We start from the raw sequence: 57,671 nt of genomic DNA on the forward strand, positions 1-57,671 counted from the left end.
CACCATTAACATCAACCTCGCCGATCCAGCGCCATGCCCCGTTGCCTCCGCGACTATTGCCGCCAAAATCGCGGATATTGCTCATCGCATCCTGATAAGCGGACGGATCATTCGGATCGAAGTTGACCTCGATGCCTTCGCCCCGACGAAGTCGGACAGTTTCATCGTCAAACTGGGCAAATTCGATCTCTTCAAGACGATCAGTCCCGTCAGGACCGACCACTTCGAAAACTCCAAACTCGATCTGCGTGATCGTGTAATCTTCGCGATTGCCGCTGAAGATTGCATAGTCTGTTTGTGTGCCGCCATTGAGGAAATCATTCCCCGCACCGCCAATCAAGCGGTCGATCTGGGCGCCTCCAAACAAGGAGTCTTCGCCGCCGAAGCCTTCAAGGCGATCTGAGCCGTTGCCGCCCTCAAGGCTGTCATCCTGATCTTGACCGACCAAACGGTCATTGCCGGCGCCGCCGTTCAAGCTATTGAACTCTGCTCCGCCAAGAATAACGTCGTTCCCGATATTGCCGAACGCAATAACCTGGGTGTCGGTCACACCACTGAAATCAACGGTGTTCCCTTCAGCACTAAGGAAAGTGAAAACCGGCGCGATTGAAAGCGCAAGCGCGCCACCGTCAGCAATGCGCAGCTCTCGCGCGTTCAAGCCGTCAAGCGACTGGATTTGTGCGATGGTCATCCTGACCGCGCCATTGGTTTCGAGAAACTCGATATCAGTTGGCAAAGCAAACTGGGTTAGATCTACGAGATCGTCGCTCGAGCTGCCGATTACTAATGTGTCGATGCCATCGCCGCCGTTTATGCTGTCAGTCGCATCAAAAGACTCGATCTCGATCCTGTCATTTCCAGCGCCGCCACCTACGGTGTCACTGCCCACACCATTGATACTGACAGTGTCATCACCGCCACCAGCAATGATCACGTTGTCGCCGTCTCCGAACAGAACAAAGAAGTCGTCGAAGCCGCTACCGGTGAAATTGTTGTTTCCCCCTGATGAAACGATGCCCGTCGAAATGTTACCTGCTACAACTGTGTCATTGCCTAGGCGAACATCAATTCCGACCTGAATATTGGTCTGGTTCGGATCGGGATTGGCGATACCGCTATTCGGCCCGACGATATTGTCATCGCCGTCGCCACTGACAATGGAAAGGACGTGGACACCGGCACCTGAAAGGTCGGCAGTATTGCCACCGTTTCCAAGCGACAGTTGTCCGACTTCAAATCCACCGGTTGGTGTGAAGTTTGCAGCTCCAGTGATCCGTAAACGGCTAGCCGAAATAAACTCGAATGCAGCAAATTCAGCGGCAGTCCCAACCAACTCTGTATTTCCAGAAAATTCCAGCCGCTCGATACTGACGAAGGGCAAGTCAGTGCCAATGTCATACTCGACGATCTCGTTGCCCTGGTTGGAGCCGATGACACGCACCGTGTCGGTCCCGGCGCCTCCGTCGATCAGAACATCTAGCGAAGGGTCTTCGCTCGGATTGAGGCCAGGTTCGCTGTCAAAGCTGAAGATGAAAAGATCATCGCCATCGCCGCCATTGAGCGTGTCGCTACCAGCGCCACCAAGGATCGTGTCATCACCGCCTAGCGCGTTGATCGTATCGTCGCCATCGAAGCCGCTTATGGTCTCGGCAAGATCTGTCCCGTCAAGCGTATCAGGATCCGGAGTACCTTCAATTGGAGGGCCAAACTGGTTTTCGCCGCTAGGCAGGATGCCCCCGAAGTTGTGCGCAGTGAACTCTTCAGGAGCGACATTCGGGAAAAACAGCGAATAGGCGTAGAACCCGTCAGCAAATGGCGCGAACCTGATGACGGAACCGTCACCATCTGCCTCGAGGACAAAATGGCCCGTTCCGAACGGATTGGCTAAGCCGTCGTAGTTAAACAGTAATTCCTGAACAGCGCTGAAATCGATGACTTCACCGTTATCACCCGCGACAAAGTCGTATATCGTTGCGCTTCCAACCTCGATGTCCGCGAGATTGGACAGGACGATTGTGTCGATGCCTGTCCCGAGCGTGATGTTCAGGTTCTGGCCTTGAAGAGACAAATTGAGCGTGTCGTTGTCGGCTCCAAGGTCAATTGACCCATCGGCACCGCTAGCAAAGTAGGTGACGATGTCATTGCCAGTACCACCGATGACGGTGGGGTTTGTGCCGAGCGGTGCTCCTGGATCTACGGGATCGGAGCCAAAAAACTCAACACGAATATCGTCATTGCCGGCCCCACCATCAGCTAGATCATCTTCGCCGAAAGACAAAATGCGGTCGTCGCCATTGCCTCCGCGTAAAATGTTTGTACCACTGTCGCCGGAAAGAAGGTCATCGCCTTCGCCGCCATCAATGGTGTCGTCACCGGCTTCGCCGAACAGACGATCATCGCCGTCACCACCATCAATCGTGTCATTGCCTTCGCCGCCAAAGACTTCGTCATTGCCGCCGAGTGCCTGAATATCATCATCGTTCTCGGTGCCGTTGATGACTTCAGGTTCATCTGTGCCAGTGATTACATTCATGACCCGCCCCCCCGATTGCTCAACCCACGCGCGACCCCATTGCGCAACTGGATTCTCGAATAGTCGAATAAGTAGAGTTACTTGGGCGTCCTGTCATCCATTTTCGCGTCTGGTGATTGGTTTGTTTCAGCGCATGTCAGATTGCGGCACGAAAATTGCGCACGCATGCAGAGCTCCTTGGGGTTGGCGGCCGACATTCAAGAGTGCACAGCCCTCTTTGCCTTTTTGAGATTGTCTGCCAAAAATGGCGCCTATGGCATCGACAACCGAACTCACCACAATCCCGCAACCTCCCGGCCAGCCGATTATCGGCAACGCACTTACCGTTGATGCCAATCGGCAAATTCAGTCGCTGATGGAATTAGCGGATGAGTATGGACCGATTTTTCAGCTCGACATGATGGGCACGCCCCTCATCGTAGTATCCGGTGCAGATCTCGTGGCCGAGGTCTGCGACGAAAAACGCTTCGACAAGACAGTTCGCGGGCCATTGAAACGCCTTCGCCTGATCGGCGGCGACGGCCTGTTCACAGGCGATACCGACGATCCTAACTGGTCGAAAGCGCACAATATTTTGCTGCCATCCTTCAGCCAGAAAGCGATGGGCAGCTACCTGCCAATGATGATCGACATCGCGAGCCAGCTGATGCTCAAATGGGAGCGGCTGAATTCCGATGATGTGATTGATGTGCCCAAAGACATGATCCGTCTGACGCTGGATACGATCGGCGTGTGCGGTTTCGGTTACCGCTTCAATTCCTTTTATCGTGAGGATTTTCATCCCTTTATAGCCGCTTTGACCCGCACTCTTGAGACCACTCTCACCATGCGCGGGCTGCCTGGCGAGAAGCTGATGAAGCGCCAGCAGATCGAGCAATTGGGCCGGGATGCGGCCTATATGAACAATCTCGTCGACGAGATCATTCGAGAACGGCGGCAGACCGGCGGAGATGGACCGGAAGATCTGCTAGACTTCATGCTGTCCGGGCGAGATCCTTTGACTGGCGAGCGGCTTTCGGATGAGAACATCCGCTATCAGATAAACACGTTCCTGATTGCAGGTCACGAAACCACCTCCGGCCTGCTTTCCTTCACGCTCTATTTCCTGCTCAAAAATCGCGAGGTGTTGCAGCGGGCGTACGCAGAAGTGGACGAAGTGCTGGGGCGCAATATCGACCGTGTGCCAACGCTCTCGGACATTGGCAAGCTGAGCTATGTCCGTGCAATCCTGCTCGAGGCCTTGCGGCTGTGGCCGACCGCGCCCGCATTCGGGCTCGCTCCGTTCAAGGACGAAGTTCTGGACGGCAAGTACCTCATTCCCAAGGGGACCTTTACGACCGTATTGATCCCCTCGCTTCACCGCGACACGAGCGTCTGGGGTAACAATCCCGAGGCTTTCAATCCCGACAATTTCAGCGCTGAGGCTGAGGCCAAGCGCAATCCGGCCGCTTACAAGCCTTTCGGTAATGGTCAGCGCGCATGCATTGGCCGCCAGTTTGCGATGCAGGAAGCGATCCTTGTCCTTGGCATGATCCTGCAACGCTTCGATCTGTTCGACCCCAATGGGTACGAGCTCGACATCAAGGAAACGCTGTCGATCAAGCCGGATGAGTTCTTCATCAAATCGCGGCTGCGCGAAGATGTTGAACGGGGCGGGGCGGAGACTGCCGAAGAAACTACATCAAGAGCCCCCGTCGCTGCGACCCCAGTCCCATCGCACGGCACGCCTCTGCTTGTGCTGTACGGTTCCAATCTGGGCTCGAGCGAGAGCTTTGCTCGCGAACTCGCGCAGAGATCGGAATTCAGCGGCTTCGACGTGACGATGGCATCGCTTGATGCATATGCCGGCAAGCTGCCGACGCAAGGCGCGGTCGCCATCGGCTGCGCATCCTACAACGGCATGCCGCCGGATAATGCCGCGAAGTTTGTCGACTGGCTGGAAGAGACCGAAGAAACACTTGAAGGCGTATCATATTGTGTTCTCGGCTGCGGCAATTCGGACTGGGCGGCGACTTTCCAGGAAGTGCCGCGCAAGATCGACGCGCGACTGGAAGCTTTAGGCGCCAAGCGGATTGTGGCGACCGAGGAGCTCGATGCGCGCGGCGATGTCGACACGCAGTTTCATGATTGGCTTGATGCTGCCGTGCCTGAGGTCGCCAAAGCCTTTGGCGTTGATCTCGACATGGCGGCAGAGACCGTCAGCGAGCCGCTTTACACCGTCGAAGTCACGAACAGCGTCACAGCGGACCCTGTGGCCGACCGTGTCGGCGCGCAGCCAGTCGAAATGCTTCGCAATGTCGAGCTGAAAGATACCAGCATCCCTGATGCGCGCTCGACGCGTCATATCGAAGTGAAACTTGCGGACGGGATGGACTACGAACCGGGCGACCATCTGTGCGTCGTCCCGGTCAATGATGATGCGATTGTTGACCGGTTGCTGCGACGCTTTGGGTTGGATCGCGATACCTATGTCCGCGTGGAATCACGAAGTGATATGCGCGGCCCGTTCCCAAGCGGGAGTACCTTCTCCGTACTCAATCTCGCGCGCAATGCAGGGGAGCTGCAAGCGGTCGCGACCCGCAAGGATGTCGCAACGCTCGCGCGTCATGCGGAGTGCCCCAATTCACGCGCAACGCTCGAAGCATTGGCAAAGCCAGCCGATGATGGCGAGGACCTGTATGGAATCGAGGTTCTGGCCAAACGCAAATCGGTGCTTGATCTGCTGGAAGAATTCCCGGCTTGCGAATTGCCGCTGGCGGTCTTCCTTGAGCTCATCCCTTTCATGAGCCCGCGCTATTATTCGATCTCATCCTCGCCAGAGACGGTGCCGGGTCAATGTTCCATCACTGTCGGTGTGGTGAAAGGACCAGCGCTGTCCGGCAAAGGCGAGTTCAAAGGGACTTGCTCCAACTATCTGGCGGAGCTGGAGCCGGGCGCGGAATTCAAGGCTGTCGTGCGCAAGCCAACCGCGAACTTCCGCCTTCCTGACGATCCCGCAACTCCTATCATCATGGTCGGCCCCGGAACAGGCATCGCGCCGTTCCGCGGTTTCCTCCAGCAACGCGCTATCCTGAAAGAGCAAGGCAAAGACCTTGGCGATGCCATGCTGTTCTTCGGTTGCCGCCACCGCGACCACGATTTCCTCTATCGCGAAGAGCTGGAGCGATATGATCGCGACGGCCTCGTGGACTTGCGCACCGCCTTTTCGCGCGAGGAAACAGGTCGCACCTATGTGCAAGACCTGATCGCGCAGCAAGCGGACAAGGTTTGGAGCTTGATCGAGCAAGGCGCACACATCTACATCTGCGGCGATGGCGCACGGATGGAGCCTGACGTGCGGCGTGCGCTGACTGCGATTTGCGCGGACAAGCGCGGCTGCAGCGCGGACGAAGCTGCAGAGTGGATCGACCAGATGATGGAGCAGGAACGCTATCTGCTCGATGTCTGGGTCGGCTAGACCTGCTTACGCCGTTCAGGCAAATCGTTTTGCAATCGGCAGTTCGCGCAAGCGTTCGCCCGTCGCGGCGAAGATCGCATTGGCAAGCGCAGGAGCCGCCGGTGGCACTCCGGGTTCGCCAGCTCCGCCAACCGGCACGGGACCGCTGTTGATGAAATCGACAGTGATGCTCGGCACTTCGTTCATGCGCATCATGCGGTAGTCATGAAAATTGCTTTGCTGGACAGCACCATCGACCAGGTCGAGCTCGCCATAGAGCGCGGCTGTCAGCGCAAAGACTATCCCGCCCTCGATCTGGTTGCGGAAGCCATCGGGGTTCATGACATAGCCCGCATCGCACACTGCCCAGATGTTGTTGAGTTTGGGCGCGCCAGAGCTCATGTCGACTTCAATGACTTGCGCAACGATAGTTCCGAAGCTTTCGACGATTGCGACGCCTTTGCCGGTGGCTTCTTCGCGCTCATCGTTCCAGTTGGAAAGCTCTGCCACGCGCTGCAAGACAGCGGCATGACGCGATGCTTCTGAAAGCATGCTCAAGCGATAGGCAACCGGGTCCTGGCCTGCAGCCTCAGCTGCTTCATCGATAAAGCTCTCAATGAAAAAGCCATGTTGCGAATGGTCGACAGACCGCCATGCTGCAGTGCCTAGCAACAGCTCTGCTTCAGCCTGACGCACAAGCGTGTTGGGGATCGAGTAGATCCCGGGAACGCTGGCTTCTGCGGGATCGAGGCGCTGCGTGAAGACATTGTTATAGCTGACGAGCTTGCCGTTCTCGTCTAGTCCGCCTGTGAAGCGGCTGATGTCAGCGGGGCGATAATTGGACTTCTGCGTGTCTTCTTCGCGCGACCAGATCATCTTGACCGGTTGGCCGATCTCTTTCGCGATCCGCGCTGCCATCGTGACATAGTCATTCTCCAGCCGCCGCCCGAACGCGCCGCCCAGATAGGGGTGATGGATGGTCACATCATCCTTGCTGATACCGAGCGCGTCTGCGGCTGCACTGCGCGCCATCAGCGGGACTTGCGTACTGGTCCAGATGTCGCATTTGGTGTCGCCGTTTTCATCGCGCACCCACGCCGTGCAATTGATCGGCTCCATCGGAGCATGGGCGAGATAGGGCACGCGGTATTCGGCTTCGAGCTTGGTTTCAGCGCTGTTGAACGCTGCGATGGCATCGCCTTTCTCAGCGGCAGTGTCGCCGCCTTCAAGGCCCGCTTCATCAAGCGCCGACGTGATGACAGCAAATTGGTCAGCCGAGCTTTTGATCGCACTTTCCGGTTCGCTGAAATCAACTCTAACTGCATTCAGCCCTTGCTGGGCATGCCAATAGCCGTCTGCGACCACAGCGACGAAATCGCCCATATCGAGGACTTGACTTACACCGGTCATACTCTCGGCCGCCGCGCCATCGACGCTTGTGGTTGTCGTGCCGGGGGCAGGGGAGCGACGCACCGCAGCATAAACGAGATCGAGCCCTTCAGGAGCAGCATCGATCCCGAATTGCGCTGTGCCGTTGACCTTCGGCGGGATGTCTGTGCGGGGCGTACTCTTGCCCATCAGTCTGTATTCGCTCGGGTCCTTGAGCTTAGGCGACTGGTCCATCGGCTGGTCCGCTGCCGCGGCTGCAAACTCGGCATAGGGCGCTTGCTTGCCCGAGCCTTCGTGGATCAGCATGGAATTGCGCGTCACGATCTCGCTTGCCGGAACGCCCCAGGCGTCTGCCGCCGCTCCGACCAGCATCTTGCGCGCAGCTGCGCCTGCGACCCGCATCTGGTACTGTCCGGTCGAACGGATCGAGGATGAGCCCCCAGTGATCATCACGTCACCCAAGCGACTGATCTGTTTAAACAACCCATCCCAGGTCGGCTCAAGCCAATCGGCGGCATTCATTGTGAACGGGGCCAGAAAAATGCGCGCTGTGTCATTGACGACATAGCTGCCATCGGTGGGTGCCTGCATGACGCGCACCAAGTTCCAGTCGGCGTCAAGCTCGTCTGCGAGCATCTGTGCGAGCACAGAGTGCACGCCTTGGCCCATCTCGCAATGTGGGACGATGGCCGTAACGATATTGTCCGCGTCGATCTTGACCCAGCTGTTGACGAGTTCCTCGCCAGCACCGCCAGCCACCAGAGGCTTGAGCTTGTCAACCGGATTGCCGGAACGAACGCCTACCCCGATGAGGAGTGCGCCGCCGGCAAGTACGCCGGCTCCAATAAAGCCGCGCCGTGTCCACTTGGCTGCGCGGGAGCGCTCTGGCTTGCTAATCTTCAAGGTGCTCATGCTGCGTCTCCCTCAGCTTGGGAGACTTCCATCCCGGCTGCCACTTTAATCGCGCGGCGAATGCGGGTGTATGTCCCGCAACGGCAGATATTGCCGGACATGGCATTGTCGATGTCTTCGTCGGTAGGGCGGGGGTTGTCGCGCAGTAGTGCGGTGGCCGCCATGATCTGCCCGGACTGGCAATAGCCGCATTGGGGCACTTGCTCGCTGATCCATGCCTTCTGAACAGCGCTAAGCTCCCCATCAGGTCCGGCTATCCCTTCAATCGTCGTGATCGAGCGGCCTTCCGCAGCGGAGATCGGGGTCGAGCACGAACGCACCGGCTGACCATCCAGATGGACCGTGCAAGCGCCGCATTGCGCGATCCCGCAGCCGAACTTTGTCCCGCTCTTGCCAAGGGTCTCGCGAACAACCCAAAGGATCGGCATGTTGGGATCAACGTCCGCTGTCAGCGGCTCTCCGTTCAGAGTGAATTTTGCCATGATTGTCCTTCGATTGGTCTGTGCAGCCGTGTGAGTTGCTGCGTGCAATCTATCTCAGAGAAGCCGACAAAGGAAGGGACAGGGTTTGGCATCCGGCGGCCATACTTGCGTGGCAAATAAAGACTGGCCATAGTCACGACCGGGATCAGGCGCTGCGCGCGCTGAATTGGGAGAGAAATGTCATGCGTTTTCCGCTTGGTGTCGGGCTATTGGTTGCACCATTGTTGGTGCTTTCTGGCTGTAAAAATGAAAGCGCTAAGGACGATATGCCGCTCGGCGATCCGGGCTATGAAGAAGAGCTGCAAGCGCAATTGCTTGATGCAAAGCCCGGCGATGTCATCACCATCCCGGAAGGCAAGTTTCCCTTCACGCGCAGCCTTAGCCTGACAGTCGACGGCGTCACCATTCGCGGGGCTGGAATGGACAAGTCGATCCTGTCTTTCGCGGGGCAGGTCGCAGGCGCAGAGGGTCTGCTCGTTACCGCAAACGACTTCACGATTGAAAACCTCGCGATCGAAGACACTGTTGGAGACGCCCTCAAGATCAGTGAAGGCACCAACATCATCATTCGCGGCGTTCGCACCGAATGGACCGATGGCTACAAGACGGAGAACGGTGCTTACGGCATTTATCCGGTTCAAACGACCAATGTCCTGATGGAAGACAATGTCGCGATTGGCGCGTCCGATGCCGGCATTTATGTCGGGCAGTCCGCCAATGTGATCGTGCGCCGCAATCGTGCTGAGTACAATGTCGCAGGGATCGAGATCGAAAACACAATCGATGCAGATGTTTACGATAATGTCGCTACCAACAATACAGGTGGCATTCTCGTCTTCAACATGCCGAACTTGCCGCAACTGGGCGAGCGCACACGCGTCTTCAACAACACAGTCATCGGCAACAACACGGAGAATTTCGGCCATGAGGGAACGCCGGTGGCAAGCGTTCCCGCAGGGTCCGGCATCGTCATCACGTCGAATGACAAGGTCGAGGTGTTCGACAACGAGATCAAAGACAATCAGACGGCTAATATCATCGTCTCTAGCGTCTATTCGACCAATTATTCAGGCATGAGCGCACAGCCGAACTACGATCCGTATCCGGAAGGCATCTACATTTACGGCAATGATTTGTCTGGTGGCGGAGATTCCCCTGATGGCCTGGATCTGAAAACGCTGAAGACTGTGATGTTCGGCATCAATGGGGCGTTCCCTGATGTCTTGTGGGATGGGTATTTCAACAAGGACAAGCTTGTCGATGGGGCGCTGCCTGTCGAGGAACGCATTTGCATCGACAACGGCGATGCCGGAATCCTGAACGTGGACGGCCCCAATGACTATTCCGACCCTTCAACTGACGACACTGCGCACAAATGCACGCTGCCGAAGCTTCCTGCGGTCGAGTTAGCTCTGGCGGAAGAATGAGATCATCCACTTTCCTGATTGCGGCTGGCGTGACAGTCGCCTTGGCTTTGCTCGGTTCTTGCAGCGATGATGCGGGGCAAGGACCTGAGCTTGCCGCATCAACAACGCCTGTGTTCCATGCAGAAGGTATGCCTGAGCGGCTGAGCGAATGGAATTTGGTGCGTATTGAAGAAGGCGAGCTTGCGCTCAATGACCGCGTTACGCCCTACGATCTCAACTCGGCGCTCTTCACGGATTACGCGCATAAACTGCGCACTGTGTGGCTGCCAGAAGACCGGGCGGCAAAATATGATGTACAGAACGTGTTCGACTTTCCCGTTGGCACTGTCATTTCCAAGACGTTTTACTACCCCAGGGCCGAAGGGGCAGCATTGTCGCTACAACAGGATCAAACTGCGCAACGGCTGACTGCGGGCTTTGCAATGGCAGATGTCCAGCTGATTGAGACCCGCCTGCTCGTCCATCGAGAGGAGGGGTGGGTTGCGCTTCCCTATGTCTGGAATGCCGATCAGAGCGATGCAGTCCTCAAACGTACCGGAGACGCTCAGCGACTGTCGCTCGTCAATGCTGGAGGTGAGGCCGAAGACTTCACTTACATCGTGCCCAATGCAAACCAATGTGCCGGCTGCCACGCCACCAATGCAACAACCCGTGCGATTGAGCCTATTGGTCCAAAAGCGCGCCATCTAAACAAGACTTTTGCCTACTCGGATGGAGAGCTGAACCAGCTTTCTGCGTGGACACAGGCTGGCTTGCTGAGCGGTCTCGATGCGCCTGACACGGCGCCACGAAACGCTGTTTGGGATGATGCGACAGCATCGCTGGAAGCGCGCGCTCGGGCCTATCTCGATATCAATTGCGCGCATTGTCATAACCGTGTGGGGCCCGCCGATACGTCAGGCCTTCTGCTTGAACATGATGCGCCGATTGGACCCTCGCTCGGCCTTTGCAAGCCGCCGATTGCAGCCGGAAAGGGCACAGGTGGCCGGGTGTTTGGTATAGTGCCCGGAATGCCTGATCAGTCGATTTTCACCTATCGCATGACCTCTACCGATCCGTCGATCATGATGCCGGAACTGGGCCGCTCCATTGCGCATGATGAAGGCGCGGAGTTGATCGCTGACTGGATCGCGCAGATGGGCGGCGACTGCAGTTGATTGGGCTGATCAAGCCGAAAGCGAATCACCGCAAATGAAGGCGGCTGGTCCGCCGCCAGGTCGAGCGGTCGGTAACACTTGCGCAAAAATTAATTTTCGCTCCGGCCCCGCATTTTGAGCGCGTTTACTTCGCGTTAGGGATTGTTAAGCCGAGTAGGCGCGGCATTGCGGAAAAATTGCACAAAACCGCCAATTCCCGCCACATAGCTGAGATTCTTACTAAATTAACTATTCTGCTGAACCTCGTTTGAGGAGGAGCGCGGGTAGAACACGTCCCATGAGATCGAAGGCCAACAGGCTTTCAACGATGATTTGGGAATGATGTTATGAAGACGCACTTGGCAATCCGGACTGCTGCACTGGCAATCGCTGTTTCGACCAGCGGTGCTGCCTATGCGCAGGAAGATACGAGCGTGAATGCTGTGAATGCTCCGGCCTTGCACGAAGTTGAAGTAGTTGTAGCGGCCCCGGCCGATCAACCAGCGGAAACCGGCGTTCTGGGCACTTCATTCACTCTTGACGCGCCGGCACAGGTCGACCCGCTGAAGGTTCTGGGTTCCAAAGAAGCGCAGGACTTGGCTGCGGGCGGCATTTCTACGTCAGGCGTTGTTACCACGCGTGAAGTCGACCTACGTTATGGCCACATCAATCCATTCTATCGCGACATCAATGCGTTCTGGGGTCACATCAACCCCTTCTACGGTCACATCAATCCGTTCTATGGGCACATCAATCCGTTCTACCGCGATATCAATCCGTTCTACGGAGACATCATCGCGTTCTGGGGCCACATCAACCCATTCTATCGCGACATCATTGCCTTTGATTCAGCGCGTCTGACGCAACTGGGTGATTTCTGGCACACGACTGCCGATCAAGTGACAGCTGCTGACACTGTCTGGTCCCAATTGCGTTACTCAAGCAATGGCAGCTCGTACAATCTTGTCTATGATGGCACGCCCAACAAGGTCCTGAATGAGCTGGAAAAGCTCATTGCGCTGGCAGAGACCCAATTTGGCGCGGCTTATGAGAAAGAAACTGGCAAGTCTTTCCGCGGTGATTTCGTCGTAGAATTCTTCGCACGTCACGGCGTCAATCTGAACGACAAGGTTTCGCTTGCCGGCATGACTGACGCTGATCGTGCGGCTCTGTTCCTCGATTGGCATGACAGCCTGATGCAATATTCCGGTATCGACCAGGTCGATCACTGGATGTCAGCTGTGAACTGGACGCCTGCAGTCACGCATATCCAGAATGCTGCTGGCCAAACAATCGTTGGCATCATCGACTCTGATCTGGGTGATGTGAATGCGAACGTAGTCTATAATGGCCGTAATGGAGCCAACCTCGACGGTCATGGCGCGGGCGTAATCAGCCTGATCAATGCGCCGCATGATGGCGAAGGTGTAATGGGTATTGCTCCCAATGCGCTCGTCACAGCTTACAACCCGTTTGCTGCCGATGGCACTGCAAGCTGGGACGACGTTGCGGCCGGCATCATTGCGCTGGAATCTTACGGAAATACTGAGTTGGGCGCAGTTGTTGGCCAGTATAACCGGGCAAGCGTGATTAACATGTCGCTCGGCGAGGCTGGCTGGGTTGCCTCACAAGGTCTCGCTGACGTTCTCGCGCGCCCGGAGATCCGCAACTTTGCAGGCGACACTGTTTATGTGATCGCCGCTGGTAATGACGGTATTGCTCAGGCGACCGATATTGACTGGGCTTATCGCACAGATTCAAGCGGACAGCGCGTAAGCGCAAACTCGGTCATCTTCGTTGGTTCGATCGATCCGACTGGTGAGATTTCAAGCTTCTCGAACACACCGGGTAGCGCATGTTTGCTCGACAATGGCGTATGCCGCTCTGGCAACGAACTAATGAACCACTTCATCGTGGCACCTGGTGAGTTGTTGCTGGTGTCTGATGGACAGGGCGGTGTCGTTCGCCGTTCGGGTACATCGTTTGCTGCTCCGCTGGTGTCAGGTGCTATCTCGCTGATGCATGACTTCTGGCCGTGGCTGGAGCATCATCCGGAAGAGACAGCGGAGATCATTTTCCGGTCGGCTCGCGATCTTGGTGCGCCTGGCGTTGATCCGGTTTATGGCTGGGGTCTGCTGGATGTCACGGCGGCGCAATCGCCGCTCGACTTTAACAACCTCTACATCAGGCTCCACGAGCGTTCGACCTCTGGCACGCACAGTGTTCAGACGGTCTCGGCCAGCACCCTGATCGCTGGCGGTGTCCAGAGTTGGTGGGACGCAAATGATGTCTTCTTCACCATGTACGAAGACATTGGCGACACATGGCGCGATTTCCAGGTCCCGATGTCTGAAGCCATGTACGGAACGCGCAACGGTGCTTTGGGCGAGATGCTTTACATGCAGGACTTCATCTCTGCACGTTTCTCGCAATGGCTGAATTCTGGCGGCACTGACGGCAACGGCGATGGCGTTGCAGGCATCACGCAGCTTAGCTCGGATAACCGTGAAGTTTCAGGCGGTTGGGGGCTGCGCTACGACGCAGTCATGCCGCGCTTCACGGAAGACGGTCAGATCGACATGGTCCACACCGCAGCAACGCTGCAGGACCCAAGCGGCAAGCTCTCGCTGACGCTGGGTCATGGTCAGGGCGCGATGGCTTTGGCTGGCGGCGAGGGCTTCGGTCTCATTCACGATTATGACCGCTACACCGGCGGTGTGAACCCGGTCCTGGGATTCGCTTCGGGCGAAACTTTCATGGCGGCGAGCTATAAGCTGGGTAAGAGCACGGAAGTCAGCTTCGGCTATTCCGAGAACCGCCAGACTGCGAATGAAGTACCTGGCATCAGCGAGGCTCAGCGTTTCGCGCTGGATGAGCTTAACCCACATGCCGCTTCCGCGATGACATTGTCGCTTGAGCACAAGCTTACGCCGCGCGTTTCGCTGAACGGTCAGTGGACCCGCCTGCGCGAGGACGAAGCGCTGCTGGGTGTGCAGTCCACGCTGCCGGGCGGTCTTGATCAAGGCACGGTAACTAACGCGGTTACAGTATCGGCCCACGTCGATCTCGGCAGTGGTCTCGCGCTTGATCTGTCGACGACCGGTGCGCGGACCGATGCGAGCAATGGTCAGGTCTTTGCCACTTCACAAGGCGTTCTCTCGACTGCGGGTCAGTTCGCAGTGAGCAAGCGCGGCGTCTTGAACTCGTCCGACAAATTGCGCGTTTCGATCGCTCAGCCTTTGAGCGTGGAAGCGGGCGATATCGAGTTCACATCAGTCGAAGTGATTGACCGTGTAACGGGTGAAACGGGCGCTGTTACGCAGAGCTTTGACATCGGCACCAAGCGCCGCATTTCCGGCGAGGTCCTTTACGGAACGCAGATCGGTCAACGTACGCAGCTCGGGATCTTCGGAAACTATCTCACTGAGGGCAATCCAGGTGAGGAAGAGGCCTTTGTTGTAGGCGCGAATATCGGCTTCCGCTTCTAACGAGCGCTGAGCAAGAAATTCTCGCGAAATAAACAGGCTTTTAAGAGGTAGGACCTAACGAAGGTCCATTGCAGGGGGTAAGGTCTTCGTGAAGCGTAGCGCTCGATCATTGATAATTGGCATGTCGGCATGGATTGCAATTGCGTCCATGCCTGGCATGGCGATTGCTCAAGGCGAGCAGTTTGAAGCCGAAATCGCTAAGGCCAAGACCGCCATGATGGCCGATTCCGCCGCAGCGCTTAGACACGCGCGCGCAGCAGCGGAACATGTCGATGGCGAAGATGCAGCAGCGCAAGAAGCGCATCTCACAGCCAGTTGGTTGGAAGCTGAAGCGCTGCTGCGTTTGAACCGCGCTGACGAGGCCGCAGAAATTGCTAGTGCTGCACTCGCAGAAGCAGAGCGAACCATTCCAAACAGCAAGCTCTATGCCGATTTGCTGCGGTCATACGGTTCCATTTCTGCGACATCGAGCGACTATGGTGCGGCACTTCCGGCGTTTCTGAAAGCGCATGAGCGGTACACTGCGTTGGGTGAAAAGCGCAGCGCCGCACTTGCATTGCAGAACATCGGATCGCTTTATTCTGACGCGCGCGACTATGAGCGGGTGCTGCGCTATTATCGCGAAGCAAATGCCATTTATCCAGACGATCCCGCGCTTTCACTTTCGGCACACAACAACAAAGGCAATGCACTGCGCGATCTCGGGCGCCTTGAGGAAGCAGAAGCGGCTTTCCGTAATGCCCTGAGAGATGCAGAGCGGATGGGAAGCCCGCTGCTGGAAGCGCGGATCTACAACAACATCGCTTCAACCCAGCTGCTTCGCGGTCGCCTTTCAGCAGCCGACGAAAGCGCGCTGGAAGGTTTGGCTCTGGCCCGGGACGGAGCTCAGGAGTGGGCACCATTCCTCTATGGCGTTCGCGCTCAAGTTGCCTTCGAGCGCGGCAATCTTGCGCAGGCCGAAGCGTTTCTCAAACGTACATTCGATGGTCAGGACTTGGCTTCGACTTCACCATTTTTCCGCGACTTTCATGAGACTGCGTACAAAGTCTATCGCGGTCTCGGCAACTATCGTCTTGCAGCCGATCACCTTGAGGCATTTGGAAGGTTGGACAGTCAGGCTCGTGATCTGAGTGCGAAGGCAAACAACGCGATCCTCGCTGCACGTTTCGATGCAGCTGAACGCGAAGAGCGCATCGCGCGTCTATCGGCTGAGAAGCAGGCGAAGGATGTTGAGCTGGAAGCGCAGCAGAGCCGCGTCATCCTTTTGACGCTTGGTATCTTATTTGCGATCATGGCAGTTGCCGGCGCGCTCCTTATACTGCGGAACGTTAGTCGCAGCCGCGCTGCGATTGAAGAGGCGAACCAGAAACTCACTTATGTGACGCAGCATGACAGTCTGACCAAGCTCTTCTCACGCGATCACTTCAGTGAACTGCTGGATGCGCAGCTTGCCAGTCGCGCTGCTGGGGGTGCGGCAAGCGTACTGATGCTGATCGACTTGGATCGCTTCAAGCAAGTGAACGATGTGTACGGCCACGGCGCTGGCGATCAATTGCTCGCGCAACTGGGCGAACGGTTTGGCAGTGTCGTAGGAGAAGGCGGCGTGATGGGCCGGCTGGGCGGCGATGAATTTGCTATCATCCTGACCGATATCGACAATTCGGCGGAAGCGACGCCAATCGCGCACGAAATCATCGCTCGGGTCAGCGAGCCATTTGAAATCGACGGCTATGAAATGAACGTCGGTGCCTCGATCGGTATCGCAGTGATCGGCGAAGATGCGGACACCAATAGCGGCATGATGACTGATGCCGACCTTGCACTTTACGAAGCGAAGGCGCGAGGCCGTGGTACCGCAGTCGTCTACACATCGCACATGCGGATGAGGCTCGAAGAGAAGGCCGAATTGGAAAGCGATCTGGCAGACGCTCTGAAGAATGGCGAAATGTCCATTCACTATCAGCCGATTATCCGCGGCGAAGGGCGCGAAGTACAGTTTTACGAAGCGCTTATGCGCTGGACGCACCCGAAGCGGGGCAACATTCCGCCGGATGTTTTCATCCCGATCGCTGAAGAATCGCTGCTCATTGAGAGCCTTGGCGCGTGGATGTTGCGCAGCGCTTGCAAGGAAGCGGCGACATGGCCGGAGCATGTCAAACTCAACGTCAACATTTCAGCCTTGCAACTCTCCACCAATGCCTTTCTTGGCACGGTCGTTGAAGCGCTGGCTTCAAGTGGCCTTTCAGCAGATCGCCTCGTGCTGGAAGTCACAGAGACAATGCTGCTTGAAATGGATGAGGAGCTCGATGCGCTGCTTGCGAGCTTGAACCAGCTTGGCGTGCGGTTCGCGCTTGATGATTTCGGACGCGGCTATTCCTCGCTTGGTTATATCGAGAAGATCCGCTTCTCCATGATCAAGATCGACCGCAGCTTTGTCCAGCAGGCTGCCTTGGGCTCGCGTCGCAGCGAAGCGATCGTATCGGCCATCGTCTCGCTGGCTGGCTCGCTCGATATCGATGTGACAGCTGAAGGCATTGAAGCGGAAGACCAATTGGAAGTCTTGCAGCAGCTCGGTTGCGCATGTTTCCAGGGCTATCATATCGGCCGCCCGGAACCGCGTGATAGCGCTGCGAAAGAAGAAGCGGTGCAAGCAACTGACTTGCGTGTCGCCTGAGGCGCTTAGTTCGCAGCGCGCGAACCGTCCTTAGAACAGCTCCGGTCGCAGCACCTCAACCGGTGAAATTGTGATAATCCCTGAGTAATCCTTGAAGTAGGTGTCCGCGATCTGCTGCGCGATCTCGCGAGCATGTTCGCCATCACTCATCACGAATTCGATCCGCACTATGTCGAAATCGCGCACAATAGACGGGCGCTCATGCGTGCGGATTAAGTTATGCCCTTTGCCGCTGCCTTCAACCACGGTGTAGCCGCTAGCGCCTGTTTCATCGAGCAGCTTGAAGATCTTCGCTTGAAGCAGCCGTTCGGCAATGATTGTGACTGTTGTCGCTGGTTTTGCCATTGTCCTTAGTCCTTCTTCGCAATCAAACTTACTAGCGGAGCCGTCACAGCCCGAATACTACTTCGGCGAGAGCGACAAACAGCGGCACGCACACTGCGATTGCGATGGGCGTACCGACACTCGTCGAAGCGCCGATGAAGCTCGATGGGTTGGCCCCGGGAATGCCCGCGCGCAAGGTTGGCGGTCCTGAGATGTCCGAGTTTGAAGCTGCGATAATCGCAAGGATGATCACTCCGCCGGGACTGAAGCCAACCAGCACATGCGCGATGTAGCCCAAACCAAAGCCGATCAGGCCATGCGTAATAGGGGCGATGACCGCATAGGCCGCATACCAGTGCGCGACGCGCCGTAGCTCTGAAAGACGGGCCCAGGCTTCCATGCCCATGACTAGCATCAGCACGGACAGAAAGCCGCGAAACAGCAGGTCGTAGAAGCCTTCATGAACCTCGCGAGGCTCTGCGATGAATCCGATGGCGAGGCCAAGCAGCAGCGCTGACAGAGCTGAACTGCGCAGCGAGTCCTTGATGATTTCGCCAATTGCTACACGCTTTGCTTTCTCGCCCGATTGTTTGGCCTTCGCGAGACTTGCGAGGACGATTGCGAGGATCAATGCCGGGATATCCATGAACGGATAAAGAGCGGGCGCCCATGCTTCGAACGGGATTTCCTTCTCTTCCAGAACCACCATCGCAACCGCCAGAGTCGATGCGCTGACTGCGCCGAACAGGCCAGCCGTCGCGTAGGCATCGTCCTTGCTGACGCCCGGCAGTCGCCCGAGTGTCTGCGCGCCCAGCAAGACCGCTATCACGCCGATGAGGGCTGCAAACAATGCGGGGAGGGCCAGCTCCGTCGGATCAGCCTCTCTGATTTCCATTCCGCCATGAAGGCCAATGCTCATCAGCAGAACGAAGATGATAAAGCGGTATACCGCATCCGGAATGGCAAGCTTGCTGCCAGTTGCAGCGAGCACCATCCCTCCGATCAGGAATGCGAGCGTGGGTGATTGCAACTGCGAGACAAAGCTCGAAGCGAAATTGGCGAGAAGGTCCATGAGGGTGATGGCTCCGCGAAATCAGTGGTTCGCCGGGCCAATTAGGAGCATCATTCAATTCGGTAAAATATAATGTTTCGAATGAAATGTTCTTTGGAATCGAATGATTGAAGTGATTACTTAGGCCGCAAGCAGAGCTTCCAGTGCAGGGTGCGTAAAGCGATCCTTCAGCGTGATCACACTAAACTTTTCAACAATTCCGGGTAGTTGGCACGCCTCGACCAACTGTCCTGAAGCAAGCTCATCGCGCACGACAATAGGGGGCAGCACCGCTAGCCCTGCATCCTCGCGCGCAAGCAAGCGGAGCATCGCCATGTCATCGACTTCAGCAGCAATGGTCAGTGCATGATCCAAGCGCTCTGCGATCAAGTCGATATCATTGCGGTGGCCGCTGTCGCCGGTTGGCAGGATAAGCGGCTCGCCGGTCATCAGCTCCGCATAGTCGGTGCGACCGCGTACACGTTCTGGCGTTCCGATCAGGCTGACCGGTTGCTCGTCAAGAACGCGCGCCGTCCATCGCGTTGCGGAATCGCGCAAAGGCACTTGGTTGACCAAAACCATGTCGATCACATGTGCTTCGAGCGCTGCAAGTAACTCGGCCGTAGAGCCTGAGCGGATGACAATGCGATGCGATCCGTCAGCCAGAAGAGGGCGGAGCAATCCGAGCTGGAAGTTACGCGACAGGGTCGAAATCGCTCCGACGCGCAGCACCGGCTGACTATCCTCCAGTCCATCTTTCAAGCGTCTTTGCAGCGCTTCACCATGCGCAAAGATCGTGTCGCAATAGGCCATGGCGATTTGCCCGGCAGAGCTGAGGACCAGACCGCGTCCGCGCCGCTCGAACAGCGCATGGCCCAACTGGTGTTCGAGCTTCTTGATCTGCGCGGAAAGCGCCGACTGCGATACGTTCAAACGCTCAGCCGCGCGGGTCAGATGGCCTTCCTTTGCCACCGCCCAGAAATATCGCAAATGGTTGTAGTTCAGCATCGTAACGTTCGCTTTTTGTGATCAATATGCGAACCCCTACAACGCGTTTCTCGACTGGTCGAGCCTAGCCTCCTTGACGAATTTCACTGAGTCGCCGTTCCCATTGGAGCGCATGTGTTATGATAGTTTCCAAGTTGTCATGCTGAGGCTGCCAAGGGACAGTGGCTCTGATCTGCGACGGGTCTGATACGAGCGAATCAGGGTCGCCTGCGCGGCGGCCTTCAATGCGGCGGTCGAGCGGCTGGTTGGTCACACGGTCAACTGCGTCGAGCACCTCCATCACTGAGAAGCCGCGGCCATAACCGCAATTCATGGTGAGCGAGCGCTCGGGCTGTTCCATCAGTGCTTCGAGAGCCAACACATGCGCGTTGGCCAAGTCAGCGACATGGATATAATCTCGCACGCCAGTGCCATCAGGTGTGTCGTAATCGGTCCCGAACACGCTGACATGGCCGCGTTTGCCTAAAGCTGCTTCGACCGCAACCTTGATCAGATGCGTTGCGCCTGCGGTTGACTGGCCGCTGCGCGCCTGGGGGTCAGCGCCCGCGACATTGAAATAGCGCAGTGCGCAGTGGTTCATCGGATGGGCGGCGGAGACATCGCTGAGCATCTGCTCGGTCATCAACTTCGTCCAACCATAGGGATTGATCGGAGACTTCGGGCTGTCCTCGGAAATCGGCGAGCTTTCCGGGATGCCATAGGTTGCGGCCGTCGAGGAAAAGATAAAATGCGGCACTCCGGCTTTTACGGCAGCCTCAGCCAAGGCAGCGCTCTTCGCGGTGTTGTTGTGATAATATTTGAGCGGGTTTTCCACGCTCTCAGGCACGATGATCGAGCCTGCAAAGTGCATGATCCCGCCCACTCCATTGCCCATACCTTGCTCGGCAAAAATGCGCGCGAGCAAGTCGGCATCGGCAATGTCGCCTTGGTAGAACGGGACATCGTCTGGCACAGCAAAGCGGAAGCCTGTGGTAAGGTTATCGATTACCGCAATAGACCAGCCTGCGTCTTTCAAGGCGAGTACGGCATGGCTGCCGATATAGCCCGCGCCACCAGTGACGAGAACGGGAGGCTTGGAAGAGGTGCTCATGAACGTGATCCTCGAAGACGCTTGGAAGAAGTGGAGCTAGGCTGCGGGCGAGCTGACGCTGGCAATCGGATAGGCGCTTTCGTGAGCGGCAAGCAACCGGCTTTGCCACTCGTCGAGCCTATCATCTGCAACACAGGCCACAATGCAGCCGCCAAATCCGCCCCCGGTTAATCGCGCGCCTACCGCGCCGAAACGAACTGCATCTTCGACCAGCGTGTCAATCGGCGGAAGCGACATTTCGAACAGGTCCCGCATCGATACATGGCTTTCGTTCATGAGAGCGCCAAGCTGGGTGGCGTCGGAGCGTCCTAACGCCTCTATCGCAGCAAGGACGCGCGTGTTCTCAGTCACGCAGTGAAGCGCTCTGCGGCGAACATTGGCAGGCAACTCCGCCGCTTCAATCTCGGTTTCATCCAAATGACAGAGATCGTCGGTCTGGAAATGCTCTTTCGCAGCATCGCACTCGACCTTTCGCGCTGCATACTGACCATCAGTCAATTTGCGCGTGATGCCTGAATGGATCACTGCCATCGAATAGCCTGGAATGAGGTCGAGCAATTTCCAATCGAGCGTTTCTGTCTGGAGTGCCATTGCTTTGCCAGGGGAGGCGAGCGCGACTGCCATCTGGTCCATAATACCGCAGGGTACGCCAAGGAAGTTATTCTCGACCCGACGCGCCGCGACTGCCAGCTCGACATCGTTCGTTCCGTCTCCTCTCGCGTCACGGGCAGCCTTGAGGATTGCGACCATCAGCGCAGCCGAAGACGAGAGACCGGAGCCAGCGGGCATGGTGGAGTTGATTGCAATATCCGCGCCGCCGGAAAGCAGTCCAAGCGACTTGGCTTCAATCACCGCCCCAAGAGCAGGGTCGGCCCAATGGTCGGAAAAAGCGTCGTCCAATAACCTGGTGACTAGCCCTTCATGCTGGGCCGAACGGATCGTGACCTGTCTATCATCGCGCGGTCTCAGCTCGACTGTAATTCCGATCGCGAGCGCGGCTGGCAGCACGGTGCCGCCATTATAGTCGATATGCTCGCCGATCAGATTGACGCGCGCGGGGCAAAATGCGCGAAAACTCTCAGACATTGCGCAAAGCTTCCACTGCGCTTTCAGGCATGACATCGACGGTAAACGTCCCGGTGTGCTGCTCGACCGAGGCTAGGTATTTCACACGGCCCGGCGCGCGCAGCAGCGGGTAGAACTGGACGGTGAAATGGTAGCCCGGCGCTGCATGCGCTTCTGGGTTGGGCGCCGCATGAAATGCCATCATGGTCGCTGCCGGCCCTTCGAACATAGCGTCAAAGCGGCGTGTGATCTCACCGAGCCACTCCGCCAGCGCTTCCAGCTCACCGTCTGTGCAATCCCATGGACCCGCGCGGCGCTCCATCGGGGCAAGCCAAACTTCATAGGGGAAGCGCGCAAAGCGCGGGACAAAGGCCGCGATCCCGCCGCTTTCACCCAAGCCATAGTCCGGCGTTGCGATATTGATCTCTGCAGCAAGGTCATAGCCATCGGCGAAGGCGCTCATCGCCTGCTGCTGGACATGCGGGATGTGCTTGAAGCCGTAGATTTGCCCGTGCGGGTGGTGCAGCGTTACGCCCACTTCATCGCCGCGGTTCTCGAACGGCAGAACATAGTTGCAACCCGATGAGAAAAGCGCATCGTAGCGGTCTAGAATTGCTGAGAGAAGCAACCGGCGACGATCCTTGCCGATCGTGTGCAGACTGCCGCTCGCCTTTGGCGAATAGACAACCACTTCGCAGGCGCCCTTGGCGGGTTCACTTGCCATCCCGGCCAGCTGGGCGGTTTCGGATGCGGAGTTGTGAAAAGCGGCAAATTTGTTGTCGAATATCGCGAGCTCGAAATCCTCGAAAGGGATTTCCGTTGCAGGTCCGTCTGCTCGTGTCGGAGCAAGGGGATCGTCCGCAGCAGGCGGCTTGAACGTGCGATTCTGCCTGTGTGCTGCGTAGACATTCCACTCGCTGCGCAGGGGATGGAAGCGGACTTCACCGCCTTGCGCGATTTCGTCCGCACTTTCCGGCATAGGCGCGAGGTTGTGCTCCTCATGGCCGTAGAGATAGAGCTTCCGTCCATCGGCTTTGCGATAATCACGCCGCCAAACCGGCGCTTCACCTACTGCGCGCCTCAGCCTGTGTTGATCGCTCATGCGGCTTGCCTTCGCCGGCTGAACCAATCGCGGATCTTGGCCTTGGCGGTTTCGTCCAGATGCAATTCAAGCTTGCTTCGCCGCCACAAGACATCTTCGGCAGTGGTCACGAATTCGTGCTCAACCAGATATCGCAATTCGGCTTCGTAGAGGTCGCCGCCAAAATGCTTGCCAAGGTCCTCCAAACCGTTCGCATCGCCGAGTATCTGGCTGATGCGTGTGCCATAAGCGCGAGCCAGACGAATTGTTCCGTCGGGGCCAAACCACGGATAGCGGGTAACGCATTGGACAAAAAATTCATCAAAGCGAGCGGGATCAATATCGCCGCCCGGCAGATCAGCTTCTGCGGTCCAGCTTTCGCCGTCACCAAGGCCAAGTTTCTCCAGCGCATGCTCGGCAAGCTTGCGATAGGTTGTGATCTTGCCGCCGAAAATCGACAGGATCGGCGGGCCGTCTTCATCCAGCGCGAAGACATAGTCGCGCGTCACTGTCGAGTTGTCAGACGCATTGTCTTCGTAAAGCGGGCGCACACCGGAATAGTCTGAGACGGCTTGATCCGGCGTCACATCGACCCGCAGATACTCGTTTACGGCATCGCAAATATAAGCCCGTTCTTCATCGGAGATCGCGACAGTGTTGGGGTCTTCCTTGAACAAGACGTCGGTTGTCCCGACCAGCGTGAATTCGCGTTCATAAGGTATCGCGAAAACGATACGGTCATCCTTGTTCTGGAAGATGTAAGCGTGGCGGCCTTCATAAAGCTTCGGGAAGATCAGATGGCTGCCTTTGACCAGCCGTAAGTTCCGCTGGTTGTTTCCAGGCTTGGCAAGTCCCAGCACATCATCAACCCAAGGACCTGCCGAGTTCACTACGATGCGCGCTTTGACCCGGCGTTCGCTGCCATCAGCAGCGCGAAGCGTTGCCAGCCAAAGGTCCTTGCGACGGTCCAGCGCGACACAATTGGTCCGCGTTAGAACCGCAGCGCCGCGCTCCTTCGCGTCCATTGCGTTGAGGACTACAAGACGCGAATCCTCAACCCAACAATCGGAATACTCAAAGCCTTTTTTCAGGCGGCTTTCGAGGATTTCCGCATGAGGGTAGTCGCGCAGGTTGACTGTTCGTGTACCGGGCAGCAGTTTTCGCCCACCCAGATTGTCGTAGAGAAACAGCCCCAAACGCAGCATCCATTTGGGGCGAAGGCCTTCATCATGCGGCAAAACAAACCGCAGCGGCCAGATGATATGAGGAGCGATATTCAAGAGTCGCTCGCGCTCGATCAGGCTCTCCCGAACCAAGCGAAACTCGTAATGCTCAAGATAGCGCAGTCCACCATGTACAAGTTTGGTCGAAGCGCTGGATGTATGCTGAGCGAGATCGTCTTTCTCAACCAGCAGCACGGATTGTCCACGCCCTGCCGCGTCGCGAGCAATGCCCGCGCCGTTGATCCCGCCGCCAATGACAAGCAAGTCGTAAGTCTGATCAGAGGTCAATGCTCAGCTTTCAAATGATAGATCAGGCAAGTGTCAGGATAAACCAATGGCGCCTGAATACCATGCTCCATCAAAACCGAGCCAGAGAACACTGCTCCGTCCCCAGCCAGATTGGCCGCATCGACTATCGATTGGCCCTGAATGGCCGGAACTTGATGCGGCCAGACCAGCTTCAGTCGGTATCGCTTCGCAGGATCGAGGCCACTGAAGTATGTACGAGCGGGATGCATTTGCGGATCGACTTCAGTCTTGGCCCAGGAAAACAGTGCTTCGTCCTTGGACTTTGACACACACCCAACAAAGTTGATGATGTCTGATCGCTCCAAGCGGAAGAACTCGCCTGAATGGATAAGGTCGCGGTGCTTCTTGTAGAGCGCGACACCGGCTTTGAGCACGTCGAGATCGGTCTCGTTCTCTTCTCGAAGATCCAGCTCCATGCCCATGTGACCGAAGATCGCAGTTGCAACGCGATATTCCATCGTGAAGCGCCGACCGGTTATGTGACAACGCTTTGGTCCTACGTGCGACCCGAGGACTCTCAAGGGAAGAAAATAGCTCGCTCCGCGCTGGATGTCCTGACGCTGACGGGCATCGTTATTGTCGGAAGTCCAGACCCGATCCGTATGCTGCAGAATTCCGTAATCGGCACGCGCGCCGCCAGACGAGCAGCTTTCGATTTCCAGGTCAGGATGGGCTTGGCGGATTGCCGCAAGCAGCTTGTATACCGCTTTTGTCTGGCGATGCATCGCTGCACGACCAGCGCTCGCCGGGAAATTCGTATCCCGGTTCATGTCCCATTTGATGTAAGCGATGGAAAGTTCGGCGACCAACCCGGTGATTCTCTCGAAGAGATACTCAAAGACCTCTTGCTTGGTGAGATCGAGTGTCAGCTGACCGCGGAACGGCACCGCCTCAAGACCTTCTGCCCTTAGCACCCAATCGGGATGTTTGCTGTAGAGCTCGCTGTCCGGATTGACCATTTCCGGCTCGAACCAGAGGCCAAATTCCATGCCAAGAGAGTGCACTTTGTCGACCAGCGGTCTAAGGCCTTCAGGGTAGACGTCATCTGAAACCCACCAGTCGCCAAGACCAGAACTATCGCTGCGCCGTCCGCCAAACCAGCCATCGTCAAGCACGAAGCGCTCTGCTCCGACTGCTGCGGCTTTCTCGGCGAGCTCGTGAAGAGCACTCATATCATGATCGAAATAGACCGCTTCCCATGTATTGTAGTGCACCGGACGCGGCTTCGCGATGTGCCGCTGTTCCAGGATGTCAGTGGCCAGATGGTAGTGCAGTCGACGTGACACATCGCCGAAACCGTCGCGCGACCAGCATGCGATCATATCGGGAGTGCGATATTCCTCTCCCGGCGCGAGACGGATTTCCCCGGGGAGGGGCATCTCACCCATCTGTACAATGGTCCGACCATCGTTCTGACGATCTACTCGCCAGCGATGATTGCCGCTCCATGAGAGATGGAAAGCGGCTGCAAGTCCCTGTTCTTCTTGAGTCGCGGGTGTCCCAAGAAACAGCCCCGGAAATACATCGTGGCTTGTGCGCCCGGCCTTGTTTTCGCGAACGATGCTGCCTCTGAATGCATCGATCTCCTCGATCTGGAATTCTCCGGCCCAGCGTCCGGTAAAGCTGAGAGTGCGGGAAAGCCTGGAATCAACAGGGATGCAGAGGCTCGCGCACCATTCGACATTCAACGGTTCATCGGACGCGTTGATGAGCGTTGTAGCGCAAGTCAGAACTCCGCTGTCGCCGGTGAGCGAAAACTCGTGGCGAACCTCGATACCAGCGGTTATGTCACGACACTTTAATACCACGTGGCGTTCGTCCGCCTGCTCGACCGTAAAGGTCTTGAGATTGATGGCCCAATGCTGACCCGATCTATGCGCCAGCAGGCCAGATGGGCCAGAAACTCCGCTGCCGATCTCATTGAGCAGCGATCCCCGAACAGGGTTCGTTGGCCCGCCTGGTATGTGTTTTCGGGTCTGAAGAACCGACAGCTCATTAGGTGCCGCATTGGGAATATCAGGCCCGGCATAAAGCAACGCTGGCGCGGTGTCTGGTCCTACTTCGAGAACAACCAGTGTTCCGCTCGCGCGCAGGGTGACGAACTGATGTCCGGTCAGATCCCCGCGCGGCACGGCTGCGGTGCCCACGCTTTCATCGAAGGATAAATTCTCACCATCCGCGAGTGTGTTCTTCGCCTCGTTCTCCCCGCGAAGTGAGCCACACGATTTGACACTCTCTGTCATCCAACACGTCCATCCTGTCCCCAAGCGTGGCCATTCAGCCTTGATCGCCTACGACAAGAAACGCACTCTTTTTGCATAAGTGAAGGGCAAATTTGGCGCAGCATGAATATTTTGGTATTCGTGTAGTTCATGTTCGTAGAATTAGTACCTCGGCTTGGTTAAGCCATTAATGGATGAACCTATGTGGGAAGAGAAAGTCTACAAGCAAAATCTGCACTTGTCGCCTATTGGTGGGATCAAGATTGCATGCTTTCTGCATAATGGTGTGGGTGTTCTGACAAGCAAGCGAGTGTTGCCGCACTTTACGCTGGTTTATGTCACTCGAGGGCAAGGACGCTATCGCGATGAGCGGGGCCTCGATCTCAAGGTTGAAGCGGGCGATGCGATTGTGGTCTTCCCTGGCCGTGAACATTGGTATGGACCCGCGAAGGGCGAGACATGGGATGAGTTTTACCTTGTTTTCGAAGGGCCGGTATTCGACATGTGGCGGGAAGTGGGCTGCTTTGATCGAGATCATCCCGTTATTCCGCTTAAGCCCCTGAATTTCTGGCGCGATCGTATCCTACAGGTCATCGGTCGTTCGCAAGCTGTAACTGAAAGCGAACTCTTGCAGGAGTCCATCCAGTTGCAGGAATTGCTCGCTGACATTCAACAGGCGGGTCAGGAGGATTATAGCAATGATATCGTCTGGGTGGAGCAGGCCAAAGCAGCCGTTTCCGAACATCTTGATATACGGGTCGCCGCGTGCTCCCTTGGCTATTCCTACGAGGCATTTCGCAAGCGTTTCCGAAAGCTGGCAGGCCGTTCGCCAGGCCAATTCAGAACTGGCCTCTTAATGGAGCGGGCATGCGAGATGCTGAGCGAGCCGGGCATACTCTTGCGCGATATTGCGGAAGAACTTGGATATTGCGACGAGTATCATTTCAGTCGCCAATTCAGCAAAACCGTGGGTTGGTCACCGACTGAATACCGCTCACGAGTGAAGCGTGAAATCGTCAAATTTGATGAAATGGGAAACCATGAGATGGAAGGCTAGTTTTTTCGAGACAGCCTTCCTTTGCCTCGCAGCCAGTCCTCCCAATCGAGATTCTGTCGCTGCGATTTCCAGTTGGTAAATGCCAAAAAATACATCTTGCTTCCAATACGCCTATTCAATTCGCGGCACAAAGCGCGATGTTGGGGTTGAAAGACGAGTTCGAAAGAGGCTCGCTTTGGTGTTTGGCACGCGTTGGAACGTGTGCTGCGGGAGAAGGAGGAGAGTGGAACGAGCGATACAAACTTCGCCGGTCATAATTGCCTGGTGGGTTGTTCCTATCTGTCTGGCAAACCGCCTGACCCGAAATCCGACATTACCAATCACCGTTGCCAGCTCTTCTGCTGCGCTCACATTTTGAAGCCAATCGAGTGCTTCCAACTTAAAAAACAACGAAACTCTTAGGGAGACAGAGAATGAAAATCACTAAGACACTGTTGGCGCAGACAGCTGCCGTTTCAGCGATCGCCTTGTCCACCCCCGCGCTTGCACAGGATGCGTCTCAGGATGCGCCGGCAGCGGAGGATGATAATGTCATCATCGTCTCAGGCTTTCGCAAGAGCTTGCAGGACTCGATTGACCTAAAACGCGACCAAATCGCCGTCGTTGATGCGGTTTCAGCTGAGGACGTTGGCAAATTCCCGGACCAGAACGTTGCTGAATCGCTTCAGCGCATCACCGGTGTGGCGATTGACCGTTCAGGCGGTGAAGGCCAGTTCATCACAGTGCGCGGCCTTGGTCCTGAGTTCAACGCTGTGCTTCTCAATGGGCGAACGCTTGCAACTGACAATGACGGCCGCGAATTCTCTTTCGATGTACTGTCGTCTGACATCATCCAGACAGCTGAAGTCTACAAGGCCGCAACGCCGACCCTTCAGTCCGGCGGTATTGGCGCGGTTGTAAATGTTACCACGGCACGCCCGCTGGACCGCCCGCAGGGTTTCGATGGCTCGGTATCTGTCGCAGGCATATATGAAGAGCTGAGCGAAGAGCTGGGCGCAGACATCAGCGGTGTCATCTCCTGGAATAACGGCGTTGTCGGCGTGCTCGCAGGCGCATCTTATAACAAGCGTGAATCCCAATTCGATCAGGTCTTCACCAATGGCTATGCGCTGCGCGATAATCCTGACAATGATCCGGATGATGGCGACGTAGTCGTGCTGGCACCAGAATCATCAGAGCTTCTGGATGATACATCATTCGGTTTCCTGCCGGACGGTGCGCGCGTCCAGCAGCAGGTTGTCATTGACCGAGACTTGCAAGACCGCGAACGACTGACACTAAACGGCGCATTGCAATTCGCGCCGAGCGACGTGTTCACTGCGACGTTTGATGGTCTGTATTCTAAATTCGATATCTCGAGCTTTGCGACACAGTTCTCGGGCTTCTTCAGCCCGCCATTCATTGATCCTGTTGTGGACGCCAATGGCACGGTCGTATCATTCAGTCGGCCAAGCCTCGACTTCCAGGCACGAAACCCCGATATCGCTGACGCTGTTGGCGCTTCGCAAAACGACAACGTGATCACGTCACGAAACCGCGAAGCGAAGACTTACGCTTTAGGCGGCAATTTCGAGCTTGAAGCGAATGATCGACTTAAATTCGTGGCTGACATTTCATGGTCGCGCGCGACACGTGATGGCACCAACCCGTTCGTAGTGCTCGGCGCGCTTGCACCGACTTCACCATTGATTGAGTCGATCAGCGAAACCGGCATCTCCACGATCACTAACATCAATGCGGAAGACTTTGTCGATCGCGATATCCAGCGGCTTCACTTTGTGAACGTCAACCGCACGATGATCGAAGATGAAGTGTTCGAGATGCGTTTCGATGCTGACTGGGAAGTCGACAAGGGACCGTTGTACAAGGTCCAGGTTGGTGCTTTGAGGACAGACCGCGAGAAATCGCGTGACTTGTTCGACAACTTCACGGATCCCACATCAAGCATTACGGCCGCTCAGATCTTCTGTGCCTATTGCGGCTACACCGTTCCGTTCGACACCTCGATACTGGGCGAATTCGATTTCGATGGTTTCCTGTCCGGAGTTGATGGTGCAGAAACCGTTCCTGCGACTATCCTCAATGCGACGTTTGAAGACGCGTTTGCAGTCCTCAACGACCCAGCAAACCTCAACAATGTGGATCGGACAGGCGGGAATACAGCTGAGCTGCTCGCTTATCTCAACAGCCCGGGCATCGATCCGCTGTTCGGGATTTATACGCCGACTTTCAATCCTTCGGGCAGCTTCCAGGTCGAAGAAGAGATCATGTCGGCTTACCTGAACACTCAGTGGGAAGGCGAACTCGGAAGCATTCCGTTCGCGGCCAATCTTGGCTTCCGGGTGGCATGGACCGATGTTGTTTCTACCGGCATCACCGCTCCGGTTGTCCAGTTCAGCGAAACGCCGGGTGACACGCAGTTGGTGGTGACACGTGGTGATGCTGTCGAAACCAGCATTCCGAACGACTATTTCAATTTCCTGCCTTCATTCAACATGAAGCTTGAGACGAGCGCAGATACTGTTGTGCGTCTAAGCTACGCCAAGACGGTCACGCGTCCGACGCTGACGGCTCTGGGTGTTGCTGAAACCTTCTCCGGCCGTTCCAACGCTCCGCTTGTGACCGGCGGCAACCCGCTACTTGAAGCCTTCGAAGCCGACAACTTCGACATCTCGTTCGAATGGTATTTCGACACACTGAGCTATTTCAGTGTCGCCGGATTCCACAAGGAGCTGGGCAATTTCATTGAAACCTCAACGATCACCGTTGTGAATCCAGTCCTTTTCCCAGCTGGAAACGGCGGGCGTCCGACGGATGAGATCGAAAACGTAGAGTTTCAGGACACACGTCAGCGCAACGGCCTTTCGGGTAGCATTTCCGGCCTTGAGCTTGCCTTCCAGAAGACCTTCGATAACGGGTTCGGTGGCATCGTGAACTACACATACGTCACGTCTTCGCGCGATAATGCGCCGGCGGGCGACCTGGGTTTCAACGGCTTCACTCCACACACCGTCAATGTCACGGGTTTCTATGAGAACGGGCCGCTCGCAGCGCGCGTCTCATACAACTACCGTGACGGCTTCCTCGTGCAGGGGCAGGCAGAATTCAGCGAACCACGTCAGCGCGAGAGCTTTGGACAGCTCGACTTTTCGGCAAGCTATGAACTGAATGATCAGTTTCAGGTCTTTGTCGAAGGGATCAACGTTCTGGGCGAAGACACGCGTGACTTCTCTCGTTTCCCAAATCGATTGCTGACTTATCTGCGGACCGGCGCTCGCTACACCGCAGGTGTTCGCGCGACTTTCTAATCGCTTCGCGCTCCTCCCTGAGCGAAGCATTTGGTGAACGGGCATCCTTGGGGGAGGATGTCCGTTCGCTTTATCTTCGGGTCGGGAGAGAGTGCTAGAACGACGCGCATGAGGCTTGTGCTTTGAGTGCTGCCGGGTAGACAACAAGAAGGCATGTAGGCGCTCGAAGAAGCGCCGCGAGGGAGAGAATATCTAATGGCGGATACCATTCAGGTCTCGGTGTTCCTGATCATCACCGCGCTTATCGCGCTTGCGACTTACTGGCACTGCCGGGGCAAACGCGGGTCAGGGCCGCAGGATGAACGGGACTACTTCCTCGCAAATGGCGGGCTCTCCTGGTACTTTGTCGCAGGGTCCATCACGCTAACAAACCTGTCGACCGATCAGCTGGTCGGTATGAACGGCAATCAGATGGCGTTGCTGGCCTGGTGGGAGTTTGCTGCCGTCCTCGGTTTGATCATTCTCGCCTTCGTCTTCCTGCCGGTTTACTATCGCAACAACTGCACGACCACGACCGAGCTTCTCCAGAAGAAGTATGGCGACAAGCATATTCGTGCTCTAATCAGCTTGCTCTTCCTGTTCGGCAATCTGTTCATTTTCTTGCCTGCCATTCTTTATGGCGGCTCGCTCTTCCTACTTTCGCTGGTGGGCATGGAGACTGATCTGGCAACGATCATGACCGCGTCTGTGATCTTCGCGACAGTTGGCGCGGCCTATGCTATTTTTGGCGGTCTGCGAGCTGTTGCGGTCTCCGATACCTATTCGGGCGTATTGGTCCTGGGTCTGGCTTTGTTGGTCGTCTATCTCTCGCTCCAAGCCATCGATTTCGACCTTTCGGGCATTCCTGCTGAGCGGCTTACCATGATCGGCGGCGATGACAGTCCGATCCCGTGGCATACACTGCTCACCGGGATGATCTTCATTCAGACATTCTACTGGTCGACAAACCAGACGATCACGCAGCGTGCGATGGCCGCACCAGATATCAAGGAAGCACAAAAAGGCGTGATGGTCGCCGCTGGCATCCGCTTGCTGATAGTGCCGGTGATTATCGTTGTGCCCGGCATTGTGAGCTACAAGCTGTTCGGTGACGTTGGTGACAGCGCCTACGGCATGATCGTCAGCGAGGTATTGCCACTTTGGCTGTCAGGTGCATTTGCCGCCGCTATCGCTGCTGCCGTTCTGACGACTTTCAACTCGATCCTTAACGCAAGCGCGGCGCTTTATGTCTGTGACATGCATGAGGCGTATGTTGGCGACGTGAAGCGGGTGGGGCGTCTCGGCGCTATCGTCTCGATTGTTATGAGTGTGCTGGCGCTTGCACTGGTGCCATTCTTTGCGAGCCAGGAAAGCCTCATCAATACCGTGCAGCAGCTCTACGGTTTGCTATCGATGCCGATCCTTAGCGCGTTTATCGTTGGGCTGTGCTTCCGCAATGTCGACGCAAAGGCGGCGATGATCGGCGTGGTCTCTGGCGTTGCCTTCTACGGCTATTGGAGCATGATCTGGCAGCCCGCACATTATATTCACGGCATGGCTGTGACGCTGTTCCTGTGCATTGGCATGGCGTTGTTTGTGAACCGGTTTGTCTTTGGGCAGAACGCAGAACTTGCGTTTGGTAGCGGAGCGGAGCCTAGCCCTCAGTTATAAGCGCTTTGAGTTTGGTCAGCGCCTGTCCGCGCAGTTGATGCACGCGCGGGACACTGATTTCGAGCACTTCGCTGATTTCCGTGAGGTTCATCTCTTCGACAAAGAAGAGCTGCAGGACCAATTGAAGCCTCTCGGGCAATTGCTGCATGGCTTGGAGAATGCGTTCGCGATCCTCCATGTCAGCGAGGATTTCAAACGGATCTGGCGTTTCGTCAGCAAAGGCCGGATTGGTCTCGTCATAGCTGTCATCGATGGTGGTGAGCTGTGTACGAGCGGTTTCAAGCTCCGCAAGCTCGGCATCGCCGCAACCAAGCCGTTCGGCAATCTCTGCGCGCGTGGGTTCGCGGCCATGCATGCCGCGTAGCTCGTCGCAGGCTCCTTCATAGCGTTTGCGCCGTTGCACAGTCGTACGGCTGTCCGGCATCAGCTTGCGGATTTGATCGAACATTGCGCCGCGCACACGCATCTTGGCGTAAGCTGCAAAGCCATCCTCGCCGGGACCTGCGTGGCGGGTGGCCGCCTCGGTCAAAGCGACAACGCCGGCTTGCATCAAGTCGTCGACATCCAGCCCGTCGCGCCCGACGCCATAGATGTGCCACGCCGCGCGCCTGACCATGGGCAGGAAACGGCGCACGCGATCCTCGACCACATCTTTCGAGTGATAGGGCGATGCGCCATAAGGCTTGGCGCCAGCGAAGGAGGGGGCGGGGTGGCTCATGCTGCGAGCGGTGGATTATCCGCAGGACTAGGTAGTTCTGCGTTAGCCGGGCCTTCCGCATTTTCCCCGATAACCGCGAGAACTTCTACCGGCTGGCTTGCCGGCAATTCACTGATGGAGAGCACAAGACATTGTGGGACGCGGGTCTTCAGCAGCTTGGCAAGCGGGCGGCGCACTGGCGGCTGGACGATCAGCGCGATGCTGCCTCCAGCTTCCTCCGCCACTGCGCTGAGCCGCTCGGCAATCATCTGGCCACAGCTTGGCTCGATCATAGGCTGGCCGGTTGCCGGATCGGTGAGACTGCCCAAGATCGCGCCTTCAAGTGACGCATCGAGGGTTGCGACTTTGAGCGACTGATCGGGCGGCGTGATTCGGCCGACAATCTGCGCGCCAAGATCAATGCGAACCTGATCGATCAGCTCGTTGAAATCCTGCGTCCGCTGAAGCGCGAGCGCCAGACTGGTGAGGATCGGCTGCGGGTAAGCCAAACTGATCCCGTCTGCGATTAAAGCGCGGAACACGCGTGTCAGGCCAGCGAGCGACAGCGGGTCTGGGTAAACCGCTTCGACAAGACCAGGCGCGCGTTCCTTGACTGCATCGAGCAGGTCGCGAACCTCTTCAGGGCCAAGCAAAGCTTCGCCGCGCGCGAGCAGTAATTGATTGATATGCGTCGCGATGACTGTGCTGACATCGACTGTCAGGAAACCTTCGCCGACTGCATGATCGCGCTCGTCCTTATGGATCCACAGCGAGGGGCAGCCAAAGCTCGGGTCGCGCGTTTTTTCGCCGAGCAAGCGATGCTGCTTGTTCGCTTCGCCCAGATCGATCGCCAGCATACGGTTGGGCTGGACTTCGTATTGCGCGAGCGTCACGCCGCCCAGCTGCACGCGGTAAGCATTAGCGGGCATGTCGATCACGTCCTTGATCCGGAATTGTGGAAGGACGAAACCGAACTCGCGGCTCAATTGCTTGCGAATGCCGGTAATCCGCGCGACGAGCGGCGAGCCTTTGTCCTCATCCACCAGATGGACGAGACCATAGCCGAGCTCGACAGTGACAAGTGTCTGCTCGCTGACATCTTCGATGGTGATGGTTTCAGGCGCAGGCTTCTCTTCAGGCTCTTCAACAGCCGTCGCGGCGATGGCTTCTCGCTTTCGAAGACTGAACCACAGCCAGAATGCAAAGGCGGCAGCAGGCAGGAAGATCATTTGCGGCATTGCCGGGACCGCACCGAGTGCCGCCAGCACCAGGCCGACCGGTAGCCATCCGCGCGGATCGGAAAACTGGCCGGAGATTTGCCCTACCAGATCGCGTGTATCCGCGACGCGCGTGACGATTGCAGCAGCGGCGATGGACAAGAGCAGAGCAGGGACCTGCGCCACCAAAGCATCGCCGACAGCGAGGGTAATATAGCGCTCTGCCGCTTCGCCTGCGGAAAGGTCATGGCTGATCATGCCCAAAGCGAAACCTGCGATAACGTTGACGCCGAGGATCAACAGCGCAGCAATCGCATCGCCTTTGACGAATTTGGATGCACCATCCATCGAGCCATAGAATTCCGCTTCGACAGAGACTTCCTCGCGGCGCTTCTTCGCATCTTCCGAGCTGACAAGACCCGCCGCAATGTCTGCATCAATCGCCATCTGTTTGCCCGGCAAGGCATCGAGCACGAAGCGTGCTGAGACTTCCGAGACGCGGCCAGCGCCCTTGGTGATGACGATCAGATTGATGATCATCAGGATCGTGAAGACGAACAGACCGACGGCGAAATTGCCGCCCACGAGGAACGCGCCGAAGCTTTCAATCACTTCGCCTGCGGCCGACCCGCCCTCATGGCCATTGATAAGCACAATGCGGGTCGACGCGACGTTGAGCGCGAGGCGCAGCAGTGTTGCGAACAGCAGGACTGTTGGAAAACTCGAGAAATCCAGTGGCTTGCGCGCGTTCAGAGCGACCATGAGGATCGCTACGGACAGTGCAATATTGAGCACGAAAAACAGATCGAGCAGCAGCGTGGGGATGGGCATGACCATCAGCACCAGCAGCGCGAGGATCCCTATCGGCAGCGCGAAAGCGACCGGGGCAAGGCTCAACCGCCCGATCATAGTCCGAAGGCCTCGAGCCGGGCATAGGCCGCTTTCACATGCTGTCCGGCAGCAGGTGACAGAGCTTCAATCCCATTGAGGCTTTCGCGAAGGCTGGCGGACAATGGTCGGGACGCGAGTATCTCATTTGTCGGCAGAACTGGCGCCGTTGGTGCTGGCTTCTGCACAAACTGCGCGCGGCTTGAGGTGGGTTGAGCGATGCCCGGGACATCGGACATATTGATCTGTCCATTGCCTGACATCGCATTTGTGACCTTGCGGTCGATCAACGCCATGACTTGCTCGAGACTGCGCGGCGCACCGCCGCTTGCGAAGAATATCGCCCGGTTCGCAGAGGCAGGCTGAGCGAAGAGTGACGCTGCCGACTGCGCAGGATTGCTCTCAAGCGCTGAAAGAAACCGGGACGCACCGCCTGCACCGAGGAAATGCGCAAGATAAAGCTCCGGTGCTTGCGGCTCGCGCCCCAACGCTTGGCTCAACATCGCGCGGTTATCCTGTGCGAGCGCGCCTGCCATTAACGAGGCAGCTTGCGGATCATTGCGCAAAGCAAGGACTTCCGCTCGCATAGCTGGGTTTGCGACCTGAACACCATTTGGTCCCATGCGCAGCTGGCTTGCTGCGGCACCCAGTCCCAACTTGTCACCGTGCTTGTAGAGCGTGTCGAGCCAAGTATTCTCGATGAACTGGAAGAGGCCGCTCGCAGTAGAAGTGGCCGCCTTGGCGCTCGGATTGAGGCTCGATTCCAGCTTCGCTTGTGCAAGCAAGAAATCGAAGTCTGTCCGCGTTTCGCGCGCGGCAGTTGCAATGGCGCGTTGAACCGGATTGGTGCTGACGGCGTTCGCCTCTGCGCTGGGAGGACTGGATCGCAGAGGCGTGGCGGCAGCGTTCGCCAACGGCACTGCCGCAGGTTTGGCACCTTGTATCTGCCCGTCGCTCACTTTGTGTCCCCTGACTGTTTGCAGTCAGGTCAAAGCAAGCCCTATGCCAAATGGGATGCGATCTTCAGGCGATGGCCGCTTGTGGTGGTCGGTAGCTCACAGGCTTGCCGCCCAAAGCTTCGAGGCGCGAAGCCACATTTGCAGCGAGCAGGTTGCGTACACGGCGATTGACGTCGTTGAGTTGACGCGCTGTCTCAGCGAGCGAACGGCATTCATCATCGATGCCATCAGGCCCAACACCTTCGAGTTCGCCGCACAGTGCGTCTTTATCGCGGATCGTCAGCGTCAGCGCGTCCAGGTCCATAGCGGCAAGCGCTTGCCGCTCCTGCTCCAGAACGGCAATCATTTGCCGAAGCTGTTCTGGCAGTTCCGGTTTGCTTTCATCGCTTACTGGGTGAGCCAAGGCGCTCATGATTCAATTCCCATACTCACTCGGGCGGCAATCATCGCATCGACGATCTTCGCTGGAACAAGCGGGTAGGAACCGTCACGCAGAGCGGCGCGCACTTCAGCGACCCGATCCTCTTGCACCGGCGGCTCGCCGGCCTTGATGCCTTCGGCAACGTCGACTTGGACGCCAATAGAAGGCGCGGCAACGGAACCGCGCGAAGCATCGCTGGCAGGTTTTTTCTCTGCCACCGCAGGGTCACGTGCCTGCAGCGCAGAAGCGGGGCTAACACCTTGTAACCTTTGCACTTCCGGGAAGGACATCGGTTGTCTCCTTTTACATTCTCAGCCTGCAGAACGGCTTCATTGGCTGGGTTTTAAGGGCCGCGCGCTGATTTTTCGCTCTGAGCAAATACTTAGGCACGCGCTGTGTCTATTGTGGGATCACTGCGAGACCGGGCCTCACAATCTTCGCGCTCACGAGTTCTCCTCCACGGTCAAACCGCACGGGAATCCAGTCTCCGACAGCACCATTCTCGCGCGCTTCTCCCGGACGCTGGACAGAGAAGCCGCGTCCGTCGACTTGGACGGTTATGCGGTCACCGCGCCGGACTATCGGTTGCGCTTGAGCGCTCGCTGCTTGTGATGCTGGTGTAAGCGCGACGAAGATTTGCCATCCGCCTGCGCCTTCGCAGGCGACGCGCACAGTCCGCCCAGGTGTTCCGTGCCAACTGGTTAGCAGCTCGCTGCCGCAAGCGTTGAGTTTCAACCGGTTATCTGCTTTTTGTCGCGCTCCGCCGGGCATACCGGCTGGAACACCGGTGAAGGCAGCGACCGCTTTGTCAATTTCGGCCGGCAAAGTGAATTGACGCTCCTGAGCGAATGCAAGCGATCCGCTGATTGCACCTGTGAATGCGATCCCAGCGAAAATCGCTCGGATGCGGGAGCTCGGCCTTATTCTTGGCTCTCTGTGCTTTGGCATCGCTTTAACCTTTCATTGGCGGAACAATTGCCACCGTACGAAGCAAACTCCGTGCCAGCTTTGGCTGCGCGACTGTGCATCCAAACTTCTGCTTGGACGGCCTCAGGGAAATTGCTGATGTCCAACCTCACCAAGTTTTGAGCGGCAAGGGTCATGCCATCCGACGCGAAAATATGAATAAGCAAAAGCGGCGTCGCCAATTGTCGCGCAGAGATGTGAGTGCTCCATGGGTCTGGTCTGGAAACGCAAAAGAGACGATGCGCTCGCAGGAGCTTTGGGGGAAGGAAAGCCGTCCGCCAGATCGGACAACCGATCCATAGCAAGCGAGGCGCAGTGGGAACTTCTCAAGCGCATCACGGCTTTGCTTGTATCCAACAACCTCTCTGTCACCCCAGAGAATCTGCGCTTTGCTCAACAGGCCTTGAGCGGTTCGAAGGTTCGTTGGGCGGGCGAACTGGCCCAGCGCGAAATGTCTGGCGCTCCGATCGAGCAAGGCTGGATCGACAGCTTGCTGGCAGCAGACGACGATGAGGCGAGCGAGAAAGCGGAGATGGACCGGCTGATGACAAAGCTGGAGCAGATGCTTTCGAACTTTGCGTCTACCAGCAAGTCTGCAGGCGATGCCACGGCCGAGTATCGCGCTGAAGTATCAAACCATGTCACAGCTCTTGAAGCCGAGCCCGATGAAGATGGTCTGAGGCCGCTCATACAGCTCTCTCGAAAGATGCTGGCGAAAATCCGAACAATTGAAGGCAAGATGGAGCAAGCTCAGGCTGAAGCAGAACAACTTCGCAAGCGGCTTGCGACTGCGCGGCTTGAGGCCGACATCGATCCGCTTACCCAACTGCCAAATCGTCGCGCTTTTCAGCGCAAGATCGAGGAATTGGCCGTTGCAGCCGATGCGTTGGACCAAGCCATCAGCGTCGCATTTTGCGATGTAGATCACTTCAAGCGGATCAATGATGCGCATGGTCATGAAACCGGCGATCGTGTTCTGAAGGCGATCGGGGCATCGCTGAAGGAGATGATCAGCCAGGACTGCTTTGTGGCTAGGCATGGCGGTGAGGAATTTGCCTTGTTGCTGTCAGGCCTTTCGGATCAGGAAGCCTGGTGCAAAGTCGATGCCGCGCGCCGCGCACTTTCTTCGCGCAAGTTCAAGAGCCGCAACTCTGAGAAGCCGATTGGGCGCGTCACTTTCTCTGCCGGGGTCACGCAGATCAAGTCGGACGAAGAATTCGGCGAAGCTCTCGGCCGTGCGGATGCAGCACTCTACCAAGCCAAGGCCGAAGGGCGAAACAGAGTCCTGCTCGGCTAGGCATCACGACTAATTCGCGAGCTGTTCGCCCACATCGTTGCTGCGCTCAAACCCGAGGCTGGCATAGGCATCGCGTGCTGCTCCTGACTGCATGAGAACCCGCGTATTGACGGTCGAACTTTGGGTCGCCGCCAGCCAGTCACCTGCTGTCGCGACCGCCCAGTTTTGATCTCCCGCAGGATATTGGACAATAATCGTAAGCGTAGCGCGCGGATCAAGCGATTGCTCGCTCAGCCATGCAGCGAGCACTTCTGCGCCTACTTCCGCACCTTCTTCTGCGCGAAAGAGCGACTGGCTTTGTGCCAAATACAGGCTTTCGGACGATTCGCCTTCCGGCTGCGTAGCAGAGGCGTCCGGGCTACCGTCTTGAGTGACTTCCGCCGCTTTCATGGAACTGAGCCCTGTCAGGGTCACCAGAAAGAGAATGAGCGACAGGTCAGCGAGCGTGACTTGCCAGGATGATGCGGCGCGCGGGATCATGCGGCGCGCTTCCGTTCCGAGGCAGACGCTGGTCGCTCAACAGGTCGAGTGACAGGGCACGCCTGCTTGAGCTGCGCTACCAACCATCGGACAAGCATCTCGCGCGCTTCTTCTTCGCGCTCTCCGCGTCGTTCGATTGCTCTCGCGAGGGGATAGAACACGATGTGCGCAAGCATCAGACCGTATAGGGTGGAGACTACTGCCGTTGATACGGATGTGGTGAGGCCAGGGAGCGCGTCAAAGTCGCGCGGTAGCTGGCTCAAGGCAAACAGGGTGCCCGCAAGGCCGAACACCGGGCCAAGCTCCGCCACGGAATCGAGGGTGCGCATCGCACGCTCGCGCGTTTTCTGGCGGCTAGCGACATGGCGTTCATGCTCGGCCATCATGGCGTCGGTGGAACGGTGCCGGATCAGCGCTTTGGTCGCATCTTTGAGCTCAAGGTCAGCCAAATCCGGCGCATCGGAGCGGATCACACCATCGCGCTGCATGCGAGCGACGCGCGGGGCAAGATGCGCGCGCGCCTTGGTCGCATCGAAGCGCGGGCGCAGCAATGCGACAAGATGCGTTGCGGTGACATGGTAATCGCTGAGACCACTACGCGCGAAGCCAGCGAGTATCGTTCCACCAAGCACAATGCAAAGCGCCACAGGATCAAACAGGTGCTGAAGTGTCACGGTATTTGCATCCTATCCGGCGGCCTTTTGAGTTGCACCTTGAAGGACGGCTGAAATCGCGCCCCATTAAGCCCGGAATGCGCTTTTGAAGCAGGCAATCCGGCGATTCTTTGCCAGTGTCCGGCAAGTGCTTGCCGCAAGGGCAGTTCCGGACCCGTAATTTTGCGGATGAAGCCTCCGAACACACAAATTGGCACGCCCCTTGCTATTTCAATCCTGAGCTCGCGCGAAGCAGCGCGACAGGAAGGATTGATGCAAATGAGCGAAGCCATCTTCGGCATTCACGGCAAAGCGCTGGAACTGCGCTCGCAGCGCATGGGGATGCTGACATCCAATATCGCGAACGCCGCAACGCCCGGCTACAAAGCACGCGATCTGGATTTCGCAGCGGCTCTCAAAGCGCGCGAAAGCGGCGCGGATCAATCAGCTGCCGTTCTCAGCAACACCAAATTCCGTGTGCCTGTCATGCCATCGCTTGATGGCAACACAGTCGAGCTTGCCAATGAACAAGTCGCCTTTGCGGAAAATGCCGTCGCTTACAGCGCGACGCTCGCTTTCGTGCAAGGCAAGGTCAACACCGTCACGCGCGCGCTGAAGGGTGAATGACGATGAGCGATAATCGCATGAATATCTTCGATGTCGCGCAGCGCAGCATGTCTGCGCAAATGGTGCGGATGAATGTCGCAGCGTCGAACCTCGCCAATGCCGGTTCGGTCTCTGCCAGCGCTGAAGAAGCTTACCGGCCTTTGCGCACTGTGTTTGAAAGCGAGCTCGACCGCGCCACAGGATTGTCCGGCGTACGGGTTGGCGAAGTCATCCGTTCTGAAGTCCAGCCAACCAAGCGCCACGATCCCAATCATCCGCTCGCAGATGCCAACGGTGATGTGTGGGAAGCGCCGGTCGATGAAGCCTCTGAAATGGTCGAGCTGATGGAAAGCGCGCGACAGTATCAGAACGTCATCGGCGCGCTCCAGACCGCCAAGCAATTGATGCTCGAAACCTTGAGGAGCCGATAAATCATGACTGATACGACCACCGTTTCAAATGCCAATGCGTCACGCTCCATCGACGCGCTTAATGCGCCAGGGGCGACGCCGCTGCGCAATGGATTTTCCGATCTGGGGCAAGCCGATTTCCTGCGCCTGCTGACTGTCCAGCTGCAGCAACAAGACCCGTTCGAGCCAATGGATAACAAGGACATGCTGGCTCAGATGGCGGAGTTTTCTGCTCTCGCTGGCAGCGACACGACAAACGATAAACTGTCCGAGATTTCAAAGAAACTGGATGCGTTGATCCAGGTCCAGATGGCCGCGCAGCAAGCAAGCATGGCTGCCGCCAATGCCATCACTCAGATCAACAGCGGAGTTGCGGCTGAGTCTTCAGACCCCGTCACAACCATCTGATTTTACAGCGAGGAGCCAAACCAAATGTCATTCTTTATTTCCCTGAGCGGACTGCGTGCTGCGGAAGCCGATCTCGGCACGATTGCGCAGAATATCGCTAACTCTGAAACCGTGGGCTTCAAGAAAAGCTCGCTGCAATTTGCCGATATCGTCGCAAGCGGCTCTGCTTCTGACCCTCGCATTACCGCCGGTATCGGGACCGCAGTTTCGTCGACCACGCAGAACTTCTCTCTGGGTGCGCTGGAGCAGACCGGACGCAATCTTGACGTTGCAATTGATGGCGATGGTTTCTTCGCGACCGTCAATCCGGAAAGCGGCGCGCTGACATTCACCCGGAACGGGAATTTCCGTCTGGATGGTGCCGGGAACCTGACAGATGCAACAGGGCAGAGGCTGCAAGTCTTCCCGACCGACGCCGCAGGCAACGTGACGAGCACGGCAGCGACTGTCGATACGGTAGTCCCGATCACAAACGGAGCAGGCGCGGACCTCTCCAACGTTGTGATCGAAGACAATGGCTTGGTGTTCGCGTCCTATTCCGATGGATCGACCGATGCCGTCGGGCGCATTGCTCTCAGCACCTTTGTCGCGCCTGATGGCCTCCGCCAGCTCAGCCAAACGCGCTGGGAGCAAACAGGTCTGTCCGGCCCGCCGGTCTACAATCTGCCCGGCATTGGCAACTCCGGTGAGCTGTTCTCCGGCGCATTGGAGCGATCAAATGTGGACTTGGCTGAAGAGCTGGTTGCGCTGATCACAGCGCAGCGGAACTTCCAGGCCAATGCGCGAGCGATCGATACGGCAACGCAGATCTCCCAGACTGTCATTAACTTGAGGTCGTAAGCGCCATGGACCGGCTCATCTACACTGCGCTCACCGGCATGGATGCGGCTATGAACCGCCAGCGCGCGGTCGCGAACAACCTTGCCAATGCTTCGACCCCTGGCTTTCGGGGAGAGGAGTTTGCGGTCACGCCTGCAACGCTCAAAGGGCCATCGCTCGAGGCGCGAGCAATGGCGCAAGGCGCAGTCCGCGGTGCGAATATGGCGCTCGGCAGTATCAACGATACTGGCCGTGCGCTCGACATCGCTGTGCAAGGCGAAGCGTTGATCGCTCTGCAAGTGGCAGATGGCGGCGAAGTCTATACAAGGCGTGGCGATCTTCGCGTGACACCAAACGGGCTCGTCGAAAATGGCGATGGGCTGCCGGTCATGAGCGAAGGCGGACCGCTTACCGTGCCAGCAGGCTCGCGGATCAGCTTTGGCGATGATGGATCGGTGTTTGCGACCGATCTTGGCGCGCCCGGTGCCCAGCCTGAGCTGGTCGGACGCATCAAGCTCGCTGATCCTGACGGAAGCCCGCTGGTCAAAGGGATCGACGGCTTTCTGAAAGTGCCGGGAGGCGGCGTCCTGCCGGAAGATCCCACTGCGCGGATTACAACCGGCGCGCTTGAAGGCTCCAACATCAATACCGCCGCAACTTTGGTTGAAATGATCGAAGCGCAGCGTGCTTTCGAACAACGCTCCAAAATGATCGCAACTGCCGGTGAGCTCGATGCGGCTGGCGCGCGCTTGATGGCGCTTGGCGGCAGCTAACTCCTCTTTCTGAAAGGAACTTCGTAATGCCTACTTCAGCTTTGCAAGTCGCCCGCACTGGGCTTGAAGCGCAAGATGTGCGCATGCGTGTGATCGCGAACAATCTCGCGAACATAGGCACGACGGGCTTCAAACGCGATCGGCCTGAATTTGAAACGCTCGCCTATCAGGATACGCGTGTTGCAGGGCAACAGTCGACGGCTGAGACGACATTCGCAATTGGTCTCAATCTCGGCACTGGCGTTGCTGTCCAAGGGACAACGCGGATCAACGAGCAAGGCACGCTTAACACGACCGGCAATGGCTTGGACTTGGCGCTCGATGGCGACGGGTTCTTTCAGGTAGAGCTTCCCGGCGGACAGCTGGGCTATACGCGTGCCGGCAATTTCACTTTGAGTGCAGATGGCGCGCTGGTCACGGCACAAGGCTATCCGGTGCAGCCCGGAATTCAGGTCCCGGCTGGATCGCAATCCATCACCATTGCACCCGACGGGACTGTCAGCGCGATTGTACCCGGTGATGCCGCGCCAGCAGCATTGGGCGAGCTGACAATTGCAAGCTTCGTCAATCCGGCGGGCTTGCAGGCCAATGGCGAAAACTTTCTTTTGGAGACAGCGGCAAGCGGTCCTGCGGAAGTGGGTGTGGCGGGCCTGGATGGGCGCGGCCGGATCAGGCAAGGGATGCTGGAAGCCTCCAACGTCAATGTCGTTGAAGAACTTGTCGGAATGATCGAAGCGCAGCGTGCTTACGAGATTAATTCGCGCATGATCAGCGCGGTCGACGAGATGCTCCGCAACGCCAATCAGACTTTGTGAGACATCTCATGACATTGCACCGCCATCTAGGGGTTATCTCGCTTGGTCTCGCTTTATCTGCCTGTGGTCTCGGGGGATCTTCAGGCCCTCGTCCGGGCTTTTCGCCGCCACCGATGCCTGTCGAAACAGGTGTCCAACCGCCTGCCGCTTCCACCAATGGCGCGATCTTCCAGCCTGCTTATGGCTATGCCGGATTGATCGAAGGAACCCGCGCACGCCGTGTCGGTGACATGCTGACGATCGTGCTGGTTGAAAGCGTCGACACCACCAAGCGTACGACGGCCAGAACGCAGCGCGATGGCTCTGCATCGATCACCCCGCCGACCGCCGGACCGCTCTCCTTCCTCAACCCCAATGCCCTTAAAGCTGCGTCCGAAGCGTCGTTCAGAGGGCAGGGGCAAGCTGCGCAAAGCAGTTCGCTTAACGGTGCAGTCGCTGTGACTATCGCTGAAGTGCGCTCCAATGGAACCGCCCGTGTAGTCGGAGAAAAACAGATGTCTTTAAGTCAGGGAGAAGAATGGATCCAGTTCGCTGGAACTGTGCGCCTCGCTGACATTGATGGCGATAACCGTTTGTTGTCGAGCCAAGTGGCCGATGCGCAAATCATCTATTCCGGCAGCGGCTCGATCCAGCGTGCAAGCAGGCCCGGTTGGCTGTCCCGCTTCTTCAGTGCAATTTCGCCGTGGTGAGGGGCTAAAATCATGAAAAACCTTCTTTCTTTAGCTCTCGTAATCGTAGCGCTTTTGATGCCAGCGCATGCTGCGGCAGAGCGCGTACGCGATCTAGGAACTTTTGAAGGACTGCGCGCGAACCAGCTCACCGGATACGGCGTGGTTGTAGGCCTGCAAGGGACCGGCGATAACAATCTGCAATATGCAACGGAGGCCATGCGCGGTGTTTCCGGCAGGCTCGGGTTGCAATTGCCGCCCGGCGTTTCGCCTGCACTCAAGAATGCTGCGGCGGTGATCATTACAGCGGAGCTTCCCGCTTTTGCCAAGCCTGGCCAGCGGATCGACATAACCGTGTCGACAATGGGCCAAGCGACAAGCTTGCGCGGCGGAGCCTTGGTCCTGACGCCGCTATACGGCGCGGACGGACAGATTTATGCGATGGCGCAAGGCAATATCGCTGTGGGTGGGCTTGGCGTTTCCGGACGCGATGGCTCGCGTCTCACGGTCAATGTCGCAACTGTCGGACGGATCGCAGACGGAGCAACCGTGGAACGGGCCGTAGCGACTGGTTTCGACCAGCAAGGCTTGCTGCGTTTCAACTTGCATCAGGCTGACTTCCTGACCGCTTCCCGGGTGCGCGATGCAGTGAATGATCTGTATCCCGGCACAGCGCGCGTGCTTGATGGTGTAAGTGTCGAAATGGCCTTGCCGCTCGGCAATGACCGCCGCTCTGCGATGCTCGCTGAGATCGAGATGCTGAGCGTCACGCCAGCCCCGCAACCTGCGCGCGTCATCGTTAACAGCCGCACCGGGACTGTGGTGATCAATCAGTCAGTTCGGCTCATGCCGGCCGCGATCAGCCACGGCAATCTGACGATCCGCATCGAGGAAGATCCGCTGGTCGTCCAGCCATTACCCTTTGCAAATGGTGAAACTGCCATTGAGGAAGATACGCAGATTACCGTTGAGCAGGACGAAAGCCGGGTCGCCTTAATGCCTGGGGCAGCATCGCTGTCTGAGATCGTCGATGCACTCAACATGCTTGATGTAGGCGCGGCGGATTTGGTCGTGATCCTCGAATCGCTCAAGCAAGCCGGAGCTCTGCAAGCGGAAATGGTAATTCTATGATCACGCCTGCAAGCCCCCTTGAGAGCATTACTCCACGATCCTCGCTCACCAGCGAGCAAATGGGGCTGCGCGAAGCTGCACAAGGCTTTGAAGCGATCATGCTGCGGCAATTACTCGCGAGCGCACGCGCTAGCAGCATGGCCGAGCAAACGCCCTTTACAGGGTCGGGCCTGGAGCAATTCCAGACCATGCTCGATGACCATTTCGCAGACATCGCGTCAAAGAGCGGAACACTCGGCATTGCTGCCAGCATCGAAGCGCAATTGAGCGCGCATTTGCGTCAGGCTCCGGCTTCTTCAGGTCGCGAGGAAGTATAAGCCATGTCATCCGATCTCATCATCATTGGCAGAGCAGGGACCATTGCCGCGCGAAGCGCGCTGGAAGTCACCGCTCAGAACATCGCCAATGCGGACAATCCCGATTACGCGCGCCGCCGGGTTACGCAGACCGAGCTGCTTGCAACAGGCAGTATTGGCGGCTTTTCATCAAGCTCGCTCGGGGGTGTACGTATTGATGAGATCCAGCGCAGCGATGCAGTATTCCTGCAAAACCAGGCAAGACGCACCGGGAGCGATCTTGCGCGTGCCGATGCTGAACTCTCAGGTCTGCTCGCGGTTGAGACTGCAATCGATCAAACTGGAATTTTCCCTGCGATTGTCGACTTCGAAGCATCGCTGGCAGAGCTGCAATCCGATCCGCTTAACGGCGCGCTGCGCTCCGCTGTTCTGGAAAGCGGACGTGCACTTGCTGAGACACTGAATATTGCGGATCGCACGCTGGCGCAGTCTGGCGAGCAGATCCGCTTCGAAGCGAATTCCGGTGTTGAACAGGTCAATCTTTATGCTGGCGAGCTTGCGCGGATTAACGCTGAGATCGTACGTACTGAGCCAGGTACCTCGAGCTTTGCTGCATTGCTCGATCAGCGTGATAGTGCGCTTAGCCAAATGTCCGATCAGCTTGGCATTGCGGTTGAATATGACATCAATGGGACTGTGGCTGTCAGGCAGGGCGATGCGAGCGGGCCCTTGCTCGTATCCGGCACAAACTCGTCGCCACTCGCGCTGAGCGCAAATGCCGATGGCACAGTGGATTTCACTGTCGGGGGCGCGGCTGTCACTTTGGCTAGCGGACAATTGGCAGGGCAAGCTCAAGCGCTCTTTACGCAGCGCGATTATGGCCAACGTTTGGATGATCTTGCGGCGCTTACTGTTACACAGGTCAATACCGCGCAGACGAACGGCGCAGCTCCTGATGGCACAGCCGGCCAGCCATTCTTCTCGGGCAGCACAGCAGGGGACATTACCGTCGCGCTGACTAGCGGCGCAGGGATAGCCACCGCTGCTGTGGGATCGCCTGCGCAAAGCCGCGATACGAGCAATCTGGAAGCGCTCCGCTCAACACTGGCATCGAACACCGGCCCAGCAAGCGAAGCGGACAGCCTGCTGTTCGACTTGGCCAATGCCGTGCGCAGCCGTGAAGTCACCCGCGATGCGACAGCGATTATTGCAGAGACTGCTCAAACTGCCCTGGTCGCGGAAACTGGCGTCGATCTGGAGCAGGAAGCGGTCAATCTGGTGCGTTTCCAGCAAGCTTTTCAGGCCTCCAGCCGGGTTATCCAGACAGCGAATGACATCTTCAACTCCATCCTTGGGATCAGAAGCTGATGGTCAATATCACGAACTCGACGTCTGCTTTCTATCAGCGCTCGCTGGGCCAGCTTGGGCAATTGCGCGGTGCGGCTGAAAGCTTGCAGAACCAGATTGCTACAGGCCAAAGGCTTGAGAGGGCATCGGATGATCCGGTTGCATCTGCGCGACTGCGCACGCTTTCACGCATGGATCGGCTGGCTGACATTGATGCGCGCAATGCCTCGCGTGCGAGCGATGAGCTAAGTACAGCGGCAGACGGCGTTGAAAGCATTGCAGATCTGGTGATCCGCGCGCGCGAACTGGCAATCTGGGCAGGCAATGACACCACCAGTGCAAGCGAACGTGAGCTAATCGCGACGGAAATCGACCAATTGCGCGAAACCATCTTCGCCAATGCCAATGGCTTTACCAACACCGGACGCTCTCTTTTTGGAGGCGACATCGATGGCGCGGCCTATTCTATGGATGGAGTTGGCAATGTCACATATGTTGGCGCAGCTGATAGCGGCGTTATCGATATTGGCGAAGGCGTGACCATTGAACGCGGCATTACTGGGCCAAACATCCTCCAGTTTGATAATGGCGGCACTACGACTGATGTGTTCGCCTTTCTGGCCGATCTGACCGCTGCTCTGCGCGGCGGCGTGGCTGACCCCGCGGCGGCGTCGCGTGATGCGGTCGAAGGCCTCGATGGGGCAATTGACTCGCTCGGCCGCGCGCAAGCCATCTATGGCGCGCGACTGGCATGGATCGACAGTGTCCAGCAAACACAGACCGTCCGCAGTGAAGCCCGCGCGCAGGAAGGCGGGGAGATCGGCGGCACCGATCTCAGCGTTGCGATCACCCAGCTTCAACAAACTCTCACAGTCCTCGAAGCCAGCCAGGCGAGCTTCGCCCGCGTCACTTCGCTAAGCCTGTTCGACGCCATTTGAATTCTTCTGACGCAGCCACCGTGCTGCGTCTCTTTTTGAGTAAGGGAATTAACCATGTTTGCCGCCATTGGGATCGTTGTTTTGCTGTTCATGGTGTTTGGCGGCTTCATCATCGCCGGGGGCAATATAATGCCTATTCTGGCAGCTCTCCCTATCGAAATGATGATCATCGGCGGAGCGGCTTTGGGCGCTTTGTTGATCGGGAATACCAAGCATGAATTGATGCTGTTGCTGGGCGGATTTGCGAAGGTCTTCAAAGGGCCGCGATATACCGATCAGGACCATATCGATGCGATTGCGCTGTCCTCGAAGCTCCTGAAAATGATGCGTTCTGAAGGCGCGGTGGCGCTGGAAAGCCATGTCATGGAGCCGGAAAACTCGCCGATTTTTGCTGAGTATCCGCGTTTGCTCGCCGACGATGCCGTGCGCAATCTCATCTGCGACTCCTTGACCCTTCTGGTGGTCTCCAGCGGCACGCTCGATACGCATGCGGTCGAGGATGTGATCGATAATGCGATCAAGACTCAGCTCCACGAAATGGAGGAGCCTGCGCATTCTATTCAGACGCTCGCTGACAGCCTGCCGGCCTTGGGAATTGTTGCGGCGGTTCTCGGGGTGATCAAGACCATGGGCTCAATCAATGAGCCACCTGAGGTTCTCGGTAAGATGATTGGTGCAGCCTTGGTCGGAACGTTCATGGGCGTTTTGCTTGCATATGGCCTGGTCGGGCCAATGGCAGGGCGCCTCAATCAGGTGAATGCGCATGACAAACAGATCTTCTATTCGATCAAGCAGGTCATTGTCGCATCGCTGCATGGCTATCCGCAGCCCATGGTGGTGGAGGCTGCTCGCTCGGGCCTGCCCCCCGCGCATCGTCCGAAGCTGACAGAACTGCTTGATACGCTGCGGGGCAAGTAAAGTGGCTGCACCTGAGAAAAGCGAGGTTGCCACTCCGCCAGCGCCGATCATCGTCAAGAAGATCACGATCGAACAGGGCGGTCATCATGGCGGCGCTTGGAAAGTTGCCTATGCCGACTTTGTGACGGCCATGATGGCGTTTTTCCTGCTGCTCTGGTTGCTCGGTGCAACCACGGAAGATCAGCGCAAGGGCCTTGCTGACTATTTCACGCCTACGCTCGTCAAACTAAAGGAACAGAGTGCCGGATCTGACGGTATGCTCGGTGGTAGCTCGATCACGGACGTCGACAATTATCCCAATCGCCAAGGGCAAACGGGAAATCAGGCGATCACTATTCCGCTCGACTCCTCTGGCGGAGAATTGGAAGGCGGCGCAGCCGTCCGTGAACTCAAAGCAGACAAGCTCAAAGAGCAGATCGAAGAGAAACTGCGCGAGAAAACGCGCCTACGCCGGCTCGCCAAACAGGTTCAAGTCGTGCGCACCCCAGTCGGTGTACGTATCGACCTTGTCGACGATGCTGAGTTTTCAATGTTCGCGCTAGGCACCACCGTGTTGATGCCGGAAGCGCGCGAGCTGATCGGCGTCATCTCCGACACAATTGGAGATAAGCCGCAAAAGGTCATTGTGCGCGGACACACCGACTCGCTCAAATGGCGCCCTGGTGTGCAAGCGAACAACTGGTCGCTTTCTACCGGTCGTGCAGAGGCAGTGCGCCAGGCATTGATGCGCGGCGGACTGACGGAAATCCGCTTTGTCCGGATTGAAGGCGTTGCAGCACGCGAACCGCTGATTCCGGACGATCCGGCTGATCCGCGCAACCGCCGCGTGTCGATCCTGCTGCTGTCAGCTTCCGATGTGAGCGCGCTGGAAGGCGCTTGATCGCGCTCAAAATATAGCGGTCTGGCACCGCCCCACGCGGTTCCAACAAAGTTGACAAAGTTGACACCTGTCAACTTCGCTAAATCGGCCTCAACCCTTCAGAAATCTGCCGTTTTTGGTCTTTCCAACGAAGTTGACACTTTTCCTATCTTTGCAAAAGTCTCTAGCCAAATTTTCAAGGAACCATGCAGAATATGACGCGGTCTGCGCGAGTAGGAAAGCGTGCCGGATATACCCTGCGCTGGCCGATACGATGCTGCACACGGTGGGGAGGGCGACGAGGCAGCGAGCATGCTTCTTGGGTGCTCTCAGCCCCATTCTCACTGCTCTCGGCGGATCACCACGAGCTTGGAGCCGCATAAGGCCTGCAAGCCTTCTCACCCGCGCCCACTTATGCGTCACACAGCAAGAAGACCCGACGCTCGGGGATAGAGCGCCGGGCCTTGCAAGGTCCGATGGAGGACTTCGGTAAACTTACCGGAGCAGCGACAATACGTTTTGCTGGCTCTGGTTCGCCTGTGCGAGCATTGCAGTTGATGCCTGGCTGAGGATCTGTGCCTTGGCGAGCTGCGTGGTCTCTGCCGAATAGTCAGTGTCCATGATCCGCGAACGTGCGTCCGTCAGGTTGGTGACATTGGTCGTCAGGTTAGCGATGGCTGATTCCAGACGGTTCTGGCCAGCACCCAGCGATGCACGTGTGCCGCTCACTTCATCAAGCGCTGAGTCGACGTTCGTGATCGTGGTGTCAGCCAAAGCAGCTGTCGTCACGTCGAGAGCAGCCGCCGACAGGTTCGTACCGTCGATTGCAGTGCTGGTCAGCGTAACGGTTTCGGTTGCGCTGGTTGCGATGTCGACGGTTACGTCTGTACCGGCAGTGGTGCTGAATACGCCGACGCCGTTGAACTGCGTGTTAGCCAGCACGTCAGCGATCTGCTCCTGCAGCTGCGAGACTTCAGCGTTCATATAGCCGCGGTCGGTTGCGTCGTAGGTGCCGTTGCGTGACTGAACAGCCAGTTCGCGAACGCGCTGCAGCATGTTGGTCACTTCATCGAGCGCACCTTCCGCTGTCTGAGCAAGGGCGATACCATCGTTCGCGTTACGAACACCCTGGTTCATAGCGCGAATGTCAGAGGTCATCGTGGTCGCAATGGCGAGACCTGCGGCGTCGTCTTTCGCACCGTTGATGCGCTGACCCGTAGACAGGCGCTCCATCGCCTGACCCATCATCTGTGATGCGCTGGTCGATGCGTTTGCAGCGCGGAGGGCGGAAATATTCGTATTGATAACAGACATTTATAAAACTCCTATTGTCAAGCCACAGCCCGGTCGTTGCCGTGGCTGTCGCAAACAAGAGCGTCCGTCTGCTGCGATCTTTAACCCCCAAAATCCGATCGTGATGTTGGCAAGCATAGGTGGTTCTACGTGGCCTTAATTTAGCGCCACTTTGGACGTGCCCACGCCAAAAGCCCCGAAACGAGGGCAAAAACGGGGTTTACGCAAATGCTTCCGATACAGGCAGATCCAGCGGTTGAAAAAAAGCATCAGCGTTTGATTGAGCGGGTGTTTTCGACTTTGGTAGAGGCATGCGTGCCTGCCGATCTGCGGATTGAGGATACAGATGGCGGCGAATTCGCAGTTTCGAAAGCAGGTCATGTTCTGGCTTTGTCAGACAGCGGAGAGCTTCGGCTCGAACAGCTGACGAAAAAGACGCGCCAACTCTCCTATCCGCTCAATGAACCCGAAAGCGCGCGCAGCGCATGTATCGCAGCTGCGACCAAGCCAGGCATGCCGATTGCAGGCGATAATCAAACGCTCGCTCTGCTGACCCTCGCAGGACGCATTGCGACAAGTGACATTCCTGTGCTGATCGAAGGCCCGACCGGAACCGGCAAGGAAGTGCTCGCGCAGTTCCTTCACAATGCCAGTGCGCGCGCAGACGAGCCTTTCATTGCCGTCAATTGCGCAGCTATGCCTGAAGCGATGCTGGAAGCTTTGCTGTTTGGGCATTGCAAAGGCGCGTTCACAGGAGCGAGCGCGGCAGGCGAGGGCTTCTTTCGTGCAGCCGATGGCGGAACGCTCTTGCTAGATGAAATCGGCGAGATGCCCCTTACTTTACAGGCCAAACTGCTTCGCGCACTGCAGGAAGGCGAAGTGGTGCCTCTTGGTGCGACTAAGCCTGTAGCAGTAGATGTGCGCATCGTCGCTTGCACGAACCGCGAACTGGCTGGCGAAGTCGCACAATGTCGCTTTCGTGAAGATCTCTATTACAGACTGAATGTCTTTCCGTTGCACATGCCCGCATTGCGCGAGCGTCGTGCGGATATTGCGCCGCTCGCGTTCGGCATGTTGCTGCGCCACGCGGCGCGTCCAAACATGCCTGGCTGGATCGACGAAGACGCGATTGACGTGCTCGGCGCGCATGACTGGCCAGGCAATGTCCGCGAGCTGGAAAATGTAATCCGGCGGGCGATTGTCCTCGCTGGTTCGGAACCGGCCATCACAGCCGAGCACATCCAGTTTGATCGGCCGGTTCGCTCGATTGCCGCGAATGATATTGCCATTCAGACCGGTGAAGTCGTTTCGCATCCAGCAGGTGATCGTGCGCTTGCGGAAGCGCGTTCATCTGATCGGTCTCTCTCTGACATCGCATTTGAATCCGAAGCGCAAGCGATCCTCGACACGCTTGAGCGGTGCAATGGCCATCGCGGCAAGACTGCCGAGCAGCTTGGCATTTCGGAGCGGACCCTGCGCTATCGCCTCGCGAACATGCGTGAGGCTGGCCTCGCAGTTGCAGGAGCAGGGCGGTGAGCACCATCGGTTCACAAACAGGCTTGCAGCAAGTCCTTGCCCTGCGTCAGCAGATCGCTGAACGCAGCGACGCGCTGCAATCGCTGCGCAATGCTCAGCCTCAGCAAACACCCGCTGCGACAGACACGTCGCAAGGCGTCGACTTCGCAAAGACGCTTAACGATGCGGTGCAGGAAGTGAACGCGACGCAAAAGCGCGCGTCCGACATGGCAGCAGCCTATGAGCGCGGCGAGGTCACCGATGTGGCGCAGGTCATGCTCGCTCGGCAGGAATCGAGCGTGGCGTTTGAAGCGACACTGCAGGTCCGCAACAAGCTGTTGACTGCCTATCAAGACATCATGCGGATGGGAGTGTGATAGGTGGCTAGCAATCCGCCTCCCGCGATCGCTGGTGATACCGGAGCTCTGCCCGCACAGCCTCAAGGCAGTGCAGGGGCTTCGCCCTATGCGCGTCTGTCTGAGTTCATGGCTCAACCTGCTGTGAAGCGCACTATCCCAGCATTGGGCGGGCTTGCAGCCATCGCTGCTGCCGGCCTTGCTTACATGGCCATCACGGCGGGGCCGCAGCGCGTGCTCTATTCGGATCTGACAGATGCCGAGCGTGCCAGCGTTGCTGAAGCTCTAACAGGCGGCGGGATCGGATATGAGATCGATCCGGGCACGGGTATGATCACGGTCGCGCAGGACGATCTTTATGCAGCCCGCATGCTGGTCGCGAGCAATACCGGGCTCGCCGCTCCTCAAGACGCTTCGCAAATGCTCGATGCGATCCCGCTCGGATCAAGTCGAACACTTGAAGGCGAACGTTTGCGTCTTGCACGCGAGCGTGAGCTGATGATGACCATTCAGGAGATCGACGGCATCAACAGCGTGAGAGTGCATCTGGCAACTCCTGAGCGCTCTGTTTTCGTGCGCGAGAACAGTCCGCCGAGTGCGTCAGTCATGGTGCGACTTTCACGCAGCCGCAGCCTTTCCAAGGATCAGGTCGATGCGATTGTGAACCTGGTCTCGGGCTCGGTACCGGGTTTAGCGAGCGATGCAGTACGGGTCGTCGATCAGAATGGCCGTTTGCTAACCTCTGACAGCAATGGCGTGCTTGACGAGTTGATGCTGCAGCGGGAATTTGAAGCGAAGCTTCGCGATCAGATCGGTCAATTGCTGGTCCCGCTGCTGGGTGAAGGAAACTTCACCAGCGAAGTCCAGATCGACCTAGACCGGCAGGAAGTGACTTCTGCGCGCGAAACCTACGATCAGGAAGGTGTGGTTCGCAGCGAAGCGACCACCAGCGCCAACCGCGCAGGCGGATCGCAGGTTGGCGGAGTGCCGGGCGTTCTTGCGAATACACCTCCACCCCCGGCAGAACTGGTCGAGGAAGCGCCAGAAGGTGGCGAAGCGCAACCGGCTGAAACGACACCGGGCGATAGCGAAACCAGCGCGCGCCGCGACTATGAAATCGGCCGCGAAGTGGCTGTTACCAGCACGCGTCCAGGCGGGGTCAACCGCATATCGGTCGCCGTGGCTGTCAGCGCGAGCGCTCTCGAAGCCATCGCACCTGCCGATGAAGAACGCATTCAAGCGCTCATCGAAGCAGCGGTTGGCGCGGACGCAGAACGCGGCGATGTTGTGACCGTCGTTACCGGCGCTTTCGAAGCCCCTGCGGTCGAAGAGCCAGCTTTCTACGAGCAGCCATGGTTCGAGATGGTTGTGCGGTATGGCGCAGCCGTGCTCGCGGTTTTGCTGGTCTTGCTGCTTGGGGTGCGGCCCATGCTCAAGCGGTTGAAGGAAGCCAGGCAAGTTGAGCAAGAGCGCGCGGAAGAAGCACAACAAGCGCTGCTCGATGCGGGCGGAGTTGAGCTGAGCGAAGAGGAAACCGCTGAAGTTCAGCGCTTGGCAGCACAGGCTCGAAGCGAAGGCGTACCGGCGGATCTGGCCGAGCAAGTGGCCTTGGCGCGGCGCTTGGCCGAAGCGCGTCCGGATCGGGCAGTGGCGGCCCTTCAGCGCATGCTCGCAGCGCCTGAAAAGCCGGAAGCTGTATGATGAGCGAGCTTGCTGAACTCTCTCAAGCGCATAGCGCTGCTGTCTTCGTGTTGCTGCTCGAAGATCGCAATGCCGCTGAACTGCTCGGCCGGCTTGGACCCGATGAGCTGGAGCGCGTGGGCGCATCGATGTGCCAGCTTGGTGACGTTGATCCCTCGCGTATCGCGCGTGCGATAGCGAGCTTTGTGGAAGAGGCTGATCGCGAAGCCTTGTCCGCCGATGGCCGCGAAGATCATGTCCGCTCGCTGTTCGTCAATGCGATTGGCGACGTGAAAGCGGAAAGTGTGATGAAGCGCATTCAGCCTGAAGAGCGGCCGCGATCTTTGGAGCTGGCGCGCTGGCTTGCTCCGTCGATTGTCGCGCCGCTTATCGAAGATGAGCACCCTCAAGTGATCGCCGTACTTCTGCTGATGATGGAAGCAGAGCCAGCAGCGGAAATCCTATCTTTGATGCCCGAAGCTTTTCAACCGCGCATCGTCGAACGCATTGCAAAGCTTGGTCCGGTCTCAGGGCAAACCATCGACATGCTCGACACTCTTCTGTCCAAACGGATTGGCGAGCGCTTTGGTGCAGCAGCCCTGACGCTTGGCGGAGCGCGCGAAGCGGCTAACCTCATCAATGCAGCAGCGGGCGCTGTCGGACAGCGAGTATTGCCAGCCATCGAGCAACGCGACGCAGAGCTTGCCGCGGCGATCGAAGAAGAAATGTTCACATTCGAAATGCTGTACGAGCTCGACCGGATGGGCATGGGTCGCTTGTTGCGCGACGTCGAAAACGATGTTCTTGTCGATGCCTTGAAAGGTCTGTCCGAAGACGATCAGGAACCGTTTTTCTCTGCCATGTCGAGCCGTGCTGCTGATGGCGTGAAGGACGAGATCGAACTGCGCGGCAAGCTTCGCCGTGAAGATGTTCAAGCCGCGCAGAAGAAGATTGTCGAGGTTGCTCGCCGCTTGTCGGACGAAGGCGAACTCAGTCTGGGCGGGGACGATGGCGAGTTTGTCTGATCTTCTCGAACAACCGGCTTCTACTGCGTCGCAGCCCTCCTGGATCGACGCGCTTCAAGGCAGCGAAGGCTTTGTCGACGGACTGTTTCAACGAGCCGCTGTTGGCACGTCGAGCAATGCTGACAGCGCAGAGGCACTGCGCGCGCAGGCCTATGCGGAAGGCGAAGCTGCGGGACGTGCGGCAGCGCTCGCGGAACATGAGCAGACGGCAAAGCAGCAGGACAGGTTCAAACTCGCCTTGGCGCAATTTGACAAGGCAGCACACGCTGCGTTGTCCGATCAACTAGCCAAAACAGTGCTTGCCTTGTGCGAGCCGATCCTCGGCGATTTCGCGGTCGACAAGCAAGGATTGCAATCTCGCTGCGAGACACTGATCGCTCAGTTCAAAGACGCGACCGACAAACTCGTCTTGCATGTTCATCCCGACGATGCAGCAAGTATCGATGAACATGTACGCGAGACCGTTATTATCCGCGAGGATGCCGGAATCGAGCGCGGTTCGCTTCGTCTGGAAGGGCCGGAAGGCAGCTTCACTGACGGGCCCGCGGATTGGCGACGGGCCATTGCAGCGGCAGTGCGGACATGATCGCAACGCTCCAAAAAGAGCTAGAGGCAATGGCGTCGCGCGGCGTTGATCCAGCGCCGGTTCGGGTTGGACGCGTGGTCGCTTGTGATGGCGGCTTGGTCGAAGTGTCAGGCTTGCCGGCCCCAATCGGAACGCTCTGCCGGATAGAAACGCAGGACAAACCGCGCGGCTGCACCGCTGAAGTCATCGGCTTTCGCGCAGGCCACAGCCTGATGATGCTTCTCGGCGATACCGTCATGCTTCAACCGGGTGCGGATGTGCGCGCAGACCGTGATCCGGGCATGGTGCATGTCGGTGAAGCGCTGCTTGGCCGTGCCGTCGACGGCAGTATGCGTCCGATTGACGGCGGCGAGCGACCTGACGTTAGCGAACTGTGGCCGCTAGGCGGGATTCGTGAAAGCGCGCTGGAACGCAGCAGCGTAGTCGAGCCGTTCGATTGCGGAGTACGTGCGATCAATGGACTGGCTACCATGGGCGTCGGCCAGCGGCTCGGGATCATGGCAGGCTCGGGTGTCGGCAAGTCTGTCCTGATCGACATGATCGCTCATGGCGCCGAAGCGGACATTACGATTGTCGGCTTGATCGGCGAGCGTGCGCGCGAGGTCTCGGATTTCGTCTCGCGCCACATGAGCGGTGCTCAGCGAAACCGCACTATCATGGTCGCGGTCCCGGCTGACCATGCGCCCAATTTACGGCTACGCGGTGCGCAATATGCCTGCGCTCTGGCGGAATACTTTCGTAGCCAGGGTAAGCGCGTGCTTCTCATCCTCGACAGCCTCACACGT

Annotated in this window: 48 protein-coding genes (1 of these 48 running past the window's edge); 28 read left to right on the forward strand and 20 right to left on the reverse strand. The window is 57.5% G+C overall.

Going from position 1 to position 57,671, the window contains the following annotated elements; all coding sequences use genetic code 11:
* The coding region (locus HUO12_RS00005) for a calcium-binding protein (protein WP_408609432.1) at nt 1–2,533 on the reverse strand (2,533 nt) is incomplete at its 3' end.
* A 253-nt stretch (nt 2,534–2,786) separates the two neighbouring features.
* Here HUO12_RS00005 and HUO12_RS00010 point away from each other — a divergent pair.
* The gene (locus HUO12_RS00010; RefSeq protein ID WP_176271652.1) at nt 2,787–5,990 is read left to right on the forward strand and encodes a bifunctional cytochrome P450/NADPH--P450 reductase; all 3,204 of its coding nucleotides are present in this window, start codon (nt 2,787–2,789) and stop codon (nt 5,988–5,990) included.
* 15 nt (nt 5,991–6,005) lie between these two features.
* Here the strand turns inward: HUO12_RS00010 and HUO12_RS00015 are convergent, their stop codons facing one another.
* Nucleotides 6,006–8,270, reverse strand: coding sequence for a xanthine dehydrogenase family protein molybdopterin-binding subunit (locus HUO12_RS00015; RefSeq protein ID WP_176271653.1), 2,265 nt, complete (start codon nt 8,268–8,270; stop codon nt 6,006–6,008).
* Nucleotides 8,267–8,752, reverse strand: coding sequence for a (2Fe-2S)-binding protein (locus HUO12_RS00020; RefSeq protein WP_176271654.1), 486 nt, complete (start codon nt 8,750–8,752; stop codon nt 8,267–8,269). Before HUO12_RS00020 ends, HUO12_RS00015 begins: the two co-directional genes overlap by 4 nt.
* Before the next feature lie 182 nt (nt 8,753–8,934).
* Between HUO12_RS00020 and HUO12_RS00025 the strand changes: the two genes are divergently transcribed.
* The 4 genes from HUO12_RS00025 (at nt 8,935) to HUO12_RS00040 (ending at nt 17,477) form a co-directional block, all read left to right on the forward strand.
* Nucleotides 8,935–10,179: a parallel beta-helix domain-containing protein gene (locus HUO12_RS00025; protein WP_176271655.1), complete on the forward strand. Its 1,245-nt coding sequence runs from the start codon at nt 8,935–8,937 to the stop codon at nt 10,177–10,179.
* The gene (locus HUO12_RS00030) at nt 10,176–11,336 is read left to right on the forward strand and encodes an SO2930 family diheme c-type cytochrome (RefSeq protein WP_176271656.1); all 1,161 of its coding nucleotides are present in this window, start codon (nt 10,176–10,178) and stop codon (nt 11,334–11,336) included. The genes HUO12_RS00025 and HUO12_RS00030 overlap by 4 nt, the downstream gene beginning before the upstream one ends.
* 326 nt (nt 11,337–11,662) lie before the next feature.
* Nucleotides 11,663–14,803, forward strand: coding sequence for a S8 family peptidase (locus HUO12_RS00035; RefSeq protein ID WP_176271657.1), 3,141 nt, complete (start codon nt 11,663–11,665; stop codon nt 14,801–14,803).
* A 121-nt stretch (nt 14,804–14,924) separates the two neighbouring features.
* Nucleotides 14,925–17,477: an EAL domain-containing protein gene (locus HUO12_RS00040; RefSeq protein ID WP_176271658.1), complete on the forward strand. Its 2,553-nt coding sequence runs from the start codon at nt 14,925–14,927 to the stop codon at nt 17,475–17,477.
* Nucleotides 17,478–17,507: 30 nt separating this feature from the next.
* On the opposite strand, the gene HUO12_RS00045 is transcribed toward HUO12_RS00040, so the two are convergent.
* The 8 genes from HUO12_RS00045 to HUO12_RS00080 form a co-directional block, all read right to left on the reverse strand.
* Nucleotides 17,508–17,822, reverse strand: coding sequence for a P-II family nitrogen regulator (locus HUO12_RS00045; RefSeq protein ID WP_176271659.1), 315 nt, complete (start codon nt 17,820–17,822; stop codon nt 17,508–17,510).
* 43 nt (nt 17,823–17,865) lie between these two features.
* Nucleotides 17,866–18,873, reverse strand: coding sequence for a sodium-dependent bicarbonate transport family permease (locus tag HUO12_RS00050; RefSeq protein WP_176271660.1), 1,008 nt, complete (start codon nt 18,871–18,873; stop codon nt 17,866–17,868).
* 120 nt (nt 18,874–18,993) lie between these two features.
* The gene (locus HUO12_RS00055; RefSeq protein WP_176271661.1) at nt 18,994–19,860 is read right to left on the reverse strand and encodes a LysR family transcriptional regulator; all 867 of its coding nucleotides are present in this window, start codon (nt 19,858–19,860) and stop codon (nt 18,994–18,996) included.
* Nucleotides 19,861–19,924: 64 nt separating this feature from the next.
* Nucleotides 19,925–20,950, reverse strand: a complete 1,026-nt coding sequence (gene galE, locus HUO12_RS00060) for a UDP-glucose 4-epimerase GalE (RefSeq protein ID WP_176271662.1) — start codon at nt 20,948–20,950, stop codon at nt 19,925–19,927.
* 36 nt (nt 20,951–20,986) lie between these two features.
* A complete protein-coding gene (galK, locus tag HUO12_RS00065) occupies nt 20,987–22,036 on the reverse strand; it encodes a galactokinase (RefSeq protein WP_176271663.1) in 1,050 nt (349 codons plus the stop codon).
* Complete coding sequence (locus HUO12_RS00070) at nt 22,029–23,117, reverse strand: galactose-1-phosphate uridylyltransferase (protein ID WP_176271664.1); 1,089 nt, start codon at nt 23,115–23,117, stop codon at nt 22,029–22,031. The genes galK and HUO12_RS00070 overlap by 8 nt, the downstream gene beginning before the upstream one ends.
* On the reverse strand, nt 23,114–24,607 hold the full coding sequence (gene glpD / locus HUO12_RS00075; protein ID WP_176271665.1) for a glycerol-3-phosphate dehydrogenase: 1,494 nt from the start codon (nt 24,605–24,607) through the stop codon (nt 23,114–23,116). The genes HUO12_RS00070 and glpD overlap by 4 nt, the downstream gene beginning before the upstream one ends.
* Nucleotides 24,604–26,871, reverse strand: coding sequence for an alpha-galactosidase (locus HUO12_RS00080; protein ID WP_176271666.1), 2,268 nt, complete (start codon nt 26,869–26,871; stop codon nt 24,604–24,606). The genes glpD and HUO12_RS00080 overlap by 4 nt, the downstream gene beginning before the upstream one ends.
* A 169-nt stretch (nt 26,872–27,040) precedes the next feature.
* Here HUO12_RS00080 and HUO12_RS00085 point away from each other — a divergent pair, with 169 nt between their 5' ends.
* The 3 genes from HUO12_RS00085 (at nt 27,041) to HUO12_RS00095 (ending at nt 32,865) form a co-directional block, all read left to right on the forward strand.
* Nucleotides 27,041–27,907 carry a helix-turn-helix domain-containing protein gene (locus HUO12_RS00085; protein WP_176271667.1) on the forward strand — a complete coding sequence of 289 codons (867 nt, stop codon included), beginning with the start codon at nt 27,041–27,043 and terminating at the stop codon, nt 27,905–27,907.
* A gap of 413 nt (nt 27,908–28,320) precedes the next feature.
* On the forward strand, nt 28,321–31,215 hold the full coding sequence (locus tag HUO12_RS00090) for a TonB-dependent receptor (protein WP_176271668.1): 2,895 nt from the start codon (nt 28,321–28,323) through the stop codon (nt 31,213–31,215).
* 195 nt (nt 31,216–31,410) lie between these two features.
* Nucleotides 31,411–32,865 (forward strand): SLC5 family protein, encoded by a 1,455-nt coding sequence (locus tag HUO12_RS00095; RefSeq protein WP_176271669.1) that lies wholly within the window; start codon nt 31,411–31,413, stop codon nt 32,863–32,865.
* Here the strand turns inward: HUO12_RS00095 and HUO12_RS00100 are convergent.
* From HUO12_RS00100 to HUO12_RS00125, 6 genes are all read right to left on the reverse strand, one after another.
* Complete coding sequence (locus tag HUO12_RS00100; protein WP_176271670.1) at nt 32,849–33,583, reverse strand: sigma-70 family RNA polymerase sigma factor; 735 nt, start codon at nt 33,581–33,583, stop codon at nt 32,849–32,851. The two genes, HUO12_RS00095 and HUO12_RS00100, sit on opposite strands and share 17 nt — an antisense overlap.
* Nucleotides 33,580–35,688: a flagellar biosynthesis protein FlhA gene (locus HUO12_RS00105; protein WP_176271671.1), complete on the reverse strand. Its 2,109-nt coding sequence runs from the start codon at nt 35,686–35,688 to the stop codon at nt 33,580–33,582. The genes HUO12_RS00100 and HUO12_RS00105 overlap by 4 nt, the downstream gene beginning before the upstream one ends.
* Nucleotides 35,685–36,626 (reverse strand): lytic transglycosylase domain-containing protein, encoded by a 942-nt coding sequence (locus HUO12_RS00110; RefSeq protein ID WP_176271672.1) that lies wholly within the window; start codon nt 36,624–36,626, stop codon nt 35,685–35,687. Before HUO12_RS00110 ends, HUO12_RS00105 begins: the two co-directional genes overlap by 4 nt.
* A gap of 64 nt (nt 36,627–36,690) precedes the next feature.
* Entirely contained in the window at nt 36,691–37,038 is a 348-nt protein-coding gene (locus HUO12_RS00115) for a flagellar protein FlgN (protein WP_176271673.1), read from the reverse strand.
* A complete protein-coding gene (locus HUO12_RS00120) occupies nt 37,035–37,337 on the reverse strand; it encodes a flagellar biosynthesis anti-sigma factor FlgM (protein ID WP_176271674.1) in 303 nt (100 codons plus the stop codon). The genes HUO12_RS00115 and HUO12_RS00120 overlap by 4 nt, the downstream gene beginning before the upstream one ends.
* Before the next feature lie 109 nt (nt 37,338–37,446).
* Nucleotides 37,447–37,872: a flagella basal body P-ring formation protein FlgA gene (locus tag HUO12_RS00125; RefSeq protein WP_176271675.1), complete on the reverse strand. Its 426-nt coding sequence runs from the start codon at nt 37,870–37,872 to the stop codon at nt 37,447–37,449.
* Nucleotides 37,873–38,416: 544 nt separating this feature from the next.
* On the opposite strand from HUO12_RS00125, the gene HUO12_RS00130 reads away from it, so the two are divergent.
* Nucleotides 38,417–39,310, forward strand: coding sequence for a GGDEF domain-containing protein (locus HUO12_RS00130; protein WP_176271676.1), 894 nt, complete (start codon nt 38,417–38,419; stop codon nt 39,308–39,310).
* 9 nt (nt 39,311–39,319) lie between these two features.
* Here the strand turns inward: HUO12_RS00130 and HUO12_RS00135 are convergent, their stop codons facing one another.
* Nucleotides 39,320–39,790: a hypothetical protein gene (locus tag HUO12_RS00135; RefSeq protein ID WP_176271677.1), complete on the reverse strand. Its 471-nt coding sequence runs from the start codon at nt 39,788–39,790 to the stop codon at nt 39,320–39,322.
* Nucleotides 39,787–40,464: a MotA/TolQ/ExbB proton channel family protein gene (locus HUO12_RS14455; protein WP_176271678.1), complete on the reverse strand. Its 678-nt coding sequence runs from the start codon at nt 40,462–40,464 to the stop codon at nt 39,787–39,789. The genes HUO12_RS00135 and HUO12_RS14455 overlap by 4 nt, the downstream gene beginning before the upstream one ends.
* 258 nt (nt 40,465–40,722) lie before the next feature.
* On the opposite strand from HUO12_RS14455, the gene flgB reads away from it, so the two are divergent.
* The 13 genes from flgB (at nt 40,723) to HUO12_RS00205 (ending at nt 50,452) form a co-directional block, all read left to right on the forward strand.
* Nucleotides 40,723–41,070 carry a flagellar basal body rod protein FlgB gene (gene flgB / locus HUO12_RS00145; protein WP_176271679.1) on the forward strand — a complete coding sequence of 116 codons (348 nt, stop codon included), beginning with the start codon at nt 40,723–40,725 and terminating at the stop codon, nt 41,068–41,070.
* On the forward strand, nt 41,067–41,480 hold the full coding sequence (gene flgC, locus HUO12_RS00150; RefSeq protein WP_408609434.1) for a flagellar basal body rod protein FlgC: 414 nt from the start codon (nt 41,067–41,069) through the stop codon (nt 41,478–41,480). The genes flgB and flgC overlap by 4 nt, the downstream gene beginning before the upstream one ends.
* Before the next feature lie 3 nt (nt 41,481–41,483).
* On the forward strand, nt 41,484–41,867 hold the full coding sequence (locus tag HUO12_RS00155) for a flagellar hook assembly protein FlgD (protein ID WP_176271680.1): 384 nt from the start codon (nt 41,484–41,486) through the stop codon (nt 41,865–41,867).
* Nucleotides 41,868–41,891: 24 nt separating this feature from the next.
* Nucleotides 41,892–42,707, forward strand: a complete 816-nt coding sequence (locus tag HUO12_RS00160; protein ID WP_176271681.1) for a flagellar hook-basal body complex protein — start codon at nt 41,892–41,894, stop codon at nt 42,705–42,707.
* Between the two features lie 5 nt (nt 42,708–42,712).
* The gene (locus tag HUO12_RS00165) at nt 42,713–43,459 is read left to right on the forward strand and encodes a flagellar basal body rod protein FlgF (protein ID WP_176271682.1); all 747 of its coding nucleotides are present in this window, start codon (nt 42,713–42,715) and stop codon (nt 43,457–43,459) included.
* A gap of 26 nt (nt 43,460–43,485) precedes the next feature.
* Entirely contained in the window at nt 43,486–44,274 is a 789-nt protein-coding gene (flgG, locus tag HUO12_RS00170; RefSeq protein ID WP_176271683.1) for a flagellar basal-body rod protein FlgG, read from the forward strand.
* 113 nt (nt 44,275–44,387) lie between these two features.
* On the forward strand, nt 44,388–44,963 hold the full coding sequence (locus HUO12_RS00175) for a flagellar basal body L-ring protein FlgH (RefSeq protein ID WP_232367260.1): 576 nt from the start codon (nt 44,388–44,390) through the stop codon (nt 44,961–44,963).
* A 12-nt stretch (nt 44,964–44,975) separates the two neighbouring features.
* A complete protein-coding gene (locus tag HUO12_RS00180; protein WP_176271685.1) occupies nt 44,976–46,073 on the forward strand; it encodes a flagellar basal body P-ring protein FlgI in 1,098 nt (365 codons plus the stop codon).
* Complete coding sequence (locus HUO12_RS00185; RefSeq protein WP_176271686.1) at nt 46,070–46,390, forward strand: rod-binding protein; 321 nt, start codon at nt 46,070–46,072, stop codon at nt 46,388–46,390. Before HUO12_RS00180 ends, HUO12_RS00185 begins: the two co-directional genes overlap by 4 nt.
* A gap of 3 nt (nt 46,391–46,393) precedes the next feature.
* Entirely contained in the window at nt 46,394–47,737 is a 1,344-nt protein-coding gene (gene flgK / locus HUO12_RS00190; protein ID WP_176271687.1) for a flagellar hook-associated protein FlgK, read from the forward strand.
* On the forward strand, nt 47,737–48,654 hold the full coding sequence (locus HUO12_RS00195; protein WP_176271688.1) for a flagellin N-terminal helical domain-containing protein: 918 nt from the start codon (nt 47,737–47,739) through the stop codon (nt 48,652–48,654). Before flgK ends, HUO12_RS00195 begins: the two co-directional genes overlap by 1 nt.
* Before the next feature lie 54 nt (nt 48,655–48,708).
* Nucleotides 48,709–49,572, forward strand: coding sequence for a flagellar motor stator protein MotA (gene motA, locus HUO12_RS00200; protein ID WP_176271689.1), 864 nt, complete (start codon nt 48,709–48,711; stop codon nt 49,570–49,572).
* A 1-nt stretch (nt 49,573) separates the two neighbouring features.
* A complete protein-coding gene (locus HUO12_RS00205; protein ID WP_176271690.1) occupies nt 49,574–50,452 on the forward strand; it encodes a flagellar motor protein MotB in 879 nt (292 codons plus the stop codon).
* 474 nt (nt 50,453–50,926) lie between these two features.
* On the opposite strand, the gene HUO12_RS00210 is transcribed toward HUO12_RS00205, so the two are convergent.
* Nucleotides 50,927–51,745: a flagellin N-terminal helical domain-containing protein gene (locus HUO12_RS00210; protein ID WP_176271691.1), complete on the reverse strand. Its 819-nt coding sequence runs from the start codon at nt 51,743–51,745 to the stop codon at nt 50,927–50,929.
* A 294-nt stretch (nt 51,746–52,039) separates the two neighbouring features.
* On the opposite strand from HUO12_RS00210, the gene HUO12_RS00215 reads away from it, so the two are divergent.
* The 6 genes in view from HUO12_RS00215 to HUO12_RS00240 are tightly spaced (at most 3 nt apart) and all read left to right on the forward strand, a layout consistent with a single transcriptional unit that may run on beyond the window.
* Nucleotides 52,040–53,260, forward strand: coding sequence for a sigma-54 interaction domain-containing protein (locus HUO12_RS00215; protein ID WP_332310349.1), 1,221 nt, complete (start codon nt 52,040–52,042; stop codon nt 53,258–53,260).
* On the forward strand, nt 53,257–53,616 hold the full coding sequence (fliE, locus tag HUO12_RS00220; protein WP_176271693.1) for a flagellar hook-basal body complex protein FliE: 360 nt from the start codon (nt 53,257–53,259) through the stop codon (nt 53,614–53,616). The genes HUO12_RS00215 and fliE overlap by 4 nt, the downstream gene beginning before the upstream one ends.
* Before the next feature lie 3 nt (nt 53,617–53,619).
* Nucleotides 53,620–55,296, forward strand: a complete 1,677-nt coding sequence (fliF, locus tag HUO12_RS00225) for a flagellar basal-body MS-ring/collar protein FliF (protein ID WP_332310350.1) — start codon at nt 53,620–53,622, stop codon at nt 55,294–55,296.
* On the forward strand, nt 55,293–56,300 hold the full coding sequence (fliG, locus tag HUO12_RS00230; protein ID WP_232367261.1) for a flagellar motor switch protein FliG: 1,008 nt from the start codon (nt 55,293–55,295) through the stop codon (nt 56,298–56,300). Before fliF ends, fliG begins: the two co-directional genes overlap by 4 nt.
* Nucleotides 56,284–56,886 carry a FliH/SctL family protein gene (locus HUO12_RS00235; RefSeq protein WP_176271694.1) on the forward strand — a complete coding sequence of 201 codons (603 nt, stop codon included), beginning with the start codon at nt 56,284–56,286 and terminating at the stop codon, nt 56,884–56,886. Before fliG ends, HUO12_RS00235 begins: the two co-directional genes overlap by 17 nt.
* Nucleotides 56,883–57,671, forward strand: partial view of a FliI/YscN family ATPase gene (locus HUO12_RS00240; RefSeq protein ID WP_176271695.1) — the 5' portion only. The gene runs 552 nt beyond the window's last position; the window shows 789 of its 1,341 coding nt (coding positions 1–789); it begins with the start codon at nt 56,883–56,885; the stop codon falls past the right edge of the window. The genes HUO12_RS00235 and HUO12_RS00240 overlap by 4 nt, the downstream gene beginning before the upstream one ends.

The organism is Altererythrobacter lutimaris (assembly GCF_013371495.1).
GTDB lineage: Bacteria > Pseudomonadota > Alphaproteobacteria > Sphingomonadales > Sphingomonadaceae > Erythrobacter > Erythrobacter lutimaris_A.

Coding starts and splice junctions, on each gene's coding strand:
- HUO12_RS00085 (WP_176271667.1), top strand. CDS start 27,041: ATGGATGAACCTATGTGGGAAGAGAAAGTCTACAAGCAAAATCTGCAC.
- HUO12_RS00185 (WP_176271686.1), top strand. CDS start 46,070: ATGATCACGCCTGCAAGCCCCCTTGAGAGCATTACTCCACGATCCTCG.
- HUO12_RS00195 (WP_176271688.1), top strand. CDS start 47,737: ATGGTCAATATCACGAACTCGACGTCTGCTTTCTATCAGCGCTCGCTG.
- HUO12_RS00165 (WP_176271682.1), top strand. CDS start 42,713: ATGGACCGGCTCATCTACACTGCGCTCACCGGCATGGATGCGGCTATG.
- HUO12_RS00035 (WP_176271657.1), top strand. CDS start 11,663: ATGAAGACGCACTTGGCAATCCGGACTGCTGCACTGGCAATCGCTGTT.
- HUO12_RS00090 (WP_176271668.1), top strand. CDS start 28,321: ATGAAAATCACTAAGACACTGTTGGCGCAGACAGCTGCCGTTTCAGCG.
- HUO12_RS00015 (WP_176271653.1), bottom strand. CDS start 8,270: ATGAGCACCTTGAAGATTAGCAAGCCAGAGCGCTCCCGCGCAGCCAAG.
- HUO12_RS00020 (WP_176271654.1), bottom strand. CDS start 8,752: ATGGCAAAATTCACTCTGAACGGAGAGCCGCTGACAGCGGACGTTGAT.
- HUO12_RS00120 (WP_176271674.1), bottom strand. CDS start 37,337: ATGTCCTTCCCGGAAGTGCAAAGGTTACAAGGTGTTAGCCCCGCTTCT.
- fliG (WP_232367261.1), top strand. CDS start 55,293: ATGATGAGCGAGCTTGCTGAACTCTCTCAAGCGCATAGCGCTGCTGTC.
- flgB (WP_176271679.1), top strand. CDS start 40,723: ATGAGCGAAGCCATCTTCGGCATTCACGGCAAAGCGCTGGAACTGCGC.
- flgC (WP_408609434.1), top strand. CDS start 41,067: ATGACGATGAGCGATAATCGCATGAATATCTTCGATGTCGCGCAGCGC.
- flgK (WP_176271687.1), top strand. CDS start 46,394: ATGTCATCCGATCTCATCATCATTGGCAGAGCAGGGACCATTGCCGCG.
- galK (WP_176271663.1), bottom strand. CDS start 22,036: ATGTCTGAGAGTTTTCGCGCATTTTGCCCCGCGCGCGTCAATCTGATC.
- galE (WP_176271662.1), bottom strand. CDS start 20,950: ATGAGCACCTCTTCCAAGCCTCCCGTTCTCGTCACTGGTGGCGCGGGC.
- HUO12_RS00055 (WP_176271661.1), bottom strand. CDS start 19,860: ATGCTGAACTACAACCATTTGCGATATTTCTGGGCGGTGGCAAAGGAA.
- motA (WP_176271689.1), top strand. CDS start 48,709: ATGTTTGCCGCCATTGGGATCGTTGTTTTGCTGTTCATGGTGTTTGGC.
- HUO12_RS00040 (WP_176271658.1), top strand. CDS start 14,925: ATGTCGGCATGGATTGCAATTGCGTCCATGCCTGGCATGGCGATTGCT.
- HUO12_RS00135 (WP_176271677.1), bottom strand. CDS start 39,790: ATGATCCCGCGCGCCGCATCATCCTGGCAAGTCACGCTCGCTGACCTG.
- HUO12_RS00160 (WP_176271681.1), top strand. CDS start 41,892: ATGTCATTCTTTATTTCCCTGAGCGGACTGCGTGCTGCGGAAGCCGAT.
- HUO12_RS00045 (WP_176271659.1), bottom strand. CDS start 17,822: ATGGCAAAACCAGCGACAACAGTCACAATCATTGCCGAACGGCTGCTT.
- HUO12_RS00175 (WP_232367260.1), top strand. CDS start 44,388: ATGCCTGTCGAAACAGGTGTCCAACCGCCTGCCGCTTCCACCAATGGC.
- HUO12_RS00080 (WP_176271666.1), bottom strand. CDS start 26,871: ATGACAGAGAGTGTCAAATCGTGTGGCTCACTTCGCGGGGAGAACGAG.
- flgG (WP_176271683.1), top strand. CDS start 43,486: ATGCCTACTTCAGCTTTGCAAGTCGCCCGCACTGGGCTTGAAGCGCAA.
- HUO12_RS00010 (WP_176271652.1), top strand. CDS start 2,787: ATGGCATCGACAACCGAACTCACCACAATCCCGCAACCTCCCGGCCAG.
- HUO12_RS00105 (WP_176271671.1), bottom strand. CDS start 35,688: ATGATCGGGCGGTTGAGCCTTGCCCCGGTCGCTTTCGCGCTGCCGATA.
- HUO12_RS00025 (WP_176271655.1), top strand. CDS start 8,935: ATGCGTTTTCCGCTTGGTGTCGGGCTATTGGTTGCACCATTGTTGGTG.
- HUO12_RS00235 (WP_176271694.1), top strand. CDS start 56,284: ATGGCGAGTTTGTCTGATCTTCTCGAACAACCGGCTTCTACTGCGTCG.
- HUO12_RS00155 (WP_176271680.1), top strand. CDS start 41,484: ATGACTGATACGACCACCGTTTCAAATGCCAATGCGTCACGCTCCATC.
- HUO12_RS00180 (WP_176271685.1), top strand. CDS start 44,976: ATGAAAAACCTTCTTTCTTTAGCTCTCGTAATCGTAGCGCTTTTGATG.
- HUO12_RS00210 (WP_176271691.1), bottom strand. CDS start 51,745: ATGTCTGTTATCAATACGAATATTTCCGCCCTCCGCGCTGCAAACGCA.
- HUO12_RS00050 (WP_176271660.1), bottom strand. CDS start 18,873: ATGGACCTTCTCGCCAATTTCGCTTCGAGCTTTGTCTCGCAGTTGCAA.
- HUO12_RS00070 (WP_176271664.1), bottom strand. CDS start 23,117: ATGAGCGATCAACACAGGCTGAGGCGCGCAGTAGGTGAAGCGCCGGTT.
- HUO12_RS00030 (WP_176271656.1), top strand. CDS start 10,176: ATGAGATCATCCACTTTCCTGATTGCGGCTGGCGTGACAGTCGCCTTG.
- HUO12_RS00115 (WP_176271673.1), bottom strand. CDS start 37,038: ATGAGCGCCTTGGCTCACCCAGTAAGCGATGAAAGCAAACCGGAACTG.
- HUO12_RS00095 (WP_176271669.1), top strand. CDS start 31,411: ATGGCGGATACCATTCAGGTCTCGGTGTTCCTGATCATCACCGCGCTT.
- HUO12_RS00100 (WP_176271670.1), bottom strand. CDS start 33,583: ATGAGCCACCCCGCCCCCTCCTTCGCTGGCGCCAAGCCTTATGGCGCA.